This is a genomic window from Exiguobacterium antarcticum DSM 14480, assembly GCF_000685865.1.
Taxonomy (GTDB): domain Bacteria; phylum Bacillota; class Bacilli; order Exiguobacteriales; family Exiguobacteriaceae; genus Exiguobacterium_A; species Exiguobacterium_A antarcticum.
The window spans coordinates 1,095,758-1,153,428 of record NZ_JMKS01000003.1 but is presented as its reverse complement, the minus strand read 5'-3'; the positions used below and the strand labels follow the sequence as shown (position 1 = coordinate 1,153,428).

General features: G+C 48.1%; 54 protein-coding genes, 3 tRNA genes, 3 rRNA genes and 1 riboswitch (2 of these 61 running past the window's edge). Of the genes, 39 read left to right on the top strand and 21 right to left on the bottom strand.

Features of this window, described 5'->3' with window-relative positions; translation table 11 throughout:
• From P404_RS0106740 to P404_RS0106695, 10 genes are all read left to right on the top strand, one after another.
• A 16S ribosomal RNA gene (locus P404_RS0106740) occupies positions 1 to 880 on the top strand (it extends 682 nt beyond the left edge of the window).
• Positions 881 to 1,047: 167 nt separating this feature from the next.
• Positions 1,048 to 3,963, top strand: a 23S ribosomal RNA gene (locus P404_RS0106735).
• A gap of 48 nt (positions 3,964 to 4,011) precedes the next feature.
• Positions 4,012 to 4,127 (top strand): 5S ribosomal RNA (gene rrf, locus P404_RS0106730).
• Together the 16S, 23S and 5S rRNA genes with 2 tRNA genes alongside form the textbook arrangement of a ribosomal RNA operon.
• Positions 4,128 to 4,295: 168 nt before the next feature.
• Positions 4,296 to 4,372: transfer RNA gene (locus P404_RS0106725), tRNA-Met, on the top strand.
• A gap of 33 nt (positions 4,373 to 4,405) precedes the next feature.
• Positions 4,406 to 4,482: transfer RNA gene (locus P404_RS0106720), tRNA-Met, on the top strand.
• Between the two features lie 107 nt (positions 4,483 to 4,589).
• Positions 4,590 to 5,036, top strand: a complete 447-nt coding sequence (gene tsaE / locus P404_RS0106715; protein WP_014971514.1) for a tRNA (adenosine(37)-N6)-threonylcarbamoyltransferase complex ATPase subunit type 1 TsaE — start codon at positions 4,590 to 4,592, stop codon at positions 5,034 to 5,036.
• On the top strand, positions 5,033 to 5,686 hold the full coding sequence (tsaB, locus tag P404_RS0106710) for a tRNA (adenosine(37)-N6)-threonylcarbamoyltransferase complex dimerization subunit type 1 TsaB (protein ID WP_026830355.1): 654 nt from the start codon (positions 5,033 to 5,035) through the stop codon (positions 5,684 to 5,686). The genes tsaE and tsaB overlap by 4 nt, the downstream gene beginning before the upstream one ends.
• A complete protein-coding gene (rimI, locus tag P404_RS0106705; protein WP_026830354.1) occupies positions 5,679 to 6,137 on the top strand; it encodes a ribosomal protein S18-alanine N-acetyltransferase in 459 nt (152 codons plus the stop codon). The genes tsaB and rimI overlap by 8 nt, the downstream gene beginning before the upstream one ends.
• Positions 6,134 to 7,141 (top strand): tRNA (adenosine(37)-N6)-threonylcarbamoyltransferase complex transferase subunit TsaD, encoded by a 1,008-nt coding sequence (gene tsaD / locus P404_RS0106700; protein WP_026830353.1) that lies wholly within the window; start codon positions 6,134 to 6,136, stop codon positions 7,139 to 7,141. Before rimI ends, tsaD begins: the two co-directional genes overlap by 4 nt.
• Before the next feature lie 28 nt (positions 7,142 to 7,169).
• On the top strand, positions 7,170 to 7,739 hold the full coding sequence (locus P404_RS0106695) for a hypothetical protein (RefSeq protein WP_026830352.1): 570 nt from the start codon (positions 7,170 to 7,172) through the stop codon (positions 7,737 to 7,739).
• A gap of 45 nt (positions 7,740 to 7,784) precedes the next feature.
• Here the strand turns inward: P404_RS0106695 and P404_RS0106690 are convergent, their stop codons facing one another.
• Positions 7,785 to 8,450: a haloacid dehalogenase type II gene (locus P404_RS0106690; protein ID WP_014971509.1), complete on the bottom strand. Its 666-nt coding sequence runs from the start codon at positions 8,448 to 8,450 to the stop codon at positions 7,785 to 7,787.
• A 158-nt stretch (positions 8,451 to 8,608) separates the two neighbouring features.
• Between P404_RS0106690 and P404_RS0106685 the strand changes: the two genes are divergently transcribed.
• Genes P404_RS0106685 through P404_RS18205 form a run of 3 tightly spaced genes read left to right on the top strand, consistent with a single transcriptional unit; the run spans position 8,609 to position 10,668 of the window.
• Positions 8,609 to 9,262, top strand: a complete 654-nt coding sequence (locus tag P404_RS0106685; protein WP_026830351.1) for a TVP38/TMEM64 family protein — start codon at positions 8,609 to 8,611, stop codon at positions 9,260 to 9,262.
• 57 nt (positions 9,263 to 9,319) lie between these two features.
• Positions 9,320 to 9,829, top strand: a complete 510-nt coding sequence (locus P404_RS19095) for a helix-turn-helix domain-containing protein (protein ID WP_051590468.1) — start codon at positions 9,320 to 9,322, stop codon at positions 9,827 to 9,829.
• Positions 9,772 to 10,668 (top strand): IS3 family transposase, encoded by an 897-nt coding sequence (locus tag P404_RS18205; RefSeq protein ID WP_420864599.1) that lies wholly within the window; start codon positions 9,772 to 9,774, stop codon positions 10,666 to 10,668. The genes P404_RS19095 and P404_RS18205 overlap by 58 nt, the downstream gene beginning before the upstream one ends.
• Positions 10,669 to 10,726: 58 nt before the next feature.
• On the opposite strand, the gene P404_RS0106670 is transcribed toward P404_RS18205, so the two are convergent.
• Entirely contained in the window at positions 10,727 to 11,182 is a 456-nt protein-coding gene (locus P404_RS0106670) for a flavodoxin (RefSeq protein WP_034774081.1), read from the bottom strand.
• A 116-nt stretch (positions 11,183 to 11,298) separates the two neighbouring features.
• Entirely contained in the window at positions 11,299 to 11,619 is a 321-nt protein-coding gene (locus tag P404_RS0106665) for a winged helix-turn-helix transcriptional regulator (RefSeq protein WP_014971504.1), read from the bottom strand.
• 183 nt (positions 11,620 to 11,802) lie between these two features.
• On the opposite strand from P404_RS0106665, the gene P404_RS0106660 reads away from it, so the two are divergent.
• Both P404_RS0106660 and P404_RS0106655 read left to right on the top strand, forming a co-directional pair.
• Positions 11,803 to 12,201, top strand: coding sequence for a DoxX family protein (locus P404_RS0106660; RefSeq protein WP_026830348.1), 399 nt, complete (start codon positions 11,803 to 11,805; stop codon positions 12,199 to 12,201).
• Positions 12,202 to 12,224: 23 nt separating this feature from the next.
• Positions 12,225 to 12,818: a flavin reductase family protein gene (locus tag P404_RS0106655; RefSeq protein ID WP_026830347.1), complete on the top strand. Its 594-nt coding sequence runs from the start codon at positions 12,225 to 12,227 to the stop codon at positions 12,816 to 12,818.
• A 101-nt stretch (positions 12,819 to 12,919) separates the two neighbouring features.
• Here the strand turns inward: P404_RS0106655 and P404_RS0106650 are convergent, their stop codons facing one another.
• Positions 12,920 to 13,312, bottom strand: a complete 393-nt coding sequence (locus P404_RS0106650) for a hypothetical protein (RefSeq protein WP_026830346.1) — start codon at positions 13,310 to 13,312, stop codon at positions 12,920 to 12,922.
• Positions 13,312 to 15,213, bottom strand: coding sequence for an ABC-F family ATP-binding cassette domain-containing protein (locus P404_RS0106645; protein WP_026830345.1), 1,902 nt, complete (start codon positions 15,211 to 15,213; stop codon positions 13,312 to 13,314). The genes P404_RS0106650 and P404_RS0106645 overlap by 1 nt, the downstream gene beginning before the upstream one ends.
• A 156-nt stretch (positions 15,214 to 15,369) precedes the next feature.
• Here P404_RS0106645 and P404_RS0106640 point away from each other — a divergent pair, with 156 nt between their 5' ends.
• The 11 genes from P404_RS0106640 (at position 15,370) to P404_RS0106590 (ending at position 24,044) form a co-directional block, all read left to right on the top strand.
• Positions 15,370 to 16,029, top strand: coding sequence for a redox-sensing transcriptional repressor Rex (locus P404_RS0106640; protein WP_026830344.1), 660 nt, complete (start codon positions 15,370 to 15,372; stop codon positions 16,027 to 16,029).
• Entirely contained in the window at positions 16,029 to 16,235 is a 207-nt protein-coding gene (locus P404_RS0106635) for a twin-arginine translocase TatA/TatE family subunit (RefSeq protein ID WP_026830343.1), read from the top strand. Before P404_RS0106640 ends, P404_RS0106635 begins: the two co-directional genes overlap by 1 nt.
• A 7-nt stretch (positions 16,236 to 16,242) precedes the next feature.
• Positions 16,243 to 17,022 (top strand): twin-arginine translocase subunit TatC, encoded by a 780-nt coding sequence (gene tatC / locus P404_RS0106630; RefSeq protein WP_026830342.1) that lies wholly within the window; start codon positions 16,243 to 16,245, stop codon positions 17,020 to 17,022.
• A gap of 108 nt (positions 17,023 to 17,130) precedes the next feature.
• A tRNA-Ala gene (locus P404_RS0106625) sits at positions 17,131 to 17,203 on the top strand.
• A 249-nt stretch (positions 17,204 to 17,452) separates the two neighbouring features.
• A complete protein-coding gene (locus P404_RS0106620; RefSeq protein ID WP_026830341.1) occupies positions 17,453 to 21,193 on the top strand; it encodes a S8 family serine peptidase in 3,741 nt (1,246 codons plus the stop codon).
• Between the two features lie 170 nt (positions 21,194 to 21,363).
• Entirely contained in the window at positions 21,364 to 21,522 is a 159-nt protein-coding gene (locus P404_RS18585) for a hypothetical protein (protein WP_034774077.1), read from the top strand.
• 94 nt (positions 21,523 to 21,616) lie between these two features.
• Complete coding sequence (locus tag P404_RS0106610) at positions 21,617 to 22,066, top strand: hypothetical protein (RefSeq protein ID WP_026830340.1); 450 nt, start codon at positions 21,617 to 21,619, stop codon at positions 22,064 to 22,066.
• Between the two features lie 14 nt (positions 22,067 to 22,080).
• The gene (locus P404_RS0106605) at positions 22,081 to 22,557 is read left to right on the top strand and encodes a hypothetical protein (RefSeq protein WP_026830339.1); all 477 of its coding nucleotides are present in this window, start codon (positions 22,081 to 22,083) and stop codon (positions 22,555 to 22,557) included.
• Positions 22,558 to 22,817: 260 nt separating this feature from the next.
• The gene (locus tag P404_RS18775; protein WP_236624345.1) at positions 22,818 to 23,033 is read left to right on the top strand and encodes a hypothetical protein; all 216 of its coding nucleotides are present in this window, start codon (positions 22,818 to 22,820) and stop codon (positions 23,031 to 23,033) included.
• Between the two features lie 21 nt (positions 23,034 to 23,054).
• The gene (locus P404_RS0106595) at positions 23,055 to 23,525 is read left to right on the top strand and encodes a hypothetical protein (RefSeq protein WP_026830338.1); all 471 of its coding nucleotides are present in this window, start codon (positions 23,055 to 23,057) and stop codon (positions 23,523 to 23,525) included.
• Positions 23,526 to 23,558: 33 nt separating this feature from the next.
• Positions 23,559 to 24,044 carry a hypothetical protein gene (locus P404_RS0106590; protein ID WP_026830337.1) on the top strand — a complete coding sequence of 162 codons (486 nt, stop codon included), beginning with the start codon at positions 23,559 to 23,561 and terminating at the stop codon, positions 24,042 to 24,044.
• Positions 24,045 to 24,315: 271 nt separating this feature from the next.
• Here P404_RS0106590 and P404_RS0106585 read toward each other — a convergent pair whose 3' ends face one another.
• Genes P404_RS0106585 through P404_RS0106570 form a run of 4 tightly spaced genes read right to left on the bottom strand, consistent with a single transcriptional unit; the run spans position 24,316 to position 28,097 of the window.
• Positions 24,316 to 25,323, bottom strand: coding sequence for a FecCD family ABC transporter permease (locus tag P404_RS0106585; protein ID WP_026830336.1), 1,008 nt, complete (start codon positions 25,321 to 25,323; stop codon positions 24,316 to 24,318).
• Entirely contained in the window at positions 25,320 to 26,366 is a 1,047-nt protein-coding gene (locus P404_RS0106580; protein WP_201770335.1) for a FecCD family ABC transporter permease, read from the bottom strand. The genes P404_RS0106585 and P404_RS0106580 overlap by 4 nt, the downstream gene beginning before the upstream one ends.
• A gap of 24 nt (positions 26,367 to 26,390) precedes the next feature.
• A complete protein-coding gene (locus P404_RS0106575; protein WP_026830334.1) occupies positions 26,391 to 27,302 on the bottom strand; it encodes an iron-hydroxamate ABC transporter substrate-binding protein in 912 nt (303 codons plus the stop codon).
• Positions 27,303 to 27,305: 3 nt separating this feature from the next.
• Positions 27,306 to 28,097 (bottom strand): ABC transporter ATP-binding protein, encoded by a 792-nt coding sequence (locus tag P404_RS0106570; protein WP_014971488.1) that lies wholly within the window; start codon positions 28,095 to 28,097, stop codon positions 27,306 to 27,308.
• Between the two features lie 184 nt (positions 28,098 to 28,281).
• On the opposite strand from P404_RS0106570, the gene P404_RS0106565 reads away from it, so the two are divergent.
• Entirely contained in the window at positions 28,282 to 29,337 is a 1,056-nt protein-coding gene (locus P404_RS0106565) for an NAD(P)/FAD-dependent oxidoreductase (protein ID WP_026830333.1), read from the top strand.
• Between the two features lie 87 nt (positions 29,338 to 29,424).
• Here the strand turns inward: P404_RS0106565 and P404_RS18015 are convergent, their stop codons facing one another.
• Entirely contained in the window at positions 29,425 to 30,237 is an 813-nt protein-coding gene (locus tag P404_RS18015; protein ID WP_026830332.1) for a hypothetical protein, read from the bottom strand.
• Between the two features lie 24 nt (positions 30,238 to 30,261).
• A riboswitch (cyclic di-GMP riboswitch) is annotated at positions 30,262 to 30,345 on the bottom strand.
• A gap of 290 nt (positions 30,346 to 30,635) precedes the next feature.
• On the opposite strand from P404_RS18015, the gene P404_RS0106555 reads away from it, so the two are divergent.
• A complete protein-coding gene (locus P404_RS0106555; RefSeq protein WP_026830331.1) occupies positions 30,636 to 31,931 on the top strand; it encodes a cation:dicarboxylate symporter family transporter in 1,296 nt (431 codons plus the stop codon).
• A 283-nt stretch (positions 31,932 to 32,214) separates the two neighbouring features.
• On the opposite strand, the gene P404_RS0106550 is transcribed toward P404_RS0106555, so the two are convergent.
• Entirely contained in the window at positions 32,215 to 32,448 is a 234-nt protein-coding gene (locus P404_RS0106550; protein WP_014971484.1) for a DUF4305 domain-containing protein, read from the bottom strand.
• Positions 32,449 to 32,469: 21 nt separating this feature from the next.
• A complete protein-coding gene (locus P404_RS0106545; RefSeq protein ID WP_014971483.1) occupies positions 32,470 to 33,162 on the bottom strand; it encodes a CPBP family intramembrane glutamic endopeptidase in 693 nt (230 codons plus the stop codon).
• 220 nt (positions 33,163 to 33,382) lie between these two features.
• Between P404_RS0106545 and groES the strand changes: the two genes are divergently transcribed.
• The 4 genes from groES (at position 33,383) to P404_RS0106525 (ending at position 36,844) form a co-directional block, all read left to right on the top strand.
• Positions 33,383 to 33,667, top strand: coding sequence for a co-chaperone GroES (gene groES, locus P404_RS0106540; protein ID WP_012371631.1), 285 nt, complete (start codon positions 33,383 to 33,385; stop codon positions 33,665 to 33,667).
• A 19-nt stretch (positions 33,668 to 33,686) separates the two neighbouring features.
• Positions 33,687 to 35,333, top strand: a complete 1,647-nt coding sequence (gene groL, locus P404_RS0106535) for a chaperonin GroEL (RefSeq protein WP_026830330.1) — start codon at positions 33,687 to 33,689, stop codon at positions 35,331 to 35,333.
• Between the two features lie 274 nt (positions 35,334 to 35,607).
• Positions 35,608 to 36,420 carry a hypothetical protein gene (locus P404_RS0106530; protein ID WP_026830329.1) on the top strand — a complete coding sequence of 271 codons (813 nt, stop codon included), beginning with the start codon at positions 35,608 to 35,610 and terminating at the stop codon, positions 36,418 to 36,420.
• Between the two features lie 22 nt (positions 36,421 to 36,442).
• Positions 36,443 to 36,844: a hypothetical protein gene (locus tag P404_RS0106525; protein ID WP_026830328.1), complete on the top strand. Its 402-nt coding sequence runs from the start codon at positions 36,443 to 36,445 to the stop codon at positions 36,842 to 36,844.
• 195 nt (positions 36,845 to 37,039) lie between these two features.
• Here the strand turns inward: P404_RS0106525 and P404_RS0106520 are convergent, their stop codons facing one another.
• Positions 37,040 to 38,839 (bottom strand): LTA synthase family protein, encoded by a 1,800-nt coding sequence (locus P404_RS0106520; RefSeq protein ID WP_026830327.1) that lies wholly within the window; start codon positions 38,837 to 38,839, stop codon positions 37,040 to 37,042.
• A 185-nt stretch (positions 38,840 to 39,024) separates the two neighbouring features.
• Here P404_RS0106520 and P404_RS0106515 point away from each other — a divergent pair, with 185 nt between their 5' ends.
• From P404_RS0106515 to P404_RS18200, 3 genes are all read left to right on the top strand, one after another.
• Positions 39,025 to 41,181: a hypothetical protein gene (locus tag P404_RS0106515; protein WP_026830326.1), complete on the top strand. Its 2,157-nt coding sequence runs from the start codon at positions 39,025 to 39,027 to the stop codon at positions 41,179 to 41,181.
• A 205-nt stretch (positions 41,182 to 41,386) separates the two neighbouring features.
• Entirely contained in the window at positions 41,387 to 43,420 is a 2,034-nt protein-coding gene (locus tag P404_RS0106510) for an acyltransferase family protein (protein WP_026830325.1), read from the top strand.
• Between the two features lie 188 nt (positions 43,421 to 43,608).
• Entirely contained in the window at positions 43,609 to 43,824 is a 216-nt protein-coding gene (locus P404_RS18200) for an integrase core domain-containing protein (protein ID WP_160166516.1), read from the top strand.
• A 73-nt stretch (positions 43,825 to 43,897) separates the two neighbouring features.
• On the opposite strand, the gene P404_RS0106505 is transcribed toward P404_RS18200, so the two are convergent.
• Entirely contained in the window at positions 43,898 to 45,256 is a 1,359-nt protein-coding gene (locus tag P404_RS0106505) for an Ig-like domain-containing protein (protein ID WP_026830324.1), read from the bottom strand.
• 225 nt (positions 45,257 to 45,481) lie between these two features.
• The gene (locus P404_RS0106500) at positions 45,482 to 47,803 is read right to left on the bottom strand and encodes an ATP-binding protein (protein ID WP_051590467.1); all 2,322 of its coding nucleotides are present in this window, start codon (positions 47,801 to 47,803) and stop codon (positions 45,482 to 45,484) included.
• Positions 47,804 to 48,118: 315 nt separating this feature from the next.
• Here P404_RS0106500 and P404_RS0106495 point away from each other — a divergent pair, with 315 nt between their 5' ends.
• Positions 48,119 to 49,057 carry an IS30 family transposase gene (locus P404_RS0106495; protein WP_026830089.1) on the top strand — a complete coding sequence of 313 codons (939 nt, stop codon included), beginning with the start codon at positions 48,119 to 48,121 and terminating at the stop codon, positions 49,055 to 49,057.
• A 167-nt stretch (positions 49,058 to 49,224) separates the two neighbouring features.
• A complete protein-coding gene (locus P404_RS18580; protein WP_014971472.1) occupies positions 49,225 to 49,398 on the top strand; it encodes a hypothetical protein in 174 nt (57 codons plus the stop codon).
• A 55-nt stretch (positions 49,399 to 49,453) separates the two neighbouring features.
• Here the strand turns inward: P404_RS18580 and P404_RS0106485 are convergent, their stop codons facing one another.
• The gene (locus tag P404_RS0106485; RefSeq protein ID WP_026830322.1) at positions 49,454 to 50,467 is read right to left on the bottom strand and encodes a zinc-binding alcohol dehydrogenase family protein; all 1,014 of its coding nucleotides are present in this window, start codon (positions 50,465 to 50,467) and stop codon (positions 49,454 to 49,456) included.
• A 182-nt stretch (positions 50,468 to 50,649) separates the two neighbouring features.
• Between P404_RS0106485 and P404_RS0106480 the strand changes: the two genes are divergently transcribed.
• Positions 50,650 to 51,087 carry a hypothetical protein gene (locus tag P404_RS0106480; RefSeq protein ID WP_026830321.1) on the top strand — a complete coding sequence of 146 codons (438 nt, stop codon included), beginning with the start codon at positions 50,650 to 50,652 and terminating at the stop codon, positions 51,085 to 51,087.
• Between the two features lie 282 nt (positions 51,088 to 51,369).
• Here P404_RS0106480 and P404_RS0106475 read toward each other — a convergent pair whose 3' ends face one another.
• From P404_RS0106475 to P404_RS0106460, 4 genes are all read right to left on the bottom strand, one after another.
• The gene (locus P404_RS0106475; protein WP_236624344.1) at positions 51,370 to 51,873 is read right to left on the bottom strand and encodes a PCYCGC motif-containing (lipo)protein; all 504 of its coding nucleotides are present in this window, start codon (positions 51,871 to 51,873) and stop codon (positions 51,370 to 51,372) included.
• Positions 51,874 to 51,964: 91 nt separating this feature from the next.
• Positions 51,965 to 52,882, bottom strand: coding sequence for a metal ABC transporter substrate-binding protein (locus tag P404_RS0106470; RefSeq protein WP_026830319.1), 918 nt, complete (start codon positions 52,880 to 52,882; stop codon positions 51,965 to 51,967).
• The gene (locus P404_RS0106465) at positions 52,879 to 53,739 is read right to left on the bottom strand and encodes a metal ABC transporter permease (protein ID WP_201770334.1); all 861 of its coding nucleotides are present in this window, start codon (positions 53,737 to 53,739) and stop codon (positions 52,879 to 52,881) included. The genes P404_RS0106470 and P404_RS0106465 overlap by 4 nt, the downstream gene beginning before the upstream one ends.
• Entirely contained in the window at positions 53,736 to 54,476 is a 741-nt protein-coding gene (locus P404_RS0106460) for a metal ABC transporter ATP-binding protein (RefSeq protein ID WP_026830317.1), read from the bottom strand. Before P404_RS0106460 ends, P404_RS0106465 begins: the two co-directional genes overlap by 4 nt.
• Positions 54,477 to 54,707: 231 nt before the next feature.
• On the opposite strand from P404_RS0106460, the gene mgtE reads away from it, so the two are divergent.
• Entirely contained in the window at positions 54,708 to 56,060 is a 1,353-nt protein-coding gene (gene mgtE, locus P404_RS0106455) for a magnesium transporter (RefSeq protein WP_026830316.1), read from the top strand.
• A gap of 83 nt (positions 56,061 to 56,143) precedes the next feature.
• Here the strand turns inward: mgtE and P404_RS0106450 are convergent, their stop codons facing one another.
• On the bottom strand, positions 56,144 to 57,671 hold the 3' portion of the coding sequence (locus P404_RS0106450; protein ID WP_150111976.1) for a glycosyltransferase. It continues 44 nt past the right edge of the window; the window shows 1,528 of its 1,572 coding nt (coding positions 45-1,572); its start codon lies beyond the right edge, outside the window; the stop codon is at positions 56,144 to 56,146.

Genomic DNA, 57,671 nt, shown 5'->3' with positions numbered 1-57,671 from the left:
AGAAGAGTGGAATTCCATGTGTAGCGGTGAAATGCGTAGAGATGTGGAGGAACACCAGTGGCGAAGGCGACTCTTTGGTCTGTAACTGACGCTGAGGCGCGAAAGCGTGGGGAGCAAACAGGATTAGATACCCTGGTAGTCCACGCCGTAAACGATGAGTGCTAGGTGTTGGGGGGTTTCCGCCCCTCAGTGCTGAAGCTAACGCATTAAGCACTCCGCCTGGGGAGTACGGCCGCAAGGCTGAAACTCAAAGGAATTGACGGGGACCCGCACAAGCGGTGGAGCATGTGGTTTAATTCGAAGCAACGCGAAGAACCTTACCAACTCTTGACATCCCCTTGACCGCTTGAGAGATCAAGTTTTCCCTTCGGGGACAAGGGTGACAGGTGGTGCATGGTTGTCGTCAGCTCGTGTCGTGAGATGTTGGGTTAAGTCCCGCAACGAGCGCAACCCCTATCCTTAGTTGCCAGCATTTAGTTGGGCACTCTAGGGAGACTGCCGGTGACAAACCGGAGGAAGGTGGGGATGACGTCAAATCATCATGCCCCTTATGAGTTGGGCTACACACGTGCTACAATGGACGGTACAAAGGGCAGCGAGACCGCGAGGTGGAGCCAATCCCAGAAAGCCGTTCCCAGTTCGGATTGCAGGCTGCAACTCGCCTGCATGAAGTCGGAATCGCTAGTAATCGCAGGTCAGCATACTGCGGTGAATACGTTCCCGGGTCTTGTACACACCGCCCGTCACACCACGAGAGTTTGCAACACCCGAAGCCGGTGAGGTAACCGCAAGGAGCCAGCCGTCGAAGGTGGGGTAGATGATTGGGGTGAAGTCGTAACAAGGTAGCCGTATCGGAAGGTGCGGCTGGATCACCTCCTTTCTAAGGAAAACGTCCCGTAAGGGACATGCCCATCGTTCAGTTTTGAGAGCTCGTCTCTCAGTCTCGATAAGAGACACTCGCACCTTGAAAACTGAAGACATCAACAAGACATCAAACTTTTTATAACCATGTCATTAGACGTGTGTTCTTAGAATACCAAAATGCTAGATCAAGGTATGAAGGGCGTACGGTGGATGCCTTGGCACTAGGAGCCGATGAAGGACGCGACGAACAGCGATATGCTTCGGGGAGCAGTAAGTATGCTTTGATCCGAGGATTTCCGAATGGGGGAACCCACCATCCGTAATGGGATGGGACATGTTACATGAATACATAGTGTAGCGTGAGGCAGACCCGGGGAACTGAAACATCTAAGTACCCGGAGGAAGAGAAAGCAAATGCGATTCCCTGAGTAGCGGCGAGCGAAACGGGAACAGCCCAAACCGGAGAGCATGCTCTCCGGGGTTGTAGGACACTCTATACGGAGTCAAAAAGGAAGACAGTAGGTGAACGACCTGGAAAGGTCGGCCGAAGAAGGTGACAGCCCTGTAGCTGAAACTGTTTTCCCTCCAGAGTGGATCCTGAGTACGGCGGGACACGTGAAACCCCGTCGGAATCCGGGAGGACCATCTCCCAAGGCTAAATACTCCCTAGTGACCGATAGTGAACCAGTACCGTGAGGGAAAGGTGAAAAGCACCCCGGAAGGGGAGTGAAATAGATCCTGAAACCGTATGCCTACAAGTAGTCAGAGCCCGTTAATGGGTGATGGCGTGCCTTTTGTAGAATGAACCGGCGAGTTACGATAGCGCGCGAGGTTAAGCTGATGAGGCGGAGCCGTAGCGAAAGCGAGTCTGAATAGGGCGCCATAGTGCGTTGTCGTAGACCCGAAACCAGGTGATCTACCCATGTCCAGGATGAAGGTCAGGTAACACTGACTGGAGGTCCGAACCCACGCACGTTGAAAAGTGCGGGGATGAGGTGTGGGTAGCGGTGAAATGCCAATCGAACCTGGAGATAGCTGGTTCTCCCCGAAATAGCTTTAGGGCTAGCCTCGAGGTTGAGAGTTCCGGAGGTAGAGCACTGATTGGACTAGGGGCCCCCACAGGGTTACCGAATTCAGTTAAACTCCGAATGCCGGCAACTTATACTCGGGAGTCAGACTGCGAGTGATAAGATCCGTAGTCAAGAGGGAAACAGCCCAGACCGCCAGCTAAGGTCCCAAAGTGTATGTTAAGTGGAAAAGGATGTGGCGCTGCCTAGACAGCTAGGATGTTGGCTTAGAAGCAGCCACCATTCAAAGAGTGCGTAATAGCTCACTAGTCGAGTGGCGCCGCGCCGAAAATGTAACGGGGCTAAACATACCACCGAAGCTGCGGATTCCGTAAGGAATGGTAGGGGAGCGTTCCAAACCGCTGTGAAGCTGTACCGTAAGGAGCAGTGGAGCGTTTGGAAGTGAGAATGCCGGTGTGAGTAGCGAAAAGAGGGGTGAGAATCCCCTCCGTCGAAAGCCCAAGGTTTCCTGAGGAAGGCTCGTCCGCTCAGGGTTAGTCTGGACCTAAGCCGAGGCCGAAAGGCGTAGGCGATGGATAACAGGTTGATATTCCTGTACCACCGATCCACCGTTTGAACAATGGGGGGACGCAGGAGGATAGTGACGCATGCGGATGGAAGTGCATGTGTAAGTTTCGAGACCGTCTGATTGGCAAATCCGTCAGGCATCAAAGTCGAGGAACGATGCGGAGTCCCGTAGGGACGAAGGTCACGATTTCACACTGCCAAGAAAAGCCTCTAGTGAGGTGGAAGGTGCCAGTACCGTAAACCGACACAGGTAGGCGGGATGAGAATTCTAAGACGCGCGGGATAACTCTCGTTAAGGAACTCGGCAAAATGGTCCCGTAACTTCGGGAGAAGGGACGCTCTACATTGAGTAGAGCCGCAGTGAATAGGCCCAAACGACTGTTTAGCAAAAACACAGGTCTCTGCTAAATCGCAAGATGACGTATAGGGGCTGACGCCTGCCCGGTGCTGGAAGGTTAAGGGGATGGGTTAGCGCAAGCGAAGCTTTGAACCGAAGCCCCAGTAAACGGCGGCCGTAACTATAACGGTCCTAAGGTAGCGAAATTCCTTGTCGGGTAAGTTCCGACCCGCACGAAAGGCGTAACGATTTGGGCACTGTCTCAACGAGAGACCCGGTGAAATCATAGTACCTGTGAAGATGCAGGTTACCCGCGACAGGACGGAAAGACCCCATGGAGCTTTACTACAGCCTGATATTGAGGCTTTGTGCATGATGTACAGGATAGGCGGGAGACGTCGAGACCGGAGCGCCAGCTTCGGAGGAGTCACCCTTGGGATACCGCCCTTCATGCATAGAGTCTCTAACTCGCAGCCGTCATCCGGCTGGAGGACCGTGTCAGGCGGGTAGTTTGACTGGGGCGGTCGCCTCCTAAACAGTAACGGAGGCGCCCAAAGGTTCCCTCAGAATGGTTGGAAATCATTCGTAGAGCGCAAAGGCAGAAGGGAGCTTGACTGCGAGACCTACAAGTCGAGCAGGGACGAAAGTCGGGCTTAGTGATCCGGTGGTTCCGCATGGAAGGGCCATCGCTCAACGGATAAAAGCTACCCTGGGGATAACAGGCTGATCTCCCCCAAGAGTCCACATCGACGGGGAGGTTTGGCACCTCGATGTCGGCTCATCGCATCCTGGGGCTGGAGTAGGTCCCAAGGGTTGGGCTGTTCGCCCATTAAAGCGGTACGCGAGCTGGGTTCAGAACGTCGTGAGACAGTTCGGTCCCTATCCGTCGTGGGCGCAGGAAATTTGAGGAGAGCTGTCCTTAGTACGAGAGGACCGGGATGGACGCACCGCTGGTGTACCAGTTGTTCCGCCAGGAGCATCGCTGGGTAGCTACGTGCGGACGGGATAAATGCTGAAAGCATCTAAGCATGAAGCCCCCTCCAAGATGAGATTTCCCTTTGAGTAATCAAGAAAGACCCCTCAGAGACGATGAGGTAGATAGGTCACGGGTGGAAGCATGGCGACATGCGGAGCTGAGTGATACTAATCGGTCGAGGCCTTGTTCTAGCAGATGATCTTGTTGATGACTTCAGTTTTGAGGGCGCGAGCCCGTCGTCTGGTGACGATAGCCAAGTGGTCACACCCGTTCCCATGCCGAACACGGAAGTTAAGCACTTGAACGCCGAAAGTAGTTGGGGGCTTCCCCCTGTGAGGATAGGACGTTGCCAGGCCATTGAAAGGACCGATCTGCATACAGCAGGTCGGTTTTTCTTTTAAAAAGCAGTCAAAAAAATGATGTTACTATAAGTTCTTTTAGAAAAAACAACAAAAAAATGAAATAACGCTTGTATTTTTTAAAAACACATGTTATATTAATATCTGTCGAAACGTTATATCATCGCGGGGTGGAGCAGTCTGGTAGCTCGTTGGGCTCATAACCCAAAGGTCGTCGGTTCAAATCCGGCCCCCGCAACCAATTTTTATAATTCAAATCCGAAACGTTTATCGTCGCGGGGTGGAGCAGTCTGGTAGCTCGTTGGGCTCATAACCCAAAGGTCGTCGGTTCAAATCCGGCCCCCGCAACCAATTTTAAACTTAACTTCAACTTTACTACGAAACGTTCAGCGTTTCGTATTTTTTTTTGCCTTTTTTGTTCGGTACAATGGAGTAAGAGAAAAGGAGGAGGGACACAGATGATGAAACTTGAATTGACGAATCTCGAACAGACGACGGCGCTTGCCGTTGAACTGGGACACCGTGCCTTCAAAGGGATGGTCGTGACGCTGGACGGGGACTTAGGGGCAGGAAAGACAACCTTCACCCAAGGATTCGCCAAGGGGCTGGGTGTTACCCGAAACGTCAACAGTCCGACGTTTACGATCATGAAGGTCTATACTGGACGATTGCCGCTTTACCATATGGATGTTTACCGTCTCGAAGGTGGAGATGACATCGGTCTTGAAGAATATTTGAATGGAGATGGTGTCGCTGTCGTCGAATGGTCGGAATTGATTGCTGATGTCCTTCCACCCGAACGCCTTGCGATCACGATTGAACGGACGGGCGATGACTCACGTCGTTTTTTGCTTGAACCGATCGGTGAACAGTACATCAAGATATGTGAGGGGTTAAATCCATGAAAATCGTAGCGATTGATACATCGACGAAACAACTGTCTGTTGCGTTATCGGACGGGAAACAGATCTTGGCAGAAGCCTCTTATGTGACCTCGTTGAACCATGCGACGAAACTGATGCCTTTGCTTGAGCGCATGATGCAGGAAGTCCGCTGGTCACCGCGCGATTTGACACGTGTCGTCATTGCCGATGGACCGGGTTCTTATACCGGTCTTCGGATTGGAGCAACAACGGCCAAGACATTAGCCTATACATTAGGAATCGAGCTTGTTCCCGTCTCGACACTTGAATTGATGGCGGCATCCGCCGGCTCAACCGGTCGCATCGTAGCGATTCAAGACGCCCGCCGCGGAACAGGATTCGTTGGTCTCTACGAAAACGGTCAGTTGGTCGGAGAAGAGCAACATACATTGGTCGCAGATTTCGTCAAGAACTTGCCGGTGGATACGAAAGTGACGGGGGATACGGACAAGTTCGTATCGGAACTTCAACCGTTCACAATCGTTGACCCGGCATTCCGCGCACCACGCGCCGGTGTGTTGGCGATGCTTGGCGCAACACGTCAGCCGGTCGATGTCCATTCGTTTGAACCACGTTACCTGCGTCTCGCGGAAGCAGAAGCCAAATGGATTGAGGCACAACGTCATGAGTAACGTCTTGATTCGAAAAATGACGGTCGCGGACGCACCTGGCGTTCATGCCGTGGAACGCGAATCCTTTGCGACGCCGTGGACACTGGAAGCATTTGTTGCGGAGATGACGCAAAATCCGAATGCCTATTATTTGGTCGCAGAGACCGAAGAAATCATCGGATTCGCGGGACTCTGGCACATTGCCGATGAAGGCCATATCACGAACGTCGCGGTGAAGCGGGGAGCACGAGGGAACGGAATTGGTGAAGCGTTGCTGATCGCATTGATCGGACAGGCACAACAGCTTGACTTACGGGCGATGACTCTTGAAGTCCGTGTCTCGAATACACCAGCTCGGACGTTATATGAAAAACTGGGCTTTTTGTATGCCGGAACACGAAAACGATATTACCAAGATAATAATGAAGATGCAGCCATCTATTGGCTGGAACTAGAAGGAGACGAGCTATGACACAACCGTTGATATTAGCGATTGAATCCAGTTGTGATGAGACAGCCGCTGCTGTCGTGCGAGGTGGAACAGAAATATTATCGAATGTCGTGTCGTCTCAAATCGAGAGTCATAAGCGTTTTGGCGGGGTCGTGCCGGAAGTCGCTTCCCGTCATCACGTGGAACGGATCACATATGTCATTGATGATGCTTTGACGGAAGCAGGCGTCACGATCGATGAGATCGATGCGATTGCCGTCACGGAAGGACCGGGTCTTGTAGGTGCCCTCCTCGTCGGTGTCAGCGCGGCAAAAGCATTGGCTTTTGCTCATAGTAAACCATTGATTGGTGTTCACCACATCGCGGGTCATATTTATGCCAATCGTCTTGTGCAAGAACTTCAGTTTCCACTCGTCTGTTTGATTGCTTCAGGGGGACATACGGAATTGATTTATATGCCGGAAGACGGCGTCTACGAAGTAATCGGGGAAACCCGTGATGATGCAGCCGGAGAAGCGTATGATAAAGTGGCGCGGACCTTGAAGCTCCCGTATCCAGGTGGTCCCCGGATTGATCAACTGGCACAGACGGGACAGGATACGTTCCATTTCCCACGGATTTGGCTTGAGAAAGAGTCATATGACTTTAGTTTCAGTGGCTTAAAATCCTCTGTCATCAATGCCGTCCACAATGCAGAACAACGGGGAGAAGTCATCATCCCGGAAGACTTGGCAGCCAGTTTTCAAGCAAGCGTCGTCGAAGTCCTCGTCACAAAAGCAATTCGTGCGGTCAAAGAAAAAGGCGGAACACAGCTGCTCGTTGCCGGCGGAGTTGCGGCGAACCAAGGGTTACGCAAGGGTTTGACGGAGGCCTGTCAACGGGAAGACATCGAGTTAGTCATTCCACCGATGCACTTATGCGGTGATAATGCCGCGATGATCGGAGCAGCAGCGATTCATCCATATCGTGCCGGTCGCCAATCGACACTTGCCATGAATGCCGAACCTGGGCTAGATTTAAAGTAAGGAATTCGAGAGACATGGGGGAAATGGAATGAAAAAAGTCATCATCGTGTTATTAGGTGTGCTCGTCATTGTCGCAATCGGCTTACAGATTCGTGAAATCGTCGATGCGTATCAAATCGCCTATAAAGAAGAACTTGTACCAGATAAAAAAGCAGTCGAAGCGAATACGAAACTGCAGCCCCTGTACGAAATTGGTCGGGCGGAAGGGGAACAGACACGGATTGAGAAGCTGTATGCGTTTGATCAGACCGTCAACGGTGAATTAAAGAACGTTGTATTGGTAGACCGGAAATACGGTTTGACGAATAAGGCAAGTGATGACTTCTTTACGATTGCACCAGGCAAGCCGGCAACGGAGCAAGAAAAGAAATCCTTCCAACCGATGATCGACCGACTCGATGCGGAACAAATCCAAGCGGAGGTCATCTCGAAGCACCAGGTTATGGCCAGTGAAAACAATAAAAAACGGACGTTGACGCTTTACAAAGTCTTTTATAAAGATACCGATCAAAAAGAATACCTGTTTTTCATCGAGAAAGACGGCGGCTTGAAGCTGGATCTCTTTAAAAAAGGGTACTCCCGTCTGTCCAATTATTAAATGAAAAGCGATGTTCGCCTAGAGTCTAGGTAAACATCGCTTTTTTCATTTCCATTCGAGCAAACCGGTTAGATCATCATAAATACTGTCCGGATCAAGGTTCAACTCTTCGACAGGCAGACTCGACCGGTTGATCCAGGCCGTCCGAAACCCAAAACTTTTGGCGCCGGTGATGTCCCAACCGTTTGACGACATGAACAGGACCTCTTCTCGTTTCAGACCAAGGGTGTTGAGGGCATGCATGTATGAGGCCGGAGTGGGCTTGTATTGTTTGATGTCATCGACACTGATGATGTGGTCGAACCGGTCTGCTAGTCCGGATTGTTCGATCAAGGGATCGAGCATATCGTGTGAGCCGTTTGAAAAAACCGCCAGTTGTTTATCCCCCATCTGTTGCAACACGGTATCGACTTCCGGATAGTGGTTGAGTTTCAGATACACATCCATCAGTTCCGTGATATTCTCTTCCGTGATATGCAATTTTAATTGTAAGAGCGCATAACGGAGTGCGTCGCGCGTGACTTGGCTGAATGGAACGTATTGACCGTTCAACTGACGTAAAAACGAGTACTCGAGTTGCTTTTGGCGCCAGGCCTGGCTGATCGCTTCCCCATGTCCCGGGTACAATTCTTCTGCTTTTACTTTGACGGAATGGACATCGAATAAGGTCCCGTATACATCAAAGACTAGTGCTTTAATCGATTGTGTCATAAGTATCACCCTTCTAGTTGAGATAGTCTCTTTTACGTAGTTCCCGCAAACCAACTTCACTGAAACACATTCAATTAGGAGAAGAAGGCGTGACGCGAGCCGGATTCGGGAACTGATAGATAAGACCAGGGTCTACTGGAAAGGAAATGAGACATTTTATGACACGCCAACAAAAAATTATTCGAATTCTTCTGCTGGTCCTGATCATCAGCGGACTGATTTGGTTCAGCCGTGCCTATCTCGATATTAACCCGACGGATATCAAAGAATGGATTTTATCGTTCGGAATGTGGGCACCTATCCTCTACATTCTGCTTTATACGATCCGTCCACTGATTTTTTTCCCGGCTTCCGTCTTGTCGATTACAGGCGGACTGGCTTTTGGCGCTCTTATGGGGACCGTTTATACGGTCATCGGGGCGACACTGGGCGCCGTCGTCGCATTTCTCGTCGCCAAAAAACTGGGCACCGGCCTGATCAAGCAGAAGGACAGTGCCGGTAAAGTCGAACAAATTCAGCACCAACTTGAGAAAAATGGATTCATCTATGTGTTGATCTTCCGTTTGCTGCCGATCTTTAACTTTGATTTGATCAGTTATGCCGCCGGGTTATCGAAGGTCCGGTTATTGCCGTTTTTCCTCGCGACGTTGATCGGCATCATTCCCGGAACGTTTGCCTATAACTTTTTAGGGAGTAGTATCGTTTCGAAGGATCCACGCATCATCATCGGAGCCGTCACTGTTTTTGTTGTGTTGACGATTGTTCCGTGGTACATCCAAAAACGCTGGAAAGCAAAAAAGAACCTCGGCTGATGTGAACTGCCCCATAAAAGTTGGACATAAAAATCCAACTTTTATGGGGTGTTTTTTATGGTCAAATATACGAAGGCGTTTAAGATCAAGGTTGCTGAACATTACCTGACGGGACGAGACGGATACCAGATTATGGCGGAGGAATTCGGGATAGCACGTGAACGAATCCGTGAGTGGTCGCGTCTCTATGAGCGATGGGGAGAGACGATCTTCGATCCTTCCTATACAACACACTCGCCGGCATTTAAACTGGAGGTATTAAACGACATGGCGACCAATGAGCTGTCCTACATAGAGGCGGCCATAAAATACAGAATCTCCTCCCCAGGGATGATCTCGAACTGGCGAGCGACGTATGAACGGAAAGGGACCGCAGGTCTGGTCGCCAGACCGAAAGGACGTGCCCCGATGGCGAGACGCAAGAAGAAGGATTTTGAAGAAATGACAGAAGTCGAGAAGCTCAAGGAGCGGGTCGAGTATCTCGAGATGGAGAACGCTGCGTTAAAAAAATTGAGAGCCTTGGTTCAAGAAGAGAATGCGCGACGAACCGGATCAAGGCGCAAGTAATCGACGAGTTGCGGGCGGTCTATCCCGTCCTAGGACTCCTCCGCGTGCTCGGTATGGCCCGGAGCGTCTACTACTATTGGCGGACGCGCCTGACGGGCGAAGACAAGTATGCGGAGGTGAAGGCTGCCATCCATACCCTCTTCCACGAACACGAGGGTCGATGTGGCTATCGTCGCATCCACGCACTTCTCGAACGCCAAGGCTTCCGGCACGATCCGAAGACCGTGCGCCGTCTCATGGACGAGCTCGGGCTCAAGTGTCTCGTTCGCATGAAGCGATATCGCTCTTACAAGGGACGGATCGGAGAAATCGCACCGAATCTTCTCCAACGTGACTTCAAGGCCTCCGGCCTGAACCAGAAATGGGTGACTGACGTCACTGAGTTTCACCTCTTCGGGGAGAAGCTCTACCTCTCGCCGATGATGGACTTGGGAAACCGTGAGATCATTGCCTATACGATGTCGGACCGCCCTACATACCGATTCGTCGGCGAAATGTTGGACCAGGCAATCGGGAAGCTCGACGGGAAGGAACGGCCAATCCTCCATTCCGATCAAGGTTGGCATTATCAGTACCGAGCGTTCATCGGTAAACTCCACGAGCACGGCATCACGCAAAGTATGTCCCGTAAGGGCAACTGTCTCGACAACGCAGCCATCGAAAGCTTCTTCGCCGTGCTCAAGTCAGAGCTCCTGTATCTCAAGGAGTTCGATGACATGGACCACTTCAAATGTGAGCTCAAGCGTTATATCGAGTACTATAACCATCGTCGTATCAAGAGACGCCTAAAAAACCTGAGCCCGGTGGAATACCGGACTCAGGTCCTCAAGGTCGCCTGACAAATTATTTATTGTCTAACTTTTTTGGTTCAGTTCAATGTCAGCCGGGGTCTTTGGTTTAGGCATGCAAGCGTTGTGACCGCAAGAAAAATTCTTCGGCAAAGGTGTGACAGGCGGCCTGTTTCTCCGGTGTATTCGGATCGAATTCAATCTTCAGTCCAGGAACGACGACTGTCGCGCCGGCCGAAACAAGCGTCTGTTCGAGCGTATCAACGGCTGCACAATATTTCGGATAATCGAGGTCACCGGAACCAAAGGCGGCAGCGGCTAAGCCGTTTAACGTACTTTCACCCAACTCGTCGACGAAGTTTTCTGCTTCGTACGGCAAATCGCCGTCCCCCCATGTGTAGGAGCCGAGTAAAACGGCATCATATTTGGAAAAGTCGGACGGGTATAACTGATCGAGCTCTTGTATATGAACCGTACAGCCCTTGCGCTCGAGTTCCGACTGCAAGATCTGCACGATGTCTTCTGTGTTTCCGGACATGCTGACAAAACCAATCATGATGTTCATGTGAATCATCCTTTCTCCAAGATGTGAACCTCTTTAGTTTAATTGATAATCGTTCTCAATGCAAAAAGAAGAAATAAAAAAAGGCTCTCCACACGATAGGGAGAGTCTTTTTTGTGTCAGTCTTGGAGCTCGGCCCATTCTTCGATTGAACGAATGACAGGTTCAAGCTGACGACCTTTGTCAGTCAAACTGTATTGAATTTTAATCGGACGTTCCGGAATGACGGTCCGGATGACAATACCTTCCGCCTCAAGTTCCTTCATGCGCTCCGTTAACATACGACCAGATAACTCCGGAATCGCATCTTGAATTTCGTTGAAACGACAGGTCTTCGTCATGAGATGACGTAAAATCAAGCCCGTCCACTTCTTGCCCAAAATTTCAAAGGCATGTTCGACTCGGGGACAAAGGGCAGTCGGAATTAATGTCTCTTCCATCAGCACTCATCCTTTCTATAGTATTAGTATACCCACTTTAACATCAAAATACGAATTATTTTACTTAAAGTAATAAAATAAACAAAAACAAATCTATTTACTTTTAGTAAGTGATGATTTATAGTCGTATTTAGGTTACGAAAAGTAATTAAAAAACATTAAGTAAAAGGGAGATTGATCAAGATGATGGATTTAGGATTATTTCTTATTCGATTGGTGATTGGATTAACATTTGCGGCACACGGGACACAAAAACTATTTGGTTGGTTCGGAGGGCATGGCATTGCAGGGACAGGCGGCTGGTTCGAGTCGATCGGGATGAAGCCGGGTAAAACACTTGCTTTAACAGCCGGTCTGGCGGAATTAGCGGGAGGTCTCTTGTTTGCGAGTGGACTATTCTTATGGTTCGCAGCAGCACTGATTATCGGGTCGATGCTTGTTGCCATCATCAAGGTCCACGGTCAAAATGGTTACTGGGTCACGCAGAACGGGTACGAATACAACATGGCACTGATCGTCATCGCACTAGGTGTTGCGTTGATTGGTGCCGGAGATTATTCACTCGCCGCCTTAATCGGGTGATCAGAGAAAGTAGGTAATGAAAGATGAAGTTTGATGCACAGTCACTCAGTCCAAAGGAAAACTACAAGTTATTGATTGGGAGTATCATCCCGCGACCGATTGCCTTCGTGACGACCAAAGGGGCGGACGGAACGATTAATGCCGCTCCGTTTTCGTTTTTCACGGTCGCTTCGAGCCATCCACCGCAATTATTGATCGCAGTCCAAAAGACGGATCAAGGGGAAAAGGATACGGCCAAAAATATCTTATTAAATAACGAGTACGTCATCCATATCGTCAGTGAAGAGATTATCGAAGCGGTCAATGAGACGGCAGCCCCGCTTGCTTACGGTGAAAGTGAACTGGAGCGGACGAACCTGACGTTGATCGAGAGTGATCTGATTGATGTTCCGGCAGTTGCGGAAGCGAAAATCCGGTTTGAACTGAAACTGACGCAACACGTTGAACTGGACGCAGCCGATCTGTTGATTGGGGAAGTCGTGCGTTACCACGTCGCGGATGAACTGGTCGACTCGTTCCGGATTGATGCCAACGGTTTAGGCGCCATTGCCCGTCTTGCCGGCAATGATTATGCCAAGATTGGCGACATCTTTACGATTGCTCGTCCGACGAAATAAAAATAAGGCGGATAAAGCCACGCCGAATAGACGAGAGCAGCGGGTATCGTATCCGCTGCCCTCGTCTATTTCAATTCAATGGAGTTGCCCGGCTGGAAAGATCACTCGACGTTGTGACGCTTGCTGTACTGGAAGCCGTCGAGGAGATAAAACAGGACAGCGAGGGCCCAGATGCCGACACAACTGATCAAGAAGGCGACGAGTGGCGAAACGGCACCATAATACATGACGATCATCGGATCGTTGAGCTCGACGAAAAGTTGGGTTGTCAGTAACGTACAGCATAAGCCGGACAACAAACTGATGAACAATCCGCTCCATGTCTGAATGACGAGACCGATCATACAGGAAATCAAGATGAATAACGGATACACGGCATTAAATGCATCCGGTCGGATGAAGGCCGAGACATAATCGGCGTACATCGGGACGAAGTACAAGACACCGGACAATAACCCCTGGATCAGGTTGATCAGATAACTTTTCGAACGCATCAGTGGAACGACTCCCACTGTTCCATCAGCTCAAGTAAATCGACATCAATCTGGTCGCGTTCAGTTGAGAGGGACGTTGCTTTTGGAATGTCATTAAAGACTTCCGGTTCACACAACAGCTGTTCGATTTCGACCGACCGGTTCTCTAACCGTTCGATTTCCTGTTCGAGCTGTTCGAGTTGCTGTTTCTTTTTCCGTGCCTCTTTCTGGGCTTCCTTATCAATCGTCTTCGTCGAAGCGACCTTGATCGCTTTTGCTTCTTCTGCTTCGAGCCGGGCAATTTCTTCCTTCTCGGCTTTTTTCTCCGTATAGTACGAGTAATCGCCGAGATAATCAGTCACCCCGTCAACACTCATCTCGATGACGCGTGTCGCGACACGGTCGATGAAGTAACGGTCGTGGGAGACAAACAGTAAGGTTCCTTCATAATCGACGAGCGCATTTTCAAGGACCATCTTCGAATCGAGATCCAAGTGGTTCGTCGGCTCGTCCAGAACTAACAGATTCGTTTTGCGTAATTTCAGCTTCGCAAGGGCGAGTCGTCCCCGTTCACCACCGGACAATTCATGGACGAGCTTAAAGACATCGTCTCCGCTGAACAAGAATTGACCAAGCACGGACCGGACTTCCTGCTCGCGCATCAACGGCCACTCGTTCCAAATCTCATCGATGACCCGGTTGCGGTCGTTCAGTTCCGCCTGCTCCTGATCGTAGTAGCCGATTGAAACGCCGGTGCCGAAACGATAGTCACCGAACAGCGGTTTCAGACGACCGACAAGGACTTTCAGTAACGTCGACTTGCCGATTCCGTTTGGACCGACGAGTGCCAGAGACTCTGCACGTTGGAGACGGAAGGTGATATTTTTCGAGACGGCTTCTTCGTAGCCGACGGCGAGTTGATTGACTTGCAGGACGTCGTTGCCGCTTTGTTTTTCAATCGGGAATGACAGGACGGTACTGCGTTCATCACCATCCGGTCGGTCGATCCGGTCGACTTTTTCGAGACGTTTGCGGACACTTTGCGCCCGTTTCGTCGTCGTCGCCCGGGCGATGTTACGTTGGATGAAGTCTTGCATCTTCGCAAGTTCTTCTTGTTGCTGTTCGAACTGCTTCATTTCCTGTTCGTACAAGGCTGCTTTTTGCTCGAGATATTTTGTATAGTTGCCGGTAAACTTCCGGGACACGTTACGTGACAACTCATAGACGACGTTGACGACTTGGTCGAGGAAGTACCGGTCATGGGACACGATCAAGACAGCGCCACGGTAACCGGATAAGTAACTTTCGAGCCAAGACAGTGTATCGATGTCGAGGTGATTCGTGGGCTCATCAAGAATCAACAGTTCCGGTGCCTGCAGCAACATCTTCGCCAAAGCGAGCCGGGTCCGCTGTCCACCGGAAAGCGTCTGAATCCGGCGGGAATAATCGTCCGGATAAAAGCGCATCCCGTGTAAGACGGAGCGGATGTTGGCTTCGAACTGATAGCCGCCGGCTTCCGAGAAGTCATGTTGTGCTTGATCGTACGTCTTGAGCAGACGGTCATAGGCGACGGGATCATTTAATATGTGCTCCATCCCCATCTCGATTTCCATCCGGCGTAATGCACGTTCTTGATCCTGAAGGTGTTCGAAGACGGTCAGCATCTCGTTCCAGATCGATTCGTTGGATTCGAGTCCACTGTCCTGAGCGAGGTAACCGATCCGGACTTCCTTACTCTTCATGATTTCCCCGGAATCATGTGACAGTTCTCCGGCGATGATTTTTAAAAGTGTCGATTTTCCGGCACCATTTCGACCGACGAGTGCAATCCGGTCCCGTTCCTGTACTTCGAGTTTAATATTTTCTAAAATCGGCTCCACGCCGAATGATTTTGAGAGTTGGTTTACTTGTAAGAGAATCATATCCATCCATCCTTCCACCCTTTAGTCTATCACGAAAAATCCTGCCGAATATAATATTTGTTACTCTATGTGAAGTGGTTTACAATCAAGAAGAGTAGAATTCTTTGCATTGATTTGGGTGCCACGTCAGAACGTGGCCGAAGGGGGAACTGCAGTATGAATGGGCCAGACACAAAAATACCACAAGCAACGGCAAAACGGCTGCCGTTATATTATCGTTTTATCCAGAGTCTTTATAACTCCGGCAAGCTGCGCGTCTCGTCAGCAGAGCTCAGTGAAGCAGTCAAAGTCGACTCGGCGACGATCCGTCGTGACTTTTCCTACTTTGGGGCGTTAGGGAAAAAAGGATACGGTTACAATGTCCAACATTTACTGACATTTTTCCGAAAAACATTAAACCAAGACGAAGTCACGAATGTCGCCCTCGTTGGGGTCGGACATCTCGGAACAGCGTTTGCAAATTATAACTTTTTAAAGAATAATAGTACTCGTATCGTCATCGCGTTTGACGCCGATGAGGAGAAGGTCGGAACGACGACACAAGACGTTCCGATTTATCACGTGTCTGATATGAAAGAACAAATCGAAGCGAACAAGGTTGATGTTGCCATCTTGACGGTACCGTCGCAGTTCGCGCAGTCAGTAGCGGACGAGTTAGTTGAGTATGGTGTGACCGGCATTCTGAACTTTACACCGGCCCGGTTGAACGTACCGGCTCACGTTCGGGTCCATCACATCGATTTGTCGATCGAGTTGCAGTCGCTTGTTTATTTCATGAAGCATTATTCGCAATCAGCTGAAGGAGTGAAATCATAATGGAAAACCTTATTCCGTTAACAGTCGGATTTATGGGACCAGGGAGTATCGCCTTGATCGGTGTCGTCGCCTTGATCATCTTCGGACCGAAGAAATTACCGGAGCTCGGCCGCGCCGCCGGTCAGACATTAAAAGAGTTCAAGAGCGCAACACATGGCATCATGGACGATGATAAAGACAAAAAGGACGAAACGAAAGAGAAGTGAGTGAATCATGGCGATCGATCAAGAACAGAGTATGACGACGCATTTAGATGAACTGCGCAAGCGGATCGTCTGGTCGCTCATCATCGTGGTGGTCATGTTCGTCGCAGCCTTTCCGCTTGTCCGTCCGCTTGTCCGATTTTTGCAGGCTGACTTAAAAGAACTTGGAATCGGGCTGAATGCCTTTAACGTGGCGGATCCACTGATGTTGTATCTGAATCTTGCGTTCATCATCGCAATCGTCTTGGCGTCACCGTTTTGGATGTATCAGCTTTGGGCATTCATCCGTCCCGGCTTGCATGACCAAGAACAAAAAGCGACGTTGACCTATATTCCGGTAACGTTCTTCTTATTTTTAGCCGGCATCTCGTTTTCTTACTTTTGGCTGTTACCGTTTTTACTTGAAGTATCGACGGAGCTCGGACAAGAGCTTGGCATCGAACAAGTCATCGGCGTCGAGAACTATTTCAGTTTCCTGATTCGATTGACGATTCCGTTTGGTGTCTTGTTTCAACTCCCCGTCGTGACGATGTTTTTGACACGTCTCGGACTGGTGACACCGTTCTTCATGCGGAAGAATCGGAAGTATGCCTACTTTGCATTATTTGTCGTCGCGGCGTTGATTTCACCACCGGACGTCACCTCGCATTTAATGATCTCTGTCCCGTTGTTCGTCTTATATGAAATCAGCATCCTGATTTCAGCGCGGACGTATAAAAAAGTCCTGATCTTGGAGCAACAGGCAGAACTGGAGCGACAGGCGGATTTGATGCGTGACTTAAATAAATAAGTAGTGAAACTCTCTTTGTCCAGGCGACAAGGAGAGTTTTTTTGTAAGCGGTCTAATTTTATATTGAAAAAATGTACAGGACTGGTTATACTCTTAATAGAAACACACGGGGGCTTAGCTCAGCTGGGAGAGCGTTTGGCTGGCAGCCAAAAGGTCGTCGGTTCGAGCCCGATAGTCTCCATTCCGTTTTATCGATCAAACCCTTGGGAAACCAAGGGTTTTTTTGTGTTTCCTTATCATGATTCCTTTTATGAAAAAAGGTAAATATAGGAGTTATTTGATTTTCAGGTGACATAAACAAACAAATACTTTTAAAAAGCACCAAATTTAAATTGTATATTAAGAGAAAATTAATTAAACTGAAAATACAGAATTTTAGTTTGGAATGATTTTCGGTCACATTACATCTTTCGGAAAAGGGGAAAAAAGAATGAAGAAGAAGATTGCACTGGTGGCAGCAGCCCTCATGACATCTTCCAGCCTAGTTCATGCTGAGGGACATGTGTCATCACAAAAAGTGGATGTACAAAAACCACAAGCGCTCTCACTCAAGAAAACGGGTCAGGAAAAGTCATACAGCCAAAATGAAAAAGTCCGGATCGTCGTCGAACTCGATCAAAAAGCAGCAATCGAGCACGCACAAGCCCAGAATAAACGCTACAGCGCGTTAAGCAATACGGAAAAAATCATTCTCAAGAATCAAATCGTCAACAAACAGAAGGAAGTCAAAGCAGCGATTGCTCAAAAAGACATCGCGGTTGCCTATAAGGAAAGCTTCACGACCGTCTTGAACGGGTTCAGCGGGGAAGTCAAATATGGTGAAATCAAGGAACTGAAGAAATTAAGCGGCATCAAAAATGTACATATCGCACACGAATATGCGCGTCCGGAAGTCGAAAAGGGCGCGACGCCAAACATGTTACATAGCAAAGACATGGTCAATGCGAAGCAGACGTGGCAGGACTACGGGTATAAAGGGGAAGGGACGATCGTCGCCGTCATCGATACGGGAATCGATCCGACGCACAAGGACATGGTCCTCAGTCCGGAGACAAAAGTCGATTTGACATCATCAAAAGTCGAAGGCTTTAAATCGTCAAAAGGCCTAAAAGGAAACTACTTCACGGAAAAAGTACCGTATGGCTATAACTATGCGGATCACGACAGCGAAATCCGTGATCTCGGGCCGGGCGCTTCGATGCACGGGATGCACGTTGCCGGTACAGTGGGTGCCAATGGCGATGAAGCGAACGGTGGCATCAAAGGGGTTGCACCTGAGACACAACTTCTTGCGATGAAAGTATTCGGAAACGACCCGGGGATGCCGTCGACATTCAGTGACATCTACATCAAAGCGATTGATGATGCGATTGCGCTTGGAGCAGACGTCATCAACATGAGTCTCGGTTCAACGGCATCATTCGTCCAAAAAGATGATCCGGAACAAAAAGCAATCGTTAATGCGATGAACAACGGCATTTTATGTGCGATTTCAGCCGGAAACTCGGCATTTGCCGGAAGTGGCGCCGGAAACCCCTACGCGTCGAATCCGGACGTCGGTGTCGTCGGTTCACCGGGCTTGATCAGTGAGTCACTACAAGTCGCATCGGTCGAGAACACACAGCTGACACTCGAAGGAATGGCGTTGACGGTCGACGGGCAGGACGCCGGTTACCTCGCCTATCAAAAACAAGATTCACCGAATCCGATTGCGGTCTTCGATAAAGAGAAGATGGATGTCGTCTATGTCGGTGATGGCAGTGAAACGAATTATGCGGATAAAGACGTCAAAGATAAAGTCGTCTTCGTTGTCCGGAACGGCAGCTTCAACTACGGGATGATTCAGGCGGAAGCCGAGAAACAAGGCGCAGCCGGTGTCATCGTCCGCGGTCGGGTCGATCACGGGGATTACGTCAGCATGGCGCTCAATAAACCAACGATTCCGCTCGTCTCGTTAAGCATTGCCGACGGAAACGAACTCGAAGCGAAAGCAAAAGACGGCAAAGCATTGACGGTGACGTTCGACGGAAAAGCGGTCTCCAGTCCGAATCCGGTTGCCGGCGAAATGTCTGACTTCACGTCATGGGGTGTCACACCGAACCTTGACTTCAAGCCGGAAATCACGGCACCAGGCGGAAAAATTTATTCGACGCTCAACGATAACGAATACGGCGTCATGAGCGGGACATCGATGGCGGCACCACACGTCGCCGGTGGAACGGCGCTTGTCATGCAACGGATCGACAAGGACTTTAAGGTCAGCGGTGCGACACGTGTCAAACTCGCGAAGACGATCTTGATGAACACATCACGTCCGCAACTCGATAAAGGGAAGTACAATGCGGAAGCGAAAACCGGCAATTATTACTCGCCGCGTCGTGAAGGAGCGGGTCTGATGGACTTGCGTGCGGCGATGAAAACACCGGTCGTCGTGACGGAAACGAAGTCGGGCGAAGGAAAAGCAGCCTTAAAACAAGTCGGTGACAAGTTCACCTTCACGTTAGACTTGAAGAACTACAGCAATGAGAAGTTAACGTACAAACTGGCCGGTACCGTTCAATCGGATCTCGCAGTTGAAGGTCAGAACCTGCTCGAGGCGAATGGTATCTTCAAAAAAGGAACAGTGGATGCGGTCGATGCCAACAAAGGCACGTTCCCGATTTCCTTCACGGTCGGCTCGAAGAAAGCAAGCTCGGTCGCGATCAATGCGAAGAGTACGACGAAAGTTAACGTCACGGTCGACTTAAAAGACACGGTTGATTGGGCGAACGGTGCACCACTCGACACGATCTTCGAAAACGGCTACTTCGTCGAAGGATTCGTCCGTCTCGTCGATGCAAACAGCAAAAACCCGGAGTTGACGGTTCCGTATGTCGGCTTTAAAGGGGCATGGGACAAAGCACCGATCGTGGATGCGCCACTCTATGACGGCAACACATTCTACGGCATCACGGGTCTTGCGACAGAAGTGAAGGATGACTTTAACTTCCTCGGTACGAATGCGCTCGGTAAAGTCGTCAAAGAAAAAGTTTCGTTCTCTCCGAACGGCGACGGCAGTGCGGATGAGGCATTCCCGGTTCTCTCGTTCTTACGGAATGCGAAGAAAGTCGAGTATTCGATTCTCGACCGCAACCAGTCACCACTCCGTAAACTCGAAACCCAGTCGGATGTCGTCAAGAACTACTACGATGGTGGAGCGGAACCAGGCTTTACGCCGGTGACGAACGCCGCGTGGGATGGAACGATCAACGGTTCAAAAGTCAAAGACGGTCTGTACTACTACCAAGTGAAATCAGTCGTCGATTACCCGAATGCGAAATGGCAGACCGCGACATTCCCGATCTATGTCGATACGAAAGTACCGGCTGCGACCGTCAAATGGGATGCTGACAAGAAGGCCGTCTCATGGACAGCCGGTGATCAAGGAACAGGTATCGCTTCATTTGATCTTCTCGTTGACGGCAAAAGTGTCTTGAAACAACCGCTTGCTCCGTCTGCTAAAAATTACACGCTGACGGATCTTCCGAGCCGCGCGAAAGTCACGTTCGTCGTCTCTGATTACGCGGGCAACATCGTCAAGAAAAACGTCAACACGACAGGCGTCGACAAAGCGGTGCCGAGTGTCCAAATCGACACACCGGAAGCACTTGCCTTAACGACGTCGCAACAAGTGACCGTAACAGGTAACGTTGCCGACGAGTCAGGCGTGAAGTCATTTAAAATCAACGGCAAATCCGTGAAATTACGCTGGGATGCCGCGCAACAACACTATGCGTTCAGCCAGAACATCACGTATACGACAGACGGCGTGAAATCGTTTAAAGTCGAAGCGTACGATGGAAAAGGCAACCGTGTCGCCTTCAGCCGTCAAGTCATCATCGATTCGGAACGTCCGACGATCCGTGTGACGGCACCAACAACGGTTTCAAGCAAAACCAAAACAGCGAAGATGACGATCGTCCTGCGCGACAACTACGATGAGTTACGCTTTGATCTGAACGGCAATGCCGAGTACCGCCGTTCGTTCAAAGAACCATACGAGATGCGTGCATTCAAGAAGACAATCAACAAAACCGTTACCTTGAAAAAAGGTCAAAACGTCTACAACCTGAAACTGACTGACTTAGGCGGCCATGTCGTCGAGAAAAAAGTTGTCATTACGAAGAAGTAATTCTTTTATGAAAAGTGCTTGGCAGGGTGGAATTCCGTCCTGTCCGGCACTTTTTTTTGTGGTCGGACACAAAACGTTTCCGTCTGAACGGCTGAGACAACGCTTTAGGTGTTTATCAAGTTCCGGGAATGGGAAATTTCTTAATAGGTTATTTTTGAGGGGGAATTAGTATGAATCCATTCACAACGTTGATCGCCTTCATCGTCGGCTGTCTTGTTCTGTATCTCGGAATACGTGATAAGAACGGCTGGTTGATCGGTGTCGCAATGATTCCGTTAGCAATCGTTGCCTATAGCGTCATTTATTTAATCATTCAAGTCTCGTCGTAGAAACTTCTTTTGTAGAAGTTTCTTTTTTTTTGAAACGTAACTGGTAAACTGTAAGTATATGACAGTAAAGAGCAAACGAAAGGAACGTGCCCGGATGGAAATTGGAACAGTTCAACAAACCGAATTAAAAGCGCTTTATCAAGAGATGCATCAACGAACGACTGCTAAAGTATGGGGTGTCCTGGCACTCTTTTTATTCGTCAGCAGCATGATTGAGCAACCGTTGCTGGCCTTGATCATTCCAATTTTGTACTTCGTCTATGATGCCACGGTGCAACACCGGCGTTTTCAAGTGGTTGCCCGTTATACGACGGAAAAATCGGCAAGTCGTCTGTTCCGTCTGCATGTCGGAGTCGGCCTGTTTCAATATGGAGCGTTGGCTGTTTTGATTGTTCTCACGGCCAATCGTTCGAGCACGGTCTTTTTGCTCGGACTGTGTCTTGGCGTCATCCCGTTTTACTGGCTCTGTCGACGCTTTTTGATCTATCGTTCAAAACAGATTGATCCGACTTATATCAGTGAAACAGACATCCAGCAAGGATAAAGGGGGATAGCCGGATGCAAACGGCAAAGGACGAACGACTACATGAACTGACGCTTGCCTATATCGACAAAAGTCAATTTCAAAAAAAGGGCTGGGTGATGGCGGCAGTGGCTGCGATGCTTGGAATCTTTTCGGAAACGATGGATTCAGCACTTTACTTCGGTCTGTTGCCGCTCGTCTATCTGATTTTTGATTTCCCGTTCCAATGGGAAAAACGCAAAATTTTAGAACGGTATCTCTCAAAAGATCAAGTGATGACACAGTGGATGCTGTGGCTTGGAATTCAGTTTGTGTTATATTCGTCGCTGTTCATCGTAGTGCTCGAAACAAAAAAACTGTCTTGGTGGAAGATGACCTTTTGGATGGTTCTGGTTCTGGTGCCACTCTACTTCGCAACCGACTGGTTATTTAAGACGATGGCGCGGTCAGGCGATCCCGACTTCGTCAGTGATCAGGAAGTGCACAAGCACGTCAAGTATCTGGAAGAATGACAGGGTTAAGTTAAAGGAGAGAACATCATGCGCACGGCACGGGACGAACGGTTACATGAGTTGACGCTTGCTTACATGGAGAAAGACCTTTTAGGAACGAAGTGGTTATGGACAGCTCTACTTTTGATGGGTATCGGAATTTTAATGACACTGTTTGATTCGGTTCTATTGACGCTGTTGTTTCCGGCTGCTTTCCTTGGATCCAATCTTCGTTATCAAGTCAAAAACGTAGGATTCTTGAATCATATATCGGAGAAGAATTGGCAACCAAACAGTGGCGTTTTTGGATCATCTATCAAGTCATCCTGTATGCGATCTTCGTTGTCCTGATGGTAGCGACGATGGATCGTCCGTTTTGGCAGATGTGGCTGAGCCTGATGCTCATTCTGATTCCGCTATATGGGTTGTTCAAGAAACTGCAACTGAGTGATGATCCGGATTTTGTCAGTGACCAGGAAGTCTATAAAAATGTATAAAAAAGTAGGAGAGAAAATTAAATGAATACATTGCTTGAAAAAAATGCACGGTTAAACTTGCTCGGACCGCCTATCAAAAAAGTCCAGTATCTAATGCTGATTCCCGTATTAGTGCTGGCAGTCATCGGGTGGTTCATCCCGAGCTTTTGGGAAACGGGTTTATTCACCTTATTTGCGTTAACTGCACTTTGTCTCGCAGGGGTCGTCCGTGAAATCATGCGTTTGCGGATTCTAAAAAAACGCTTACCGGCCGAACTGTATCAACAGACGGTTTTGAAAGTCAGCCGTGCTTCCATCATCGGTTATCTCGTACCAGTGATTTTAATTTATGCGGGAAACGTCTTCCCGCAATATTATGGTGTCACGTTTGCGATGCTTCTGATCTGGGTGCTGGTGATTACGCTATTTGTTTCCAAACTAAATACGACGGCGAAACAACTGGATCCCGCTTTTGTGACGATGCGGGAGATTGAACAGTACCGGAAAAAGTAACTGGTGACTCTTGCAGAAAAGGGAGGGATAAGTATGGAAAAGATTGAGCGGCAACGAAAAATCGATTATATCCGATTTACGAAACGCGCTCGTTATGTGCAAACGGGTTTGTTTGCAGCCGTCTTGGTACTGTTTCTTTTACTAGCCGACGATTGGCATCTCAGTGAGTCTTCATTTCATTATTTTTTATTGATTCCGGTGCTTGCTTATCAATGGATCGTTCGTGTCTTGAAATATCGTTACCTGACGAAACGATTTGATCGGACAGATGTCTGGGACCATCTTGGACTACCATACGTCTTGATTACGCTCAGTGAGCTGTTGATCGTCGTTGCCGCTCAGGTTCTGATTCCGTACGTACCACGTCCTGAATACATCGGACCGTTCGTCGTTTTCTTACTTTCGGTCTTATCGCTCGACCGTCTCGTCGATTCGCGGATCAAACGTCTTGATCCGACACATCTGTCAGAGCGCGAGCTGATTGAGGCGGAACGGGAAGCGCAACGCGTTAAATATTGAACAACAAAATCACTAGTCTTTAAAAAAATAGACTGGCTCAAAGTACGTTTTCTAAAAAAACAAGGAGGGGACTCAGGTCCACCTCCTTGTTTTCGTTTAAAACATGATTCGATTCACGAGACTCCTGCAGGAAGAAGCGCAAGGCAACTTGCGCTGCCAGAGACAAACAAGACCCGCTTTCCTGTCCAACTGGGCAGGAAAACTGGCTTGTGTCTCGCCTGAGGAAAGCGAGTGAAACAAGAAATCATTTCTTGTTGGTTGATCAGTTTTCTTACTTCTTCAGCAGCAGATAAATAAAGTACGGGGCACCAATCAGCGCAACGACGATACCGGCGGGAATACCGTCCGGATCGGCGATGTTCCGTCCAATCGTATCCGCCAAGACGAGTAACCAGCCACCGATCAAAAGGGCAATCGGCAAGAACCATTGATGACGTGGACCGACGAGGGCACGGGCGATATGCGGTGCCATCAAGCCGATAAAGGAAATTCCACCGGTGACGGAGACGGCGGACGCCGCGAGTGCGACTGCTGTCAGCAACAGTTGAATCCGTTCCTTCTCAATCGCGACCCCGACACCAATCGCAATCGGTTCGTTTAAAGCGAGCAGATTGAGTTTATTGGCTTTATACAGCGTAAACGGAATCAAGACGATCAGCCAAGGCAGCAAGGCGTAAACGAACGTCCAGTCCGTGCCCCAGATGTTACCGGCGAGCCATTTGGCGATGAAGTCGACTTTCTCGCGTTTTGTCGACGAGATCAAGATGACCATGATACCGGATAACGCCATCGAGAAGCCGACGCCGGTCAAAATCAGACGAATCGGTTGCAAGCCGCGATTCCGGTCGTAAGAAAGCGCGTAAATGGCTACGGCCGTCACTAAAGCACCTAAGAATGCAGCAACCGGTAATCCGTAGATAAATGAGCCGACATCAACCGGGAAATAGAGGAAGAAAATCGCCACCGCAACACCGGCTCCTGTGTTAATCCCGATAATGCCGGGATCGGCCAGTTCATTCCGAGTGATACCTTGCAAAATCGAACCGGACAAGGCGAGCGCCATTCCCGCAAGTAAGGTAATGATAATTCGTGGCAACCGCAGGGAGAACAAGACGAAGTCTTCTTTGAACGTCCCTTGACCGAATAACGTCGGCAACAGACGATCGTATGAGACGGATGCCGGACCAAGACCGATACTGATAACGATCGTGCCGAGCAATAGCACACTTAAAATGAAAAAGATCAAGCGTTGACGGTTGCGTAAACGAGTTTCCATCATGAGAAAACGTGACCTCCTTTACGGACAATCAATAAGAAGAACGGTAAACCGAGCATCGAGACGATCGCGACGACCGGTGTCTCGTACGGTGCAAACAGCGTCCGACCGATCGTATCAGCAAGCAACATGAACGTCGCTCCGAATACGGCCGTCATCGGCAGAATGTAACGGTAATCGGTCCCGACGATTGCCCGGACGATATGCGGAATCATCAATCCGATGAACGCCATGTTGCCGACTAAGGCGACGGCAGCACCGGCAAGCAGGATGACGACGACGTACAACACAGCTTTGATCCGGGTGATGTTTTGACCAAGACCAAGTGCGACTTCTTCCGACAGACTGAGAATCGTCAACTGGCGTGAGAAGATCATCGCAATCAATGTCCCGATGAGGATGACCGGTGTGATCGCTTGCAGTTGTCCCCACGTCGTCCCGACAAGCCCGCCTGACGTCCACTGGGAGACGTCCTGAGCAATCTTAAAGTAAAGCCCGATTCCTTCCGCAATTGCGTAGAGGAAGGCAGAAATCGCCGAACCGGCGAGGACAATCCGCAGTGGGGAGAAGCCGCCTTGACGGGAAGCGCCGATGCCGAAGACGAGTGCTGCACCAAATGCTGCACCGATGAAGCAGGCGAGCATGATGCCGTAATAGTTGATACCGGGAATGAAGACGATCGCTAAGGCAAGCGCCGCATTGGCACCGGCGGTCAAGCCGAGCAGACCGGGATCTGCCAGGGGATTGCGGGTCATCGCCTGCATGATGGCACCCGAGACGCCGAGCGCCGCGCCGACGAGAATCGCGGCGAGTTCCCGCGGGAGGCGAATTTCTTGAATGATTTTTGCTTTATCGTTGAGCGGACCAAACGTCAAGGCGTTCCAGACTTCACGGATTGACGTATCAGCAGCACCGAACGTCATCGAAATCCAGAACATGACGACGAAGAGGACCAGTCCGAATGAAATTTTTAATCCAAATGGTAGTCGAGCGGATGACACAGGTATCGCCTCCAGTTTGTATGAATCCAAAAAAGGAGGGAGCATTGAGGCTCCCTCCTTTAGTATACGTTACGCGCCAAGGAAACTTTTCTTGAAGAACTCCAGTTGACGTTCCAATGTGAGTGGATCGTTGAAGTAAAATTCTTTTGAATCGACTTCGTAGACTTGCTTGTTCTTAACGGCAGGGATATTTTTGTATGTGTCCGTTTCCGTGAACGAGTTATCCGCTTCTGCTGTCTTGCTGAAGATCAGGTAATCGCCTGCATATTCAGGTAAGACTTCAGGTGATAACGCGTAGTAGCCGTCTTTTAACGCCATCTCTGTGACTTTTTTCGGCATTTTCAATTTCATCTCTTGGTAGAGGATTTCTGTGCCGCGGCCCCAGTTGTCGCCGAAGACGTAGAGTTGTTTGTCGAAGCTTTCGATGACAGAAACTGTCGCATCGTCACCGATTTTCGCTTTGATTTCTGTTCCAGCGTCTGCTGCACGTGTTTTGAAGTCTTTGACCCAGTCGCGTGCTTCTTGTTCTTTGTTGAGCAATTTCCCGATTTCGATGTGTTGCGTCAAGTAGTCGACTTTGCCGTATGTGTACGTGACAGTTGGTGCGATTTCTTTAAATTTATCGATGTTTTTTGTCGTATCGTATCCGATGATGAGATCCGGCTCGAGTTCGATGACTTTTTCGACGTTTTCTTCTGAGATTTCTTGGACGTCTTTCAGGTCAAATTTCGGATTTGATTTTGACCACGAGTCGACACCGACGAGCGGGACGTCGAGCGCCATGACGTTACCGGCGAAACCAGCCAGGACGACGACACGTTTTGGATCAGCCGGGACTTCGACGTCACCTTTTTCGGATTTATAGGTAATCGTTTCTTTTTTTGTATCGGCAGACGATGTCTCTTCTTTTTTCTCCGTATTGCCACATGCGGCAATCACAAGCGTTAACAATAAAAGAACCGGTAATAAAAGCTTTTTCATGATTCAATCTCCCTTAATTAAGTTGTAGGTGACACACATCGGTTTATGCGTGCGCGGATCACGACCGATTTCGGCATCGATATGGAATACATCTTTGAGGACGTCTTTTGAGATGACTTCCTCACACGTTCCGGCTTTGACGACTTCACCATGTTTCATAGCGATGATGTAATCGGCGAAACGTGCCGCCTGGTTCAAATCGTGTAACACCATCACGATTGTCCGACCTTCCGTCCGGTTGAGTTGTTCGAGCAACTCGAGGACTTCGAGCTGGTGCGCGAGATCAAGATAGGTTGTCGGCTCATCGAGAAAGATGATGTCCGTCTCTTGCGCAAGCGCCATCGCGATCCAGACGCGTTGCCGCTGACCACCGGACAAAGCGTCGACCGGACGATGTTTAAACGCCATCGTATCCGTTGCTTCGAGCGCCCAATCAATGATCTCGTAATCGTGTTTCGTTAAACGACCAAACCCTTTCTGATAAGGAAAGCGACCGTATGAGACAAGCTCTGCGACCGTCAGACCACTTGCGCTTTCCGGTGTCTGGGGCAGAATAGCCATTTTCCGGGCAAGCAGTTTTGTACTTTCCTTGGCAATATCGAGACCATCGAGTAATGCGCGTCCCGATTGATGGGGAATGATCCGGGTCATCGCCTTGAGTAAAGTTGATTTTCCGCAGCCGTTCGCCCCGATGATCGTCGTGATTTGTCGATCGGGAATCTGAACCGTCAAGTCTTTGACGATGGTACGGTCTCCGTAACCGATGCTGATTTCTTCTGTTGCTAGACGTACCATACGCACAGACTCCTTCTCGGTTAAAACCGTTTTCATTGATAATGATTATCACTATCGTCCACCTAACCATACCAGTTTCATAAAAACGCTGTCAACATTTTTTCTTGTCTTCAAGACATGTTCACGTTATTATTGGGAATGAGAATGATAATCAGTCGTATTGAATCGTGAGGGAGTGATTGAGATGGAGCAACAGGAATTGTTTGATGTAACGGTAATTGGTGGAGGCCCGGCCGGGTTATACTCTACTTTCTATAGTGGACTACGCGGAATGAAGACAAAATTGATCGAATATCAGGCAGAACTGGGTGGCAAGATTCACGTCTATCCGGAAAAGATGATTTGGGACGTTGGCGGTCAGCCGCCGATTACCGGTGCGAAGTTGATGGCACAGCTCGTCGAACAAGGACTGACGTTTAATCCGATGGTCCATCTCAATGAAAAAATCATCTCCATCACAAAGGACGCTTTTGGGAACTTTGTCTTAGAAGCAGAATCAGGAATGATTCATTATTCGAAAACGGTGATTGTCGCGGTTGGCGGCGGAATCCTCAATCCGCAGAAATTGAAGATCGAGGGCGCGGAACGGTATGAAGTGTCGAACTTGAACTACACCGTCAAATCGATTGAACGCTTTAAAGACAAGACCGTCATCATTTCCGGCGGCGGCAACTCGGCGATTGACTGGGCGAATGAACTCGAACCGGTCGCGAAAAAAGTCTATGTCACCTACCGGAAAGACTGCTTCGCGGGGCATGAAGCGCAAGTCGAGCAACTCGTGAACAGTTCCGCCGTTTGTCTCCTGAATACGACGATCCATAAATTAATCGCCAGTGACGACCATCACCGGATCGCTTCCGTCGAACTGATCGATTGTGCGACGAATGAAACGTTGGCCCTTGAGATTGATGAGGTCATCATCAACCACGGCTACGAACAGGACGCCGAGTTACTGGCGAACTGTGAACTGGAGTTGAAGCAGGTCGATGACTTCTATATTGAAGGAACGGCATCGAGTGAATCGAGTGTTCCCGGCTTGTATGCGGCAGGTGATATCTTGTCGCACGACGGAAAAGTCCACCTGATTTCCGGGGCGTTCCAGGATGCGGCGAATGCCGTCAACCGGGCGAAAAAGTTCATCGAACCGGACGCAGCAAAAGTCGCGATGGTTTCTTCCCATAATGAAGTCTTTAAGAAACGGAACCGGGAACTGATTCAGGAAATGGTCAATCAGAAGTGAAAAAATAAAACACCTGTCTTTCAGTTCGACCTTGTCACATGGACATCGGTTTTCTGAAAAGCAGGTGTTTTTTGGTTCGTTCAGTCGTTAATCGTCATCTTCCTCATTTTCGTCTTCATCGTCTTCATCGTCGTCCTGGTCATCGTCATCTTCGTCTTCGTCCTGACCCTGATCATCCTGATCCGTATCTTGATCATCTTCGTCGACATGACGATGCTCGGATTTCGTTTCTGCACGATTGAAATACTCGAGTTCGATTTTCAATTGATAAGAACCTGAAAGTGCGAACAGGCTGATGAGCTGTGCGCGTAATTCTTCTTCCGTCATTTTCGGATTCGATTCAATGAACTGAATCAATTGACGCACACGGGCTTCATCGACCGTGGCATCATTCGTTTTGACACGCAGATGACTCTTTTTCTTTTTGAAGTGGTACTCGATCTGACTTTCTGTTGTCTCTGTTGCGAGTTTGATCTTCATTTTTTTCAACATGTCTTCGTACCGATGACCGGCCTGATTGCGCTCTTTGCCATCGAGGATACCATCGCGATCGGAGTCACGTGTATAGGGTTTCGTTCCAAGTTCGAGTTCAATGGTGTTACTTAAGCCATCTCGGTCCGTATCTTCGTTCGCGTCACTAATACGGTCCCGGTCGCTGTCTTGATTTCGTGGACTAATTTCGAGTTTATATTCTGTATAGTTACTTAACCCATCATGGTCTGTATCTTGCTGGGCCAGTTTCTTTCCTTTGAGCTTGTACTTCTTTTCCCAGCTGTCATGGATCCCATTCTTGTTGCGGTCATACTTCGATGTCTTACTCTTGGCGTCGATTGAGCCGAGCGGAGTGAGCATTAAAGTACAAGCAAGACCGGCAGTTACTACATAATTCATTTTTTTCATGTTGTGTAGTCTCCTTTTTTGAATTTCGGTAACTGGCAAGCATAGCTTGAAGCGGTAGCCCCTATAGTTTTGCGCCACCACATTTCTGTGGGTTTGCCCGTTCGATTCCAGTGAAGAACCGTACGTTTAGTATAAGTGATTCGTTTTTATAGAGAGGGGAGGGTTTTAAATAACGAGTCAGTAAAATATATAATCAGCTCGTGGGTTAATTAAGATTCAGGAAAGGGTCAATCAAAACCATTAAAATGAAATGAATACTGTTTAGATGGTTTCTGTTTTTCAAATGAAAGCTATGTCTTTTTTGTATTGTGCTATAACAGATAGGTTTGACAACGCTCTGTCTTTAGGACAAAATGCTCTTATTGTGTTTTTTTTGCAAGAGAGTAGGAGGAATTTATATGGTAACAACAAAACGCAAGCCCATTGGTCTTGCTTGGCAGATTTTAATCGGATTGATTCTCGGGATCACTGTCGGCGGTGTCTTTTACGGGAATCCATACGTTGCGGAGTGGCTGAAGCCAATCGGTGACATCTTTATCCGGATGATGAAAATGATCGTTGTTCCAATCGTCTTTACGGCAATCGTTCTCGGTGTTTCGTCGGTCGGTAGTCCGAAAAGTCTTGGACGTCTTGGCGTCAAGACACTCGGTTACTTTACGATCGTCACGATGATCGCGATCTTTACCGGCTTGTTTGCAGCAAATCTCGTCGAGCCGGGTGCCGGCATCAACATGGCGACACTCGACAAGACGGACATCTCGACCTATGTCGAGACGGAAGAGACGACTCAAGATCAGGGACTCGTTGAAAAAATCGTCAACATCGTTCCGACGAACATCTTGGACGCGATGGTGCGTGGGGATATGCTTGCGATCATCTTCTTCTCTGTCCTGTTTGGACTCGGTGTCGGATTTGCGGGAGAAAAAGGGTTACCGGTCGTCCGCTTCTTTGAAGGGGTTGCAGCAGCGATGTTCAACTTGGTTAACATCGTCATGAAGTTTGCGCCGCTCGGTGTCTTCGCCTTGATTGGGGTGACCGTTTCGACATTCGGAATCGAATCACTTGGTTCGTTGTTCAAACTGATTGCTACTTTATATGTGACAGCACTGTTGTTCATGGTCATCGTCTTTGGATCCATCATGAAATGGGTCGGGATCCGCGTGTCGGATTTCGTCCGTGTCTTCAAAGATGAGTTACTCCTGACGTATTCGACGGCATCGTCGGAAACGGTCTTACCACGCGTCATGGAGAAACTTGAGAAGATGGGTGTTCCGAAATCGATCGTCAGTTTCGTCGTTCCGACCGGTTATTCGTTTAACCTGGATGGATCAGCACTTTATCAAGCAATGGCTGCCTTGTTCATCGCGCAGATGTACAACATCGATTTATCGATCGGCACACAGTTGACGCTCGTCTTCGTCTTGATGTTGACGTCAAAAGGGATGGCAGCTGTACCTGGGGTTTCGTTCGTCGTCTTACTGGCAACGCTCGGGACAGTCGGGATCCCGCCTGAAGGTCTGGCCTTCATCGCCGGAATCGACCGGATCATGGATATGATGCGTTCTGTCGTCAACGTAACAGGCAATACGCTCGCTTCACTCGTCATCGCGAAATGGGAAGGGGTCCTCGACTCCGATCAACTCGATGAGTTCATGTCGACGGAAGGTAAGAAGGATCAAATCAAGAGTGCATAATATTAGGACAGCAGACCAGATGACTCGTCATCTGGTCTTTTTTTGTGTTCACTGGATACAGTGTCGTGTCTGTCACGCCCGCTTTTCTCGGGCGGAACGCAAGCCGCGGTCGTCTCTGACGACCGGGTCTCGCCTGTTCCTGACGGAAGCGGTGCTTCCTTTTCCCGTAGAAGTCGGGCGATGAACACACGACACCTTACTTTTATCGCATCGTTACATTGCTTAACGTGATCAGTAAAACAAAAATGAGATCCCCGATTTTACTCGGCGATCTCATTTTGCATTATTTCTTGTCGTCCTTTTTTTCCTGTTCTTTCTTGATTATCTTTTTTGCTGCCATCCGGAAGCGGAAGATGAGGTACAGACGGTAAAAGTCGACCGCTGCGAACAGCGTCAAGAGGATCGTCCAGAAGTTGAAGACCGTTCCTGCCTCGATGGAATTACTGTAAGCGAGGTACATGAACAGAATACCGAAGATGGCATAGAAAACAGCCATGAAGTTTGAACCTTGTCGCATGAAAACACTACCTTTCGTTAATTAAGTCGTTGCGTAAAGGGCAAGTACAACGATCCCATTATTAAATACATGAATCGCGATCGGAGCAATGATACGGCGGGTCTTGACGAAGACAAGTGAGAAGACGAAACTCATCGCGACGTAAATCAAGAACTTGTTGTCGCCGTGGATCAGACCGAAGATGACGCCACTGAGAACAAAGCTGAAAATGAAATTCAATTTCGTCGACAAGTTTCCGAACATGATGTGGCGGAACAGAAACTCTTCCATGATCGGACCGAGCAGGACGACCATCACTTGGAGAATCGGAATGACTTGGATCGCTCTCATGATCTCATCCGTATTCTGCGATTTCGCGATATTCTCAATCCCGCCTGACAGCCAGGCGTCCACCAAATTGACGCTGATCAGAGAGACGTACAACAGGACAATCCCGATCCCGATCCACTTTAACGTATCCATCGTATCGGTTTGGTTGCCCTCTGCTTTCCACTTCTGCCAATCGGGACGTAGACAATAGAAGGAAACAATCACGGCTACGGTAAAACCGATCGCAAGCCACCAGCCGAGCACACTCGGGATCTGGCTTTTTGACAGGAAACTCGGGAAGGTTGCTGGGACAAGTTGAACGATTAAATAAATCACAATCGGAATGACGTGACGGATTTGCCACTTCTCTGCCATGTTGAACGGCAGATTGACGGAATTTTTCATCGGTTAGGACACAGCTCCTTTGTAATGAAGGTACTGTCCCGATTGTAACAAACAAACCGACCGGGCGCACGAATGGTGATGGTTCAAAGATGTCGATTTCGGGAAAACGGATAAGGGTTCGGGCTTGAATTCCAACCGAAAACCGTTTAAGATAAAAATATGTTAGCACTCCAATTAAGTGAGTGCTAAAAAACAGTCATGTTCAAGGAGGATGTTTCGCATGTTAAAACCACTTGGTGATCGCATCGTGATCGAAGTCGTTAAAAAAGAAGAAACAACACTCGGAGGAATCGTTCTTCCTGGGTCAGCGAAAGAAAAGCCGCAAGAGGGTAAAGTCGTCGCTGTCGGTACAGGCCGTGTGACGGAGCAGGGTGTCCGTGTACCACTTGAAGTGAATGTCGGGGACCACGTCATCTATGCGCAATACGCAGGGTCAGAAGTGAAAGTCGATGGCAACGAATACTTAATCTTACGCGAAAGCGATATTTTAGCAGTAGCAAACTAATCAAAGGGGGATTTCAGTCATGGCAAAAGATATCTTATTCAGTGAAGAAGCACGCCGGGCGATGCTTCGTGGAGTAGACGCATTAGCGGACGCAGTCAAAGTGACGATCGGACCAAAAGGACGTAACGTCGTTCTCGAACGTAAATTCGGTTCACCACTCATCACGAATGATGGTGTGACGATCGCAAAAGAAATCGAACTGGAAGACCACTTCGAAAACATGGGAGCGAAGCTTGTCGCAGAAGTGGCATCGAAAACGAACGAAATCGCAGGGGATGGTACGACAACAGCAACAGTCCTCGCACAAGCGATGATCCGTGAAGGACTCAAAAACGTCACAGCGGGCGCAAACCCGATGGTCATCCGTAAAGGAATCGAAAAAGCAGTCCGTCGTGCCGTCGAAGAACTTCATGCCATCGCAAAACCAATCGAAAGCAAAGAAGCGATCGCACAAGTTGCGGCGATTTCGGCTGCTGACGAAGAAGTTGGTCAATTGATTGCGGAAGCAATGGAACGTGTTGGTCAGGACGGTGTCATCACGATCGAAGAATCACGCGGCTTCACGACGGAACTTGATGTCGTCGAAGGGATGCAGTTTGACCGTGGATATGCATCACCATACATGATCACGGATTCCGATAAGATGGAAGCGGTTCTTGAGAACCCGTACATCCTGATCACGGACAAAAAGATTTCGAACATCCAGGAAATCCTGCCGGTCCTTGAGCAAGTCGTCCAACAAAACAAACCACTCTTGATCATCGCGGAAGACGTCGAAGGCGAAGCACTCGCGACACTCGTCGTCAACAAACTCCGTGGTACATTCAACGCCGTTGCGGTCAAAGCACCAGGCTTCGGAGATCGTCGTAAAGCGATGCTCGAAGACATCTCGATCATCACAGGCGCAGAGTTGATCACAGAAGAGTTGGGTCTTGATCTCAAAGAAACACAAATCACGCAACTCGGTCGCGCGTCGAAAGTCGTCGTCTCAAAAGACAACACGACGATCGTCGAAGGAAACGGACACAGTGATTCGATCACAGCCCGTGTCGGTACGATTCGTTCACAAATCGAAGAAACGACAAGCGACTTCGATCGTGAAAAACTGCAAGAGCGTCTCGCGAAACTCGCAGGCGGCGTAGCTGTCGTCAAGGTCGGCGCAGCAACAGAAACGGAACTGAAAGAACGCAAGCTCCGGATTGAAGATGCGCTCAACGCGACACGTGCAGCCGTCGAAGAAGGAATCGTTGCCGGTGGCGGAACAGCCTTCATCCACGTGACGAAAGCCGTCGAATCGATTCTTTCGGTAACGACTGGCGACGAAGCGACAGGTGTCAACATCGTTCTTCGTGCGCTGGAAGCACCACTTCGTCAAATCGCGGAAAACGCGGGTCAAGAAGGTTCAGTCATCGTCGAACGTCTCAAGCATGAAGCACAAGGAATGGGCTACAACGCCGCGACAAACGAGTACGTCGACATGATCGAAGCTGGAATCGTCGACCCGGCGAAAGTGACGCGTTCAGCCCTTCAAAACGCAGCGTCTGTTTCAGCGATGTTCTTGACGACAGAAGCGGTCATCGCTGATAAACCGGAACCAGCCGGTGCACCTGCAATGCCTGATATGGGCGGCATGGGTGGAATGGGCGGAATGGGCGGAATGATGTAAAAAAGCATCATAAGTCATTTAAATAGAGAAGGTCTTTCATCAGTTTAGTTAGCTGATGAAAGACCTTTTTCATGTATATGTTACAAAAAAGGATGATTAGCGTATTCATTTTAACAAGTTAAATAGTTTTGACCCAAAAAGAAACGTGGATTTTCTTGAACTAATTAAATCCATAAAAAGTATAAAAATAGGTGGTGGATTTATTGACAATTATGAATTCAAAAGGATACGTTTTACGTGCAAATTACAATAGTTCATAAAAGGGGGAATCACCATGTTTGTTGGGTTTAACTTGCAGGGGTTGGACGATAAAATTCTTTCGGTCTATAAGGGCGCAGGAGAAGCGAATTTTAATATTCAAAAGAAGCAAGTCCAAAAGAAATTGGATTGTTTTGTACTAGATGACGGGAGTCTGGACGGATCGGCGTTACAAGATGATTGGTTTCCAGAGATAAAAGCAGATATATTTCTTTCTCACTCCCATGGGGATCGAAAGCTCATCATGGCATTTGCGGCCATGTTAGAGGATAAATTCGGACTGACTTCTTTTATCGACTCGTGTGTTTGGGGATATGCCGATGAACTTCTGAAAAAAATTGATGATAAGTACTGTAAAAATGAAACAGGTGATACGTACAATTACAATCAGAGGAATTTTTCGACCAGCCATGTGCATATGATGCTATCATCTGCATTGACAAAAATGATGGATAAAGCTGAGTGCCTTATCTTCGTTAATACACCAAACTCTATCACAACTCGTGATGCTGTCGAGGACAAAACGAAATCGCCATGGATCTATAATGAGATTGTGATATCGCAAATGTTACGGAAGAAGAAACTAGTGCGATCTGAGGAGATAAAGAAGTCTCGGGAGTTTGAAGCCTCTCGTAATAAATTGAACATCGTTTATGATGCAGACCTCGACCACCTGACACCGCTATCCACGGATGACCTTCTGGATTGGGAAAAAAAGTACAGTGAAAACCGGATACTGTTTGCGTTCCGTAATCAACCAAATCATTATCCACTCGATAGCTTATACGAGATTAAGGATTTGCTAAAATTTAAGACTTATCATAAATAACTATCACAGGAGATGAATGCAAATGGAAGAGAAAATGAAGCATCTTGAAATGATTCAAAACGTCATAACACGCATGGCATCGAATTCGTTCTTACTGAAAGGATGGACAGTGACGCTTGTAGTTGGATTATTGGCTTTTGCTAACGTCAAGGATATGAACATCGATTTTATGCTCCTGCCTCTGGTATCAGCTCTATTCTTTTGGGTTCTGGACGCATTTTATCTTCATGAGGAACGAAAATATGTCAAAATGTACGAACGAGTGGCCAGACTCAACAATGAAGAAATTAATTTTTCGTTAAATGCCCGCCAATATGAAACGGAAACTGAGGGCATAAAGTCGGTATTTTTATCGAAGACTTTGGCTTTGTTCTACTCGCCGATTTTAATCCTTGTCATAGTGGCAATTATCGCTTATCAATAAGAGAAATGGTAGACAGAGCAATTTTTTCACTGGACTATTCAATTGTGTCATTTAGTCGAGGTGCAGTGTCCTGTTTAACAAAAAAACGCAGTGGTTAGATGAGCATCTCGAATTTGGCGTTTGATCTGTACAATTCAAATGCATCAACAGTCAAAAGAAAGACGGAGCCGGACTTTAATCCGGTTCCGTCTTTTTTTACTCCAATCCGTTCTTTTCAATGATCGCATCCGACAGACGCAAATCTTTTCGTACTTGTTTCGTTTGCGACTGGCACATCTTACGGTCGACCTGTTTTTTCGTCGAGACGTCATAACAGATACCGTTGCCGGCTTTTTCCGTCAGGTTCGCTTCGTAATAGTAGTCCTTGTAACGGAACGAACCGTCGCGGAAAGCGGTCAGATTCGGTTCGTCATCAAGCAGGGAGTTGCCCATCATATACGGGGACTCGAGATTGAGTAAATCGACGATCGTCGGGGCGATATCGATTTGTCCGCCGTTCTCCTGAATGACTTGTCCCGTATCTTGATTTGGTTTTTTGATGAACAACGGGACTTGGCGGTCGAGTGCAAAGGATTCCACGGCACTATCGACACCGAGTTCCCGTTGCATCTCACTGCCTTCGTTCGTCAAGCCGCTATCATGATCCCCGTAAAAGATGACGAGTGTCTCGTCCCACATATCTTTTGCCTTCAACTCCTTGACCATCTGTCCGACGGCTTCGTCGACATAATGGACGGTCTGGTAATAACGTTTCAACATGGGATCCTCGTAACCGGACAGATCAAGCTCCCGTTTGTCTTTTGGAATCTCATACGGGGTGTGACTTGTCAGGGCGACGAGGAACGAGAAGTACGGTTCCTTGAGTGTTTCCATATGCTCGATCGATGTCGTCAAAAACTGTTTATCGTTTAACGCCATCCCGATTTCTTGTTGATCGGGATAATCCTTTTGGCTGAAGAAGTGATCAAAGCCCAGATTCTGATACACTTGATCCCGATTCCAGAATCCTTTTTCATAGGCGTGCATGGCAGCGGTATCGTATCCGTTGTCGCGCAACAATTCAGGCAACGCTCCGAATTCATTATCGGGGAACCGGGTGTAGACCGAACCCGATTTCAACGGATAGAGAGACGTGTTCGTGATGAATTCCGCGTCCGAAGTCCGCCCTTCATGGGTCTGATGATAAAACGACGGGAAGTACAGCGATTCTTGTTTCAACTTATTCAGGTTCGGTGTCAACGTTTGACCGTTCACGGTTTGGTCGATGACCGATTCTTGGAACGATTCCAGTTGGACGAGAATGATGTTCGGTTTTTTCGTGACGCCGTTTGCGGCTGAAGTCGAGTTGTCCTCGATTCGTTGACGCTCAGACGCGGTCAAGGCTTCGTCCGGAGCGATTGCCTTTTGGATTCCGCGGAGCAGATCGAGTCCATGGTACCCCCAGAAACCGAGCTGATAATAGTCCCGCATGTCAGAGACTGACTGGCTGAGCCGTTGGTCTTCTTTGACGACGCTGTAGGTGACTGGCGCAGCAAACAGGATCACACCCGTGAGGAAGACAAGACCTGCTGTCTTTTGGCGTTTGCTTTTCGTGACGGCAAACGTCTTGTTACGCGTAAAGAAAAGAATCGCTAAGAAGATCAGACTGTCCGCAAACAACAGGAAGTCGGTCGGCACGATCAAAGCGGCGAAACCGCTGCTGACATCACCCATCTGCAACATCTGCGACATCAACGAGACTGACAGGAAATCTTCGAAGTAGCGGTAGTACCACAGATCGGAAATCAAGAGAAAACTGTGGGCGATTAAAAGACCGAGCCAAATCCAACGGCGTTTTTTCCACTGGATCAACAGTGTCCAACTCGACAGCACGAACATCCCGCCGAGGTTCATCAAAAAGAGGTCAACCGGAAAAGCGGTGTTGGTATAAAAGCTGAACAGCACGAATTTTAACGTGCCTAACAATAAGTAGAGGGCGTAACCAAATACGATCATAATATTCTCCTAACGTTCGTCATTGTTGTGAAGTAGTCTATACCCTCAACTAAATGAGAACGAACGTTTGAATCGGTTAGGATGTGTTTGTCATTGACCTGATGTATCAAAAAACATCTGAACAGTTAAAATAAATGGAATAAAATAGAATTAATCACTGCATTTTGAAAGGATGTTCTACATAGATGAACTGGAAACATTGGATGGGGAGTGCCGCACTGGTCTGCGGAACCTGGTTGACGCTGACGACACTGACTGAAGCTGCCCCGTATGACATCAAAAAGAATGATCAGGCGATCATCGGATTTTATGATTTGGAAACGAAACAAACGACGCCGTATCCAAGTGGTGTATCGCCGTATATGTTCCTTCGGGCGAACTCTGCTGACAAGACGTTGTTCTTATTCCAAGACTATTACAATGAAAACATTAAGCCATATTACTTCATGAACGCCAAAACCGGGACATCAGAACAGATGGATATCCCGAAAGATCTGGAGTATTTACGGGTTCTCGATCAAGATCATCTCGTGGCACGGTCAGGCTGGGATACGTTTCATGTACTGGAGCGACAGGGAGACCAATTCGTCATCCGTGATACGTTGAAGGATGAACGCAATCCGTCCGTTCAGTGGGTTGGTCCAAACCGCTTTTCCTTGATACGGGAAGGTGTCGCGGACTGGTATGATGTGCAGGCAGATGGAACGTTTACGAAAGTTCGGTCCATCGATGTAATTGAATTTTATCCGCTGACAGGGGACTGGATGCTTGATGTCAGCAAGACAGCCGTGATCCGGAATGTGGAAACCAGTCAGACGTATGCCTTACCGAATAAACGGACGGATCAATTTGTCCATGGAGCCTATGAGACGGCAGACGGTTTGTATATGCAACTAACGGAAGAAGATGAGACGAAAGACGATAACCGTTCGTCTTCCCTGTATTATCTGGACAAGCAAACAGGACAAGTCAAGACACTGGTCGACTATTCCGATGAGTTAGCACAAGAAGTCCTGACCGACGGACGTGCCATTTACCGGGCGAACGGACAAACGACGCTACTCGACTTTAAAGAGTACTTACGCCAACCGATCGCGATTGATGATCGGACGAAAGCGGATACCGTGTTTCTGGAGAAGACGCCGTTGACGCCGGATATTCAGCTGACAAGAATCGACGGGACGACGGAGCCGCTTGCGCTTCAGAATGTTACGTTTACGGGAGACGTTGACCAGGAGAACGGTGTCCGGATTCCGACAAGTCAAAAGCGGATTTATAATACGGAGTATACCGTCGCTTATACGACAGAAACAGGTGTCGTACTGAAAGATACGACGCGTTATCAACACAAACGATACCTGACGGCAACACTCAATCAACTGAAAGAAGTCAAAGAAGGTCTCTATACGTACCGGATTGATCTTGGGCAGGCCGATGTGCCAGTCAGTGTCTTCCGCAAGGACGGAACACGCATCAACGGTGTGGTATCGGATGAGAAAGGGATGCTGACCCTTCCACTTGGCACGACGGGACTGCTCGGGCAACCAATCTCGTTTACAATCGGTGGCGGCAATGTATTTGATAAGGAAATGACGGTACAACGGACGGTCGTCGGATACGAAGTACCGCGTGTGACCCAATCGACAAATACGAATTTCAAAACCTTCACGTACCGTTTGGAGAGTAAAACTGACGGCGGAACGTATACCGTCTACTACGGAAAGAAAAAAATCACAGCCGTGCCGGCAATCAAGAAAACAGAAATAACGATTCCCTATACAGATCAACTGGCGGAGTACCGGATTGTCCGCTCCGGCAGTTACGTCTCGAAATCACTTTCTTTAAAAGACAGCGTGATGTTATTTAGTACATTAAATAACCCGTTAAATGACGAACAGAAGACGATTGACGGTGCACTCGATTGGGGCGCTTCCTACGGAAAACTCTACATCGACGGCAAATACACAGCGTATATCGACCGGAAGAAAACACGGATGTTCGCCATCCCGACGAAACCGTTAAAAGTCGGTCAAGTCGTCAAGCTGGTGACGCGGAAAGGAACGCAACTGCAAGTTTCCGAGCAACGGGTCGTCGCTGCTAGTAATCCGACACTAAAGTCGTACACGACGGCGTTAAGTCCGGCAAGCACGGCATGGAAAGTCAAAGCGACCAAGGGCAAGACGATTGTCGTGACGATCAACAAGAAGCGGTATACGAAAATCGCAACCGGAAAAACACAGACGATGACGTTCCCGAAACAAAAACGGGGAACACGTGTGACGGTCCATGCGGAATCCATCAAACTACGTAAGAGCAAGACGTTTACGTTAACCGTGAAATGAGCTATATGCAAACACGACCCTTCGTTGTCAGAAGAGTCGTGTTTGTCGTGGCCGATGATAAAAGAAACGCAAAAGTAATTACTATTATGATGGATTTTATTAGTATTTTACTTTAGGATGAATTGGTGTGTGTTTAATGTTGGAGGAATTTTTTTCAATTCCATTCGTCTCGTCGTGAGAAAAATAGTATAGGAGCTAACGTAAAATGAATCAACTGAATCAAAAAGAAGCACCGCCTCAAAAACTCATCAACACCAAAAGTCAGTTTCGACCGGAAATCGAAGGGTTACGTGTCGTCGCCGCGTTACTCGTCGCGGTTTATCATATCTGGTTCAATCGTGTCTCAGGCGGCGTCGATGTCTTCTTCGTCATCTCCGGTTTCCTGATTACGACATCGATCATCTCGACAATCAACCGGACCGGTGAGTTTCGTTTCTTACCGTACGTCACGAAGTTGATCAAACGGTTACTGCCGTCGGTCTTGTTCATTTTGTCCGTCGTGCTTGTTTTAAGCTCATTTTTATTACCGCAGTCGATTTTAGAGAAGACGATTCGTGAAGTCGTTGCCTCGATGTTCTTCTACCAAAACTGGCAACTGGCGATTTCGAGTACGGATTACTTGGATGCGAGTCAAATGAAGTCGCCGGTCGAACATTTCTGGGCACTGTCGATTCAAGGTCAGTTCTATATGATTTGGTTTGTTCTGTTCTCATTCATCTTATGGATGGTCAAGAAGTATACGATCAAAAACGTCAAACCGATGATCAACACGATTTTAGGAGTGTTGTTCGTTACGTCGTTAAGCTATTCGATCTATTTAACAGAAGTGAATCAGCCGTGGGCCTATTTCATCACGATGACGCGTGTTTGGGAATTTGCCTTAGGTAGCCTGCTCTGCATCAACTTGTCGTCGATTTATATTCCGAAATGGATGGCGACTTTGATGGGCTGGCTCGGATTAATCGGTCTTGTCCTGACCGGTATTCTCTTTAACGTCTCTCAAATGTTCCCGGGCTACATCGCCCTGTGGCCGATGACGTGTGCGTTGTTTATCGTCTTGTCAGGAACACGCGAGACGACGTTCGGCATCAAACGTTTCTTAGGTTCGAAACCGATGGTCAAGCTCGGTGGAATCGCGTTCGGGATTTATCTCTGGCACTGGGTCCTGCTCGAGTTTTACCGCTACAACGTCCAGCAAACACCAGGTTTCTGGATGGGTACGTTGATCATCCTGTCGTCGATTCTGTTGTCTTACCTGATGACGGAATACATCGAAAAACCGATCCGCAGTGCGAAAGTCGACCGGTCGGCCTTCAAGAAGCTCGGTCTCATGATGAGCATCAATGTCTTGTTGATCGGGTCACTCTTCGGACTGAAATATTTCGAAGAACAGGAATTAAAGAACGGGGTCAGCGCAAGCGATTATCCGGGAGCAATGGCTGTCAAGAATCCGGACAAAATGCCGGAGCACGATCCGTTCCCGTCCTATGCGAACGTTTTTGACGACTTGCCGCTCGTCCATGTCGACGGCAGCAACCAAGGATTGAGTAAAAGTGATGTTAAAGTCGGTGAGTACGGTGAAACGAAAGACTATATCGCAACGATTGCTCTCGTTGGCAGCTCGCATTCGGAGCAATGGTTCGGAGCGATTCACGAAGCCGCAAAAGGTGAGAAATATCGTATCCTAAACATCACCCGTTCCGGGACACGCTTCTCGACCGGCTATGATGATAATGTCTTAAAAGGCATCTGGAATCAAAACGTCCTCGACTATTTGAAGGATGCCGATATTGATCTCATCATCTCGCACGTCACGGCGGCGGATGCGACGAAAGATAAGATTCACCAACAGATGGTCGATCAAATGCAGTACGTCAAAGATGAGTACGGCATCGACGGCTTGGCTCTACGGGATAATCCCCGTTACAGCTTTAACGTCCTCGAGTCGCTCGAAACGACGAGCATCGAAGAAACGACGAAGAAGATGAATGCCGAAGTCAACCAGCGTGATGAAGCGTACTGGAAAAACTTCGAAAAAACGAACAAGTCGCTCTACAAACTCGACTTGACGGATTACTTCCGCGTCGACGGTGAATTCCGTCCGGTCATCGGAAATGTCGTCATCTACCGTGACGTCAGTCATATGACGAATACGTATGCCGAAAGCTTTGGACCGGTCTTCAAACAGAAACTGAATGAAGTCGTGACGGATATTCTTAAGAAAAAACAAGCCGATTAATTGTCAGACGAACTCTTCCCCTGTTTCAGGCGGAAGAGTTTTTTGATGGGGAAAACAGGAGTTTGGAATAATTTAGGGGATATGGAATAAGGAACGTTAAAGGGGTCATCATTCATTCGGACCAAGGAAGTGTCTATACGTCATATGCCTTTCAAGATTTCGTCCAGAAGAACCATCTAACAAGCAGCATGTCTCGTAGAGGAAACTGTTGGGACAACGCAGTCATCGAATCGTTCCACTCAAATTTGAAGTCCGAGGAGTTCCAGTACGTCAAATTCAATTCGCTAAGAGACCACGAGGTCTATGAACGAGTTATGAATTACTTAAATTACTATAACGAAGAACGAATCCAAGAAAAATTAGGCTACCTGACACCTAAAAAATACGGTGTACTGGCAGCCTAATCAAGGTGTTTTATATGTGTCTCATATTGCTAGGTCAGTCTAAACAGCGCGGTTTTTTGGTCATCAAAAGATTTTATTTTGTGACTTTTGTTGTTTTGTATGTTGTACCATATTGGTTTGTAGAATAAATTTTAATCTGAGTGCCGGCTTTTTGTTTACTGATTTTAATATTAAATTGTCCCTTTGCATTCGCCTTTGTTTTATACGTCTTTTTACCGATCTTAGTTGTCACAGAAGCATTTTTTTCAGTTGCTCCACTGACAGTCGTTGAACTTGTTTTAACAGGCTTAACGGATAGCGTCGGCAGTAAATGGCTGGATTTGACTTGGAACTGATAGATTCCATTATAATAATTGTTATGAACACGTAGATAATAAGTTCCTTTATTCAGAGACCATGTCTGAATCAACCGTCCGGGTGTGTTGATTTTTCCCCAGACATCTTTGTAGAATATATTTTCATTCTTGGCGTTTATTAATTCAACGGTAGCATTTACATCAATATAGGACGAAAAATCCAATGTGACATTACTCTTTTTAGGAATCGTAATTTTGTAATAATCGTCCGTGTCATTCCATGAGAGCAATCCTGTTATTTTTTTATAAAATGCGAGATTTTTTGCTTCGATACTCCCGTTGTTTGGTTCTACCTCGTTATTATTTGCGGCTTTAAAGGTTGCATTCACCTCGTATATTCCGGTATAGCCAGGATAACCGCGATCAACGAAGAAATAGTAGTCTCCTTTTTCCAAGTAAATGGATTGATTCTCTTTTCCGGGAGTCAACTCGGTACTTCTTAAGTATTTATTCCAAATCTCTTCATTGTAAGCATCCACTAAGCTAAGATTTGCACCTTCTTTGACGTATGAAGAAGTATCTAGAGTCAGTCTTCCTCCGCGCGGTACACTGATCTTATAAACATCACGATCATCCTGTTCGGAAATAAAGCCGCGTGTTTTCTTTCCGAATGTCAGCAACTGGGCTTCACTTGTTCCATTGTTCGGCTCGATGTCGCTTGCGTTAGATTCTTTAAAAGTGGTTGTAATCACAAAACTTCCTGTACGGCCTGAATAGGAATCATCTTTAATGAATAAACGGTAATTGCGTGGTTCCAAATGATAATTCTTCACTTCCCGTGTCGCTGTTTTCCCATCGCTTTGCAGAGTCAAATCCATGATCTCGTTTTCCTGATCATCAATCAATTGAAAGTCTGCTTCTTCACTGAATGATTTCAGATCGAGTGTCAATTTCCCGGATTTCGACAAGGTAAATGCGTAAACCAGTTCTTGATGTGCTGTGAGTTTTCCGTTCGTGGTTCCATTCAACGGTAATTTACTTTCTGCGTTAACGGAATTCGACGGCAGGATTAACCCTATTACCAATAGACAAATTATTGTCATTATTTTCATCATGTATTGAATAGCTGGCTTCATGTTCATATCCTCCTTCGTTTTTCTATCGTGTTTAAGTATAACGAAAATGAGAATAAATATTTTTGACGTTTACATATAAAGGGAATCGTTTTTTGAGATAATTTGACTTTGAAGATAATTTTAATTTTTTCAACGTATAGTAATGATGTTTTTAGTAGTGATAATTCATGGTAGATTGCAATCAAAAAAACGCGTCAGTCCCATCAGGAACTGGCGCGGTTTTGCTTATAGCGGTGGTGGAGGATTCAGAGGCAACTCAACCGTAAACGTCGATCCTTGTCCTTCGATGGATTCAACATGAATCTCGCCGTCGTGGGCCCGGGCGATTTCACGACAGATCGAGAGACCAAGTCCTGTCCCGCCAATCTTACGGGTATCGGAATTATCAACCCGATAAAACTTCTGGAACAGTTCGCTCATCGCGGAAGCGGGAATCCCGATTCCATGATCGGTGATGGCGACTGTCATACGATCATGATGTTCTTCCAATCGAATCTCAATCGGACCTCCTGCCGGCGAATATTTAATGGCATTGTTGATCAGGTTTCCGAACATCTGCCGGATTTTCTTCGAGTCCCCCTGGAGGATCTGGACCGGGATATCTGAGGAAATCTGGATGTCATGATCGGACGAAGACAGGCTATGGAGTTGTCTCAAGTCCTGCATCATCGGAATCAAGTCAAAGGATTCGAACGTATATTTTTGGTGATTCGCCTCCATGCGTTGGAGGTCAAGGAAATCGTTGATCAAAAGTGATAATCGTTCCGTTTCCGAATGGACGGCTGCTAAATATTTCTTTTGCCGATTTGCTGGTAAATCACGCTGGATCATCAGTTCCGTGAATCCGTAAATCGAGGAAAGAGGTGTCCGCAATTCATGCGAAATCGTCGAGACGAGTTCATTTTTGATGCGATCGATTTCGACTTCATTTGTCACATCACGCAAGACAAGGAGAATGCCTCGGAATTTTCCGCCGTAGTGGATTTCTTCCGAATAGGTCTTGATGAACCGTGTTTCATGATCAATCGAAAACGTAATGCCTTCCCCTGTTTCCCGATGGACAAAGGTTTGACGTAAATAGCGTTCGAACTCAGGCAGTTGATCGACTTGATATTTTAAACTCGTAATGGAGTCGTCGACTTCAATCAACCAATCTGCTTTGGAGTCCGTTGCAGAAGGATGATTAAATAAATCGAGCAGAGGACGATTGATCAGTTGCATCGGTCCGTCCGGTTCGATATAGAGGATGGACTCCCGGATGGAGTTTAACAGACGAGCCGATTTTTCACGTTCCCGGCCAATCTCGTCAAACGTCCGCATCCGCAGTAATGATAACGCAAGCTGCCGCGCGAAGGCGGCCAATTCTTCCTGTTCTTGACGGTCAAACGGACGATGGAGACGCATCAGATAAATATACGCAATGATTTCATCCGTACTGGCGTCAAGCACGGGTGTGACGGCAAACGATCGTTCCGCAAATTGTGCGGTGTGCGGCACTCTGTCTTTTCGTGCTTTACGGATCACGGGTTCAATCGTAGAAATCAGTTCATCCTGTTCCTGTTCCGTCATTGCATGTGAAATGATATTCGTGACCGTCGTACCTTCTTTAAAGATCAACGACCCATTCGTCGAGTCGGTGATTTCGACCATTTTTTCGATGACGGCCGGGTAAGCCGTCACGGTATCACGGGATGCAAGTGTCTCGGTCAGTTGATTCCGGATTTTTAAATGTGCCTCGTTGCGTAACGTCAACTGCAGGGCTTGTTCCAGATTATCATTCGACGACATCAACCGGTGTTTGTTGTCGGTCAGGGCTGTTGCCATCTGATGGAATGATTTACTCAGTTCTCCGATTTCGTCTGTTCGACTAATCGGAATCAATGGAGCCGTATGTTGTCCTTGCGCTAATAATTTACTTTCCTTGCTAAGGAGTTGGATTTGACGTGTCGTTCGCTCGATGAACGGACGGATGATCAACAGGATGACGAAGAAAAGGACCAGGAGGTTGATGAGCCAAATCCATTCCGCATATTTCGTTTGTTTGACCAGCTTGTCCTTAGCCATCATTTCTTTTGCTTGCAGATCAGTCCGATAATTCGTAAACACACTCTCCATCGTATTGACGTTTTGGCGCATCGTCTCACTATCGGACGCATTCATCTTAAACTTTCGATTCGGATCGCGTTTCACTTGTGGCATCATCGAGGTCAGACTAGGCATTTGCAGGAATGCTTCGTCGACGGTCCCGTCTTGCTTGGCTTTGACATATTTGATCAAGCTTGGCATCACGAACGTCGTGTAGGACGTATAAAGTGCACGGACATCGGACGCATAGAGTTGATCGGCCCGGTAAGTACCATTTTGTTCGAACCACTTCGTTTCTTTTTCAAGAGCCGCCGTTTTTTCCTCAACGAGATCAAGCACGGCATCGTCACCAAAGACGATGTACCCACGCATCTCATATTGTAAGGACTGCCAGTTATCCCATAAGGTCGTAGCGCGTTCTTGTCGTTCGCTGATGGCATCTAAACTTTTTTTGGCATCCATTACTTGATGATTCGTATAAAAGTATGCTGCGATCGAAGAAACAGAAAGCGTAATCAGTATTAGGTAGAAAGCAGACATGATTTGTCGACTTATTTTTTGATTAAACCATTTTCTCATATAAATTATGGATACCCCTTTGCTTCAGCGTGCTCAATAATAGATGTAAGTACTATACCTATTTCTTACCGTAATCGTACATTTTTTAGACTTGACGAATTGTAATATTAAGTGCAACACCTGACGGAAAACACAAAAAGCCCATAACGGCCTCGTGTAGAATGGAGTTACCACACCACATTCAACGGAGGATTTGTTATGAGCTATATTCATCTTACCACATCAGAAAGAGTCAAAATAGAAACGTATCTCGATTTAGGTTTATCCGTCCGAAAGATTGCGGGACGCCTGGGGCGTCAACCTTCTACGATTTCACGAGAATTAAAACGAAACCCTTACTATGATGCTTCTTGTGCTGACCAGCGTTATGTTGAGCGCAAAAAGAAGTGCGGTGCACGGACGAAGTTCACGCTAGAAAAAGGAGTTCGTATCCTCGAAAAGTTACGCGAGACATGGTCGCCTGAACAGATTGCCGGACGTTTATTCCAAGAAGAAGGACTATCCTTCAAGACAATTTATCGCTGGATCTATACGGGCCTCGTCGAGACCAATTCTAGTTTTCTTCGCCAAAAGGGAAAGCGTCAGAAACCACGTGAGACGCGTGGACGCTTCAATGTCGGATTACCAATCAGTAAACGTCCAGCCGACGTCAAAGGGCGCCAAACGTTTGGACATTGGGAGCTGGATACTGTCGTCTCAGCCAGAGGGAAATCCAAGGCATGTGTCGCAACGTTCGTCGAGCGAAAGAGCCGTTTCTATCTCGCTGTGCCGATGGAGGATCGGTCCGCTGCCTCGATGGAGTCAGCGATTAAAGCATTGCATCTCTACTTCCCGTCGGGAACGTTTCAAACCGCGACGACAGATCGTGGAAAAGAGTTTAGCTGTCATGAACGAATTCGTGAAACGTTAGGCGTACCGATGTATTTTGCGGATCCGTATTCTTCTTGGCAACGTGGAAGTAACGAGAACGCCAATGGTCTTCTCCGTGAATTTTTCCCGAAGGGGACGGATTTCGGAAAGGTCAGTCGTTCTGAACTCGCTCAAGCGCTCGCCTGGATCAATGGGAGACCACGGAAATGTCTCAACTGGAAAACTGCATACGAGGTCTTCTCGGAAGAAGTGTTGCACTTAATTTGACAAACCGTCACTTAAAAATACAGCGTTATTAGAAAATTATCTTAAATACAAGAAATTCATACCAAAAATTGCTCCATGTGTTTCATGAATAAATGTCGTCAGAGTGTGAGTGGTAAGAAATCAGGGGAAATAAGAAAGAAGAAAAATATTCAAAGGGGGAAATTTGAATGAACTTTCGGTTTTTAGCCGTATTGTTTGCAGCGGATGCTGCGATCCTGATTGTCGGTGGGATGTTGTTGCGGGATACGTTTTCATATGCGCCACTGATCGGTTGGGCGGGAGGGTTATTGTCCTTGTTTGCAGCAATCGTTTTTTCAATGAAACGCCGAAACACCCGTTAACTTAAAAAACAGTTCTTCCTTCTGATGTATTCATCGAAGGAAGAACTGTTTTTAGTTACTGTTGCTCGACGACGATTTTCCCGATTGTCTTGCCACTCTCGACAAGTCGGTGGGCTTCTTTTAAGTTGGCTGCATTCAGACCGATTAATGTCTGGGTGACGGTCGTCTCAAGGGTTTCTTCATCAAGCCAGGTCGCGACTTGTGTCAGAATTTCATGTTGCCGGATCATGTCCGGTGTCTCGAACAAGGAGCGGGTGAACATGAACTCCCAAACAAATGTCGCACTTTTTTGTTGCAACGCACTCAAGTCGAGTTTCTGGTCCGTTTCGACGATACTGCAAATCATGCCTTGCGGTGCGATGACATCGACCATCGCCTCAAAATGCTGATCGGTCGCGTTCAGACAAAAGATATAGTCGACATGATGATACCCGAGCTGCTCGAGTTGCTGGCGGAAGTCTTCGTGGTGATTGATCGTGTGATGAGCTCCATGGGCTTTTGCCCAGTCGATGGTTTCCGGTCGGGAAGCCGTCCCGATGATGGTCAGACCGGCCTTGTTCGCGAGTTGTGTCGCAATCGATCCGACACCGCCTGCTGCCCCGATGATCAGCATCGTCTTCTCGAGATTTGATTTGGCATCAAACGTCAGGTGGAGACGATCCGTCAATGCTTCATACGCCGTCAAGGCCGTCAGTGGAAGGGCTGCTGCCTCACTAAATGTCAGACGGCCTGGTTTTTTCGCGACGATGCGTTCATCAACGAGTTGAAAATCACTGTTCGAACCAGGGCGGTTGATCGCACCGGCATAATAGACTTCGTCACCAACGGAAAAAAGCGAAGCCTGATCGCCGACTTCGACGACGATACCGGCTGCGTCGTAGCCGATGATTTTAGGTTCGCTCTCATCCGAACCATGAGCACGGACTTTCGTATCGACCGGATTGATTGAGACGGCTTTGACTTCGACCAGTACATCTTGTCCTTGTGCAACGGGACGCTCGATTTCGAGATCGATTAAACTGTTGGCTTCTTTGATGGGTAAATGTTGCTGGAAACCGATTGCTTTCATTTGCGACACGGATCATCATCCTTTCAAAAATAAGTATCTTTGAAACTGTTCCACGCGCCAACAAAAACGAAACCCGGTCTAAAACTTGAAAACTGATTTCCTTCCTGAGGCATACGAAAATCCAGTTGGGAAATTGTAGTAAACTAGATTGCGTATATTCTATGAAAAAGGAGTCGAAACGTATGCATGATATCATTTCTTTTCCGGCCGCCCCGACCCAATCAATCATTGAACGGTACCTGGTCCACGCGCATCCCTATCCCCGCTCCTACCAACCCGCCAAGTTGATTGCCTTACGACGGGAACACGGGGTCATGAATCGACTTTATCGAACAGAACGGGAACTGATCCTTCATCCGGGTGAATTGATCGCCCCGCAAGTGCAACGCTTGTCGCTCGAACAACAACGACGTTTGCTGGGCTACATAGAAGCACGGCGGATCAGCTTTGGTTTTGAAGAAGCCGAGACCTATAAGTTTTATCTTTTGGAAGTGGCATATGAATTGCGCCATCTTCCTCGAACGAGTCAACCGATCCGTTCGCATACGTATTATCAACTCGAGGAATTGCTTTCTGGGAAACCACTTGTCCTTCATGCGACAGCTCGTTCCCGCAAATAAGTCTGACCAAATCAATCTTTGTGACGGACGGTTCGACATCCTCGCTTTCCATGGGCGGAAGGTAAGCCGCGGCAGCCTGCATTCCATGCGGTCATGCCGGGTCTTACCTATTCCTGACGGAAGCGCTAATCGCGCTTCCTTTTCCCCTAGGAGTCGAGGATGAACGTTTCCGTCCTCCATCAATCAAATGGCCGATGATCCCATCTTTTTACGGGGGCACCTCCCTTCATTCCTTTTAATCGAGAGACGGTCCTCACTTTTGAGTCAGCCCCGCTTTTTGAATCAGAGAGCGGGAGTGGGAGTTGGTGTCGCACCCGTCTTGGCATACGCCGTATCGATGTCATCCCGAATCTGTTTGATTGGTGTGCCTTGTTGATAGGCGACGATGGATTGCGCGGCAATATCGAGGCATGTTCCGCACGTGATGCCGTGAGTCGTCCACGTCGTCTGGCCACTTTCCGTCTGGTCCGCGATGAAACAGTCATAGTTACTCGTATGTCCAGCTGACTCGCCACAGCCACAGTAACAGGGCATCTTCTCGAGAAGATCCTGATGTTTTGCGACAGACAGATAAATCGTCTGGGTCGAAGAATCTGTTTCTTTTAAGAACGACGGGGCAAGCGTTGGGGAGCTTGTCTGTTCCAACTGATCGGTACCCGCATGTGTCGTATGTTTTGCATGATCGGTGTGTGATGCCGTTTTTTGCTCCGCCTGTCCGCAGGCAGCAAGCGCAAGACTGGCTGAAAGCGTGACGATCATCCATCCTGTTTTTCTTGGCATAGCCATTCCTCACCCTCGTCGTTTGATGTCGTTCTTTTAGTATACGTCGGAGTAGGGGGGAATCGAAAAGAAACGAATGGCGATTCGATGACAGTTCTCAGCGTGTCAATTGTTGTTCGATCGTATCGAAATTGGCTTCCATCATCGTCAAGTACGTCGAGCCGTCCTTTCCTTTTGCACCAAGGGAATCCGTGTAGAGTGTGCCGCCAATCGGGACACCGGTTTCACGGGAGACGGTCTCCATGCTCCGTCGGTCAACGCTTGTCTCGACGAACAGAACCGGGATGTCCTGTTGGTTGATCAGATCGACGATGCGCCGGACTTGGTCCGGTGTTCCTTGATTATCAGAATTGATTTCCCAGATATAATCGGCTTTAAAGTCATAGGCGGCACTGAAATACTTAAAGGCGCCTTCACTCGTGATCAGATGCCGTTGTTCTTTCGGGATGTCAGCAAAACGTTTTTTCGCTTTTGTATCCAGTGTTTTGAGTTCTTCGATATAAGTGGATGCATTTTTTTCATAGTCCGCTTTATTTGCTGGGTCCTCTTTGATCAATCCGTCTTTGACGTTTTCGACGTACTGGATGCCGTTGCTCAGATCAAGCCAAGCGTGCGGATCGGTTTCTTGTTCTTTCCCTGCCGCCGTCAGATATTTCGGATCGACCCCTTTACTCAGTTGATAGACCGGAGCGTCTTTCCCGTCTTTATTAGTACTCGAACGTAGTTTGTTGAACCACGATCCACCGGCTTCGAGGTTCAAGCCATTATAAAAGACGACATCGGCGTCCGCCATCTTCCGGACGTCCGTCGGAAGCGGATCGTATTCATGTGGATTGGCACCGATCTTGACCATGCTGTGGACGTCGACGTGCTCACCGCCGACGACACGTGCCATATCTTCTAAAATCGAATAAGTCGTGACGACCTGCAGTTTTCCATCGTCCGCAGAATCCGGAGAACAGCCGGCCAGTAAGACGGCGAGACCAGCCAAGGGGATGAATCGTGTAAACGTCATGTCGTAAGCTCCTTTTTAGGTGATTTCCACTTCCGAAGCAACCCGTGGCGTGGGGAAAAGATGAACACAACTGCAAACAGGGCAGTTGCGACCAGGACGATCGAGGCGCCGGAAGAGAGGTTATAGGTAAAACTGAAATATAGACCAATGATTGAAGAAAGCGTCCCGAAACCAGCCGACAGGAAAATCATTCGGGATAGACGATTCGTTAACAGATACGCGGTCGCAGCCGGTGTAATCAGCATGGCGACGACGAGGATGATACCAACCGTCTGGAGCGATGCGACCGTCACGAGCGTCAGCATCGTCATCAGCAGGTAATGGACCAATCGTGTCGATAAGCCGTAGGCCGCTGCCATCGTCGGATCAAACGAGGTGACCAATAATTCTTTATAAAACAGATAGATTGCACCAAGGACGATGATGCCGATGACGAGTGTCATCCACATGTCACTCGGGCGGACCGCAAGGACGTTTCCGAATAGGATATGGTACAGATCGCTGCTGCTCCGCAGAAACGAAATCAGAATGATGCCGAGGGCGAAGGCCGACGTAAACAAAATCCCGATGGCGGTATCGTTTTTGATCCGGCTGTTTTGACTGACGAATCCGATTCCGAGCGCCGTCAACAATCCTGTCGCGACGGCACCGATAAAGAAGTTGATGCCGAGTAAATAAGAAATCGCGACACCGGGTAAGACCGCATGCGAGATCGCGTCCCCCATCAAGGACATACCACGCAGGATGATGAAGCAGCCGATGACGCCGCAGATGATGCCGACCATGACCGAGGTCACGAGGGCTTTTTGTAAAAAGTCATATTCGGTGATGGCTTGGATGAAATCGATGAAATTCATGAGGAGACCTCGACTTTCTGAAGGAAGGCGAGCGGGTTTCCATACGCGCCTTCAATCGTTTTGGCCTGTAAGACATCAGTGGGTGATCCGACGGCAATCATTCGTCGATTGAGGAGCAACAGGGTATCAAAGTAATCGGCAGCCTTACTTAAATCGTGGTGGACGACGACAATCGTTTTGCCTTCGTCACGCAACGTGCGTAACAAGTCGATGATGACCCGTTCGCTACCGGCATCGACACCGACAAATGGTTCGTCGAGCAGTAAGAGTTCTGCTTCTTGTGCTAAGGCGCGGGCTAAAAAGACGCGTTGTTGTTGGCCACCCGACAATTCTCCGATTTGACGGTTCGCATAATCTTGCATTCCGACCCGTTCGAGGCAAGACATGGCGAGTTGCCGGTGTTGCTTACGTGGTCGTTTGAACAGCCCCAGTTTCGGATAACAGCCAATCAGGACGGCATCGAGGACACGAATCGGGAAATCCCAGTCGATGGCACTTCGTTGTGGTACATAAGCGACACGCGTTCGAGCCTCTTTGGTCGATAAACCAAGCAAGGTGATGGTGGTAGCCTCTGACGGAATCAATCCCATGATGGCTTTGATGAAGGTTGATTTTCCGGCACCGTTCGGACCGATGATCCCTACGAGTTGTCCCATCGTGAAGCGGGCGGAGAGCTGTTCGAGTGCGGTCGTCTCGAAATACGAAACGGATAATCCTTCTACTTCTACTGCATACATACAAAAAGCTCCTTTCCTTCGTGAATTTTAGTGGGAAAACAAATGTTTCCCTAAGGCAAGAAAAAGACTAAAAAAATAGTTTGTCTATTGTCACGGATTATTCTTCCGACTAATAATGTTTCCTTAAGGCAAATTTTAAGGTGCAACGAAAGAAATGTCAACTGCTTTCGTAGAAGTGCTTTTGAAAGCATCGTGCTAAGATGGAAGAGGAGAAAACGTGGGGGTGGTAGGATGAGTCAGTCAGAGGAACAACAATGGAAGTTGCTGTTACTTGAGGCATTAATGAAAGAGCGGCGTGAAGAGGCGCAGCAAGTGATTGAAGAAGTCTATCCATATGACTTAGCAAACTGGTACGGTGAACTGGGACCGACCGAACAAGAACGTCTGCTGCGTTATCTCGATCATGAACGTCTCGCGGACGTCATCGAGGAGTTAGAACTGGAGCAGCAACTTGAAGTGTTGCGACGTCTTGACGTCGAACATGCAGGTCACGTCATGGACTTGATGGAAAATGATGATTTGGCGGACATACTGGAAGAATTACCAAAAGAAGAAGTCGATCGGTTACTGTCCGGTATGCGTCAGGACGAGGCATTGATTGTTCGAAACTTACTGACGTACCCGGCAGAGACGGCAGGCCGCTTGATGACAAACCGTTTCATTTGGGTAACGGATGAGTCGACGATCGGCGAAACGGTTGAGAAGATGCGGGACTATATCGAATACTCGGAGACGATCAATTACGTCTATGTCGTCAATCAGCTGAGTCAACTCGTCGGAGTCATCTCGTACCGTGATTTGATTCTCGCGAGTAACGAGGAACGGATTGCGGACGTGATGGACCGGAAAGTCATCAGTGTCTCGTCTGAGACCGATCAGGAAGATGTCGCGAAGATGTTCGAGCGTTACGACTTGGTGTCGTTACCGGTCGTCGAAGGTCAAGTCCTGGTTGGGCTGATTACCGTGGATGATGCTCTTGACGTCTTGCGGGAAGAAGCAAACGAAGACATCGAAAAATTATCGGCGTCCGGTAAATCGATTGATTTTGATACAAAACCCTGGACGGCGGCGACACGTCGTTTGCCCTGGCTGATTTTGCTGTTATTCATCGGACTGGTCTCGGGATCGATCATCAGTCAATTTGAAGAGACGTTATCAAAAGTTGTGGCGTTAGCCTTTTTCATGCCGATGATCGCCGGTATGACAGGGAATACGGGGACACAGTCGCTTGCAGTCGTCGTTCGCGGATTGATCACGCGCGAAGTCGATAAGAAGGTCGTCACCCGACTGATCATGCGGGAACTGCGTGTCGGTCTGATCATCGGTGTGACATGTGGGATTTTGATTGCCATCATCGCCTATGTCTGGCAAGGCGATCCGATTCTCGGTCTCGTCGTCGGCAGTTCACTGATCATCACACTGATTTTTGGAACGCTTGCCGGAACGATCATCCCGCTGATTCTGCACCGTCTGAACATCGACCCGGCGATTGCGTCGGGTCCACTCATTACGACATTAAATGATATCTTATCGTTACTCGTCTATTTTGGAATCGCGACGGCGTTTATCAGTCGCTTGATGTAAAAAAAAGTATCGTTCTGCCGAATCTGTTGAGATACGGCGAGACGATACTTTTTTTGAACAATTATATAGGGGAACGTAAAGCATCAGACCATGGATGAGTCGAGTTTGTCTAACAGGTTCACCCAGTTGGTTTCGTACTGTTGATCGGAGAACGGTTCAAGTGCTCCAACTGCGCGTAATCCCATCGTTCGTCGTGTTTCAGGATGCTCCATCAAGTCGATGGCGGCTTCAGCCAACTGTTGTGTCTCCCGTTTTGGAATCAGGCGTCCGGTCACGCCATCTTCGATGATTTCTGCCGGACCATAACAAATATCGTAAGCAATGACGGGAATCCCGTAGCTCATGCTTTCGAGAATCGCCATACCGAACCCTTCCGATTGGGAAGTGAAGAGTGTTGCGACTGCACCTGCATACGCTTCCTGCATGTCGGTCACAAAGCCTTTAAAATGGATATGTTCCGTTAATTTCAGTTCTTTGATCAACGCATGCAGTTCTTTTTCGAGCGGATCATTGTATCCAAAGCCATAAAAGTCCAGGAACGCATGCGGATTACGGTCAACGATCTGCCGCATGACCCGGATACTTTCCGCGACATCTTTTTTGACTTGAATCCGTGAGACGACAACAAACCGATTTGGGTTCACCGCATCCGACACGATGTTGCCTGCTACCCGATTCGTAAAAGCGTGCGGAATCGAGTGAAACAGGGAATCGTGTCCAAACTTTTGAGTCATGTGAGTCGCTTGTCGTGTCGTCGCCGTGATGATGGCGCTCCATTCACCGAGTCGTTCAAACAAGGTATTCCAAACACCACTGATGGAAGTCGTCTCATCAAAAGGCGCAACAAAATGATTGCTGTGTCCGAATGCGATTTTCCGAATGTCAGAGTGTGAGACATCTAATACGACTGCATCCAGATTTCGTTTAGGAAGGTTTGGTAGACGATCCCTGAATTCGGAGGACAACAAGACGGCCGGATACTGTGCCAACAATTGATTGAGCGCAAACGTATAAAAAGCAGCAGGGTCATTGAATTGGAGCTGTTCGTTTTTTCCGAAATAAAACAGATGACTCCAGTCCACGGAATTCATCTTGTGCCAAAGCGTTAAATAACAGGTGCCGTTGCCGTGAAGAAACTGGCGTGAAACGGGTTTGTTCGTCGTCGTGGAATAATGAATGATCTGGAACAGTTGTCCGTTTTCAAGATATTCTTCCCGTTTTAGTCGATGACGTGTATCTGAAAAATAGTCGATGAAAACAAGACGATCCATTGCATCAAAACGGACATATTGGACGTAGACGCCATTGTCAAAGACACGGTAGGAATCATTTTCCGACCGGCTTACGTCATCAAAGACGATGAAGTGCCGATTTAACCGTTTCAAGAATCGGGATTTTGTCTGCTTCTCGTTTGCCTTCTGTTGTCCTAACGTATGGATCAAGTTCGTGACCTGAACACGCGGATTCAGAAGATCAAGCTGTATCATCTCTTCTCGGACACTATCGATCTGAGTCTGGAGACCAAGTGTCAGAAGATGGACAGCCCGGTCTGGTTCAGCGGCGGCAACCGCATTTGCTCGTTTGATGACGGCTTTGACCAGACCACCGCGT

Bases quoted from the DNA above. Each gene is read 5' to 3' on its own strand.
- P404_RS19095 (WP_051590468.1), top strand. From the start codon at position 9,320: ATGGTCAAATATACGAAGGCGTTTAAGATCAAGGTTGCTGAACATTAC.
- P404_RS0106485 (WP_026830322.1), bottom strand. From the start codon at position 50,467: ATGAAAGCAATCGGTTTCCAGCAACATTTACCCATCAAAGAAGCCAAC.
- P404_RS0106585 (WP_026830336.1), bottom strand. From the start codon at position 25,323: ATGATGGAAACTCGTTTACGCAACCGTCAACGCTTGATCTTTTTCATT.
- P404_RS0106505 (WP_026830324.1), bottom strand. From the start codon at position 45,256: ATGAAGCCAGCTATTCAATACATGATGAAAATAATGACAATAATTTGT.
- P404_RS0106670 (WP_034774081.1), bottom strand. From the start codon at position 11,182: ATGAACATCATGATTGGTTTTGTCAGCATGTCCGGAAACACAGAAGAC.
- P404_RS0106510 (WP_026830325.1), top strand. From the start codon at position 41,387: ATGAATCAACTGAATCAAAAAGAAGCACCGCCTCAAAAACTCATCAAC.
- P404_RS0106550 (WP_014971484.1), bottom strand. From the start codon at position 32,448: ATGCGACAAGGTTCAAACTTCATGGCTGTTTTCTATGCCATCTTCGGT.
- P404_RS18585 (WP_034774077.1), top strand. From the start codon at position 21,364: ATGAATCCATTCACAACGTTGATCGCCTTCATCGTCGGCTGTCTTGTT.
- P404_RS0106695 (WP_026830352.1), top strand. From the start codon at position 7,170: ATGAAAAAAGTCATCATCGTGTTATTAGGTGTGCTCGTCATTGTCGCA.
- P404_RS0106580 (WP_201770335.1), bottom strand. From the start codon at position 26,366: ATGCTCCCTCCTTTTTTGGATTCATACAAACTGGAGGCGATACCTGTG.
- P404_RS0106515 (WP_026830326.1), top strand. From the start codon at position 39,025: ATGAACTGGAAACATTGGATGGGGAGTGCCGCACTGGTCTGCGGAACC.
- P404_RS0106525 (WP_026830328.1), top strand. From the start codon at position 36,443: ATGGAAGAGAAAATGAAGCATCTTGAAATGATTCAAAACGTCATAACA.
- P404_RS0106495 (WP_026830089.1), top strand. From the start codon at position 48,119: ATGAGCTATATTCATCTTACCACATCAGAAAGAGTCAAAATAGAAACG.
- P404_RS0106590 (WP_026830337.1), top strand. From the start codon at position 23,559: ATGGAAAAGATTGAGCGGCAACGAAAAATCGATTATATCCGATTTACG.
- P404_RS0106640 (WP_026830344.1), top strand. From the start codon at position 15,370: ATGAATGGGCCAGACACAAAAATACCACAAGCAACGGCAAAACGGCTG.
- groL (WP_026830330.1), top strand. From the start codon at position 33,687: ATGGCAAAAGATATCTTATTCAGTGAAGAAGCACGCCGGGCGATGCTT.
- P404_RS0106520 (WP_026830327.1), bottom strand. From the start codon at position 38,839: ATGATCGTATTTGGTTACGCCCTCTACTTATTGTTAGGCACGTTAAAA.
- P404_RS0106690 (WP_014971509.1), bottom strand. From the start codon at position 8,450: ATGACACAATCGATTAAAGCACTAGTCTTTGATGTATACGGGACCTTA.
- P404_RS0106605 (WP_026830339.1), top strand. From the start codon at position 22,081: ATGCAAACGGCAAAGGACGAACGACTACATGAACTGACGCTTGCCTAT.
- P404_RS18200 (WP_160166516.1), top strand. From the start codon at position 43,609: ATGTCTCGTAGAGGAAACTGTTGGGACAACGCAGTCATCGAATCGTTC.
- P404_RS0106575 (WP_026830334.1), bottom strand. From the start codon at position 27,302: ATGAAAAAGCTTTTATTACCGGTTCTTTTATTGTTAACGCTTGTGATT.
- P404_RS0106465 (WP_201770334.1), bottom strand. From the start codon at position 53,739: ATGAATTTCATCGATTTCATCCAAGCCATCACCGAATATGACTTTTTA.
- P404_RS18580 (WP_014971472.1), top strand. From the start codon at position 49,225: ATGAACTTTCGGTTTTTAGCCGTATTGTTTGCAGCGGATGCTGCGATC.
- P404_RS0106645 (WP_026830345.1), bottom strand. From the start codon at position 15,213: ATGATTCTCTTACAAGTAAACCAACTCTCAAAATCATTCGGCGTGGAG.
- P404_RS0106470 (WP_026830319.1), bottom strand. From the start codon at position 52,882: ATGACGTTTACACGATTCATCCCCTTGGCTGGTCTCGCCGTCTTACTG.
- P404_RS0106620 (WP_026830341.1), top strand. From the start codon at position 17,453: ATGAAGAAGAAGATTGCACTGGTGGCAGCAGCCCTCATGACATCTTCC.
- P404_RS0106565 (WP_026830333.1), top strand. From the start codon at position 28,282: ATGGAGCAACAGGAATTGTTTGATGTAACGGTAATTGGTGGAGGCCCG.
- P404_RS0106660 (WP_026830348.1), top strand. From the start codon at position 11,803: ATGATGGATTTAGGATTATTTCTTATTCGATTGGTGATTGGATTAACA.
- P404_RS0106480 (WP_026830321.1), top strand. From the start codon at position 50,650: ATGCATGATATCATTTCTTTTCCGGCCGCCCCGACCCAATCAATCATT.
- P404_RS0106685 (WP_026830351.1), top strand. From the start codon at position 8,609: ATGACACGCCAACAAAAAATTATTCGAATTCTTCTGCTGGTCCTGATC.
- rimI (WP_026830354.1), top strand. From the start codon at position 5,679: ATGAGTAACGTCTTGATTCGAAAAATGACGGTCGCGGACGCACCTGGC.
- P404_RS0106500 (WP_051590467.1), bottom strand. From the start codon at position 47,803: ATGGATGCCAAAAAAAGTTTAGATGCCATCAGCGAACGACAAGAACGC.
- P404_RS0106545 (WP_014971483.1), bottom strand. From the start codon at position 33,162: ATGAAAAATTCCGTCAATCTGCCGTTCAACATGGCAGAGAAGTGGCAA.
- P404_RS0106610 (WP_026830340.1), top strand. From the start codon at position 21,617: ATGGAAATTGGAACAGTTCAACAAACCGAATTAAAAGCGCTTTATCAA.
- tsaD (WP_026830353.1), top strand. From the start codon at position 6,134: ATGACACAACCGTTGATATTAGCGATTGAATCCAGTTGTGATGAGACA.
- P404_RS0106650 (WP_026830346.1), bottom strand. From the start codon at position 13,312: ATGCGTTCGAAAAGTTATCTGATCAACCTGATCCAGGGGTTATTGTCC.
- P404_RS0106595 (WP_026830338.1), top strand. From the start codon at position 23,055: ATGAATACATTGCTTGAAAAAAATGCACGGTTAAACTTGCTCGGACCG.
- P404_RS0106655 (WP_026830347.1), top strand. From the start codon at position 12,225: ATGAAGTTTGATGCACAGTCACTCAGTCCAAAGGAAAACTACAAGTTA.
- P404_RS0106635 (WP_026830343.1), top strand. From the start codon at position 16,029: ATGGAAAACCTTATTCCGTTAACAGTCGGATTTATGGGACCAGGGAGT.
- groES (WP_012371631.1), top strand. From the start codon at position 33,383: ATGTTAAAACCACTTGGTGATCGCATCGTGATCGAAGTCGTTAAAAAA.
- P404_RS0106665 (WP_014971504.1), bottom strand. From the start codon at position 11,619: ATGGAAGAGACATTAATTCCGACTGCCCTTTGTCCCCGAGTCGAACAT.
- tatC (WP_026830342.1), top strand. From the start codon at position 16,243: ATGGCGATCGATCAAGAACAGAGTATGACGACGCATTTAGATGAACTG.
- mgtE (WP_026830316.1), top strand. From the start codon at position 54,708: ATGAGTCAGTCAGAGGAACAACAATGGAAGTTGCTGTTACTTGAGGCA.
- P404_RS0106570 (WP_014971488.1), bottom strand. From the start codon at position 28,097: ATGGTACGTCTAGCAACAGAAGAAATCAGCATCGGTTACGGAGACCGT.
- P404_RS0106475 (WP_236624344.1), bottom strand. From the start codon at position 51,873: ATGGCTATGCCAAGAAAAACAGGATGGATGATCGTCACGCTTTCAGCC.
- tsaB (WP_026830355.1), top strand. From the start codon at position 5,033: ATGAAAATCGTAGCGATTGATACATCGACGAAACAACTGTCTGTTGCG.
- P404_RS18015 (WP_026830332.1), bottom strand. From the start codon at position 30,237: ATGAAAAAAATGAATTATGTAGTAACTGCCGGTCTTGCTTGTACTTTA.
- P404_RS0106460 (WP_026830317.1), bottom strand. From the start codon at position 54,476: ATGTATGCAGTAGAAGTAGAAGGATTATCCGTTTCGTATTTCGAGACG.
- P404_RS0106555 (WP_026830331.1), top strand. From the start codon at position 30,636: ATGGTAACAACAAAACGCAAGCCCATTGGTCTTGCTTGGCAGATTTTA.
- P404_RS0106530 (WP_026830329.1), top strand. From the start codon at position 35,608: ATGTTTGTTGGGTTTAACTTGCAGGGGTTGGACGATAAAATTCTTTCG.
- tsaE (WP_014971514.1), top strand. From the start codon at position 4,590: ATGATGAAACTTGAATTGACGAATCTCGAACAGACGACGGCGCTTGCC.